The sequence below is a fragment of the Streptomyces sp. NPDC058751 genome, assembly GCF_042746485.1.
Classification (GTDB): Bacteria; Actinomycetota; Actinomycetes; order Streptomycetales; family Streptomycetaceae; genus Streptomyces.
Window position 1 is genome coordinate 1 of sequence record NZ_JBHYPZ010000066.1, and the last position, 44,007, is coordinate 44,007.

Annotated in this window: 33 protein-coding genes and 1 pseudogene; 12 read left to right on the forward strand and 22 right to left on the reverse strand. The window is 72.0% G+C overall.

Annotated elements, in window-relative coordinates:
- Positions 1–131: 131 nt before the first annotated feature.
- Both ACFW6B_RS38480 and ACFW6B_RS38485 read right to left on the reverse strand, forming a co-directional pair.
- Complete coding sequence (locus ACFW6B_RS38480) at positions 132–1,505, reverse strand: hypothetical protein (protein ID WP_386604049.1); 1,374 nt, start codon at positions 1,503–1,505, stop codon at positions 132–134.
- 249 nt (positions 1,506–1,754) lie between these two features.
- Entirely contained in the window at positions 1,755–2,549 is a 795-nt protein-coding gene (locus ACFW6B_RS38485) for a class II aldolase/adducin family protein (RefSeq protein ID WP_386604052.1), read from the reverse strand.
- Positions 2,550–2,705: 156 nt separating this feature from the next.
- Here ACFW6B_RS38485 and ACFW6B_RS38490 point away from each other — a divergent pair, with 156 nt between their 5' ends.
- Positions 2,706–3,176: a pyridoxamine 5'-phosphate oxidase family protein gene (locus ACFW6B_RS38490; protein ID WP_386604054.1), complete on the forward strand. Its 471-nt coding sequence runs from the start codon at positions 2,706–2,708 to the stop codon at positions 3,174–3,176.
- Positions 3,177–3,207: 31 nt separating this feature from the next.
- Here the strand turns inward: ACFW6B_RS38490 and guaA are convergent, their stop codons facing one another.
- Positions 3,208–4,788: a glutamine-hydrolyzing GMP synthase gene (guaA, locus tag ACFW6B_RS38495; protein WP_386604056.1), complete on the reverse strand. Its 1,581-nt coding sequence runs from the start codon at positions 4,786–4,788 to the stop codon at positions 3,208–3,210.
- A 499-nt stretch (positions 4,789–5,287) separates the two neighbouring features.
- On the opposite strand from guaA, the gene ACFW6B_RS38500 reads away from it, so the two are divergent.
- Entirely contained in the window at positions 5,288–5,572 is a 285-nt protein-coding gene (locus tag ACFW6B_RS38500; protein WP_386604057.1) for a chorismate mutase, read from the forward strand.
- Between the two features lie 520 nt (positions 5,573–6,092).
- On the opposite strand, the gene ACFW6B_RS38505 is transcribed toward ACFW6B_RS38500, so the two are convergent.
- On the reverse strand, positions 6,093–7,292 hold the full coding sequence (locus ACFW6B_RS38505) for a hypothetical protein (RefSeq protein WP_386604058.1): 1,200 nt from the start codon (positions 7,290–7,292) through the stop codon (positions 6,093–6,095).
- A gap of 215 nt (positions 7,293–7,507) precedes the next feature.
- Between ACFW6B_RS38505 and ACFW6B_RS38510 the strand changes: the two genes are divergently transcribed.
- Positions 7,508–8,500 carry an LAETG motif-containing sortase-dependent surface protein gene (locus ACFW6B_RS38510; protein ID WP_386604060.1) on the forward strand — a complete coding sequence of 331 codons (993 nt, stop codon included), beginning with the start codon at positions 7,508–7,510 and terminating at the stop codon, positions 8,498–8,500.
- A gap of 119 nt (positions 8,501–8,619) precedes the next feature.
- On the opposite strand, the gene ACFW6B_RS38515 is transcribed toward ACFW6B_RS38510, so the two are convergent.
- From ACFW6B_RS38515 to ACFW6B_RS38550, 8 genes are all read right to left on the reverse strand, one after another.
- A complete protein-coding gene (locus ACFW6B_RS38515) occupies positions 8,620–10,425 on the reverse strand; it encodes a GMC family oxidoreductase N-terminal domain-containing protein (RefSeq protein ID WP_386604062.1) in 1,806 nt (601 codons plus the stop codon).
- A gap of 58 nt (positions 10,426–10,483) precedes the next feature.
- Positions 10,484–12,226, reverse strand: a complete 1,743-nt coding sequence (locus ACFW6B_RS38520; protein WP_386604064.1) for a succinic semialdehyde dehydrogenase — start codon at positions 12,224–12,226, stop codon at positions 10,484–10,486.
- Positions 12,227–12,382: 156 nt separating this feature from the next.
- On the reverse strand, positions 12,383–14,092 hold the full coding sequence (locus tag ACFW6B_RS38525; RefSeq protein ID WP_386604066.1) for a serine/threonine-protein kinase: 1,710 nt from the start codon (positions 14,090–14,092) through the stop codon (positions 12,383–12,385).
- Positions 14,093–14,243: 151 nt separating this feature from the next.
- Positions 14,244–15,881: a protein kinase gene (locus tag ACFW6B_RS38530; protein WP_386604068.1), complete on the reverse strand. Its 1,638-nt coding sequence runs from the start codon at positions 15,879–15,881 to the stop codon at positions 14,244–14,246.
- Between the two features lie 153 nt (positions 15,882–16,034).
- The gene (locus ACFW6B_RS38535; RefSeq protein WP_386604112.1) at positions 16,035–17,606 is read right to left on the reverse strand and encodes a serine/threonine-protein kinase; all 1,572 of its coding nucleotides are present in this window, start codon (positions 17,604–17,606) and stop codon (positions 16,035–16,037) included.
- Between the two features lie 247 nt (positions 17,607–17,853).
- Positions 17,854–20,844, reverse strand: coding sequence for a protein kinase (locus tag ACFW6B_RS38540; protein ID WP_386604071.1), 2,991 nt, complete (start codon positions 20,842–20,844; stop codon positions 17,854–17,856).
- Between the two features lie 167 nt (positions 20,845–21,011).
- The gene (locus ACFW6B_RS38545) at positions 21,012–23,093 is read right to left on the reverse strand and encodes a serine/threonine-protein kinase (protein WP_386604073.1); all 2,082 of its coding nucleotides are present in this window, start codon (positions 23,091–23,093) and stop codon (positions 21,012–21,014) included.
- A gap of 560 nt (positions 23,094–23,653) precedes the next feature.
- A complete protein-coding gene (locus tag ACFW6B_RS38550; RefSeq protein ID WP_386604075.1) occupies positions 23,654–25,360 on the reverse strand; it encodes a glycerol-3-phosphate dehydrogenase/oxidase in 1,707 nt (568 codons plus the stop codon).
- Between the two features lie 269 nt (positions 25,361–25,629).
- On the opposite strand from ACFW6B_RS38550, the gene ACFW6B_RS38555 reads away from it, so the two are divergent.
- Positions 25,630–26,838: a nucleotide sugar dehydrogenase gene (locus tag ACFW6B_RS38555; protein WP_386604077.1), complete on the forward strand. Its 1,209-nt coding sequence runs from the start codon at positions 25,630–25,632 to the stop codon at positions 26,836–26,838.
- 118 nt (positions 26,839–26,956) lie between these two features.
- Here ACFW6B_RS38555 and ACFW6B_RS38560 read toward each other — a convergent pair whose 3' ends face one another.
- The 4 genes from ACFW6B_RS38560 to ACFW6B_RS38575 form a co-directional block, all read right to left on the reverse strand.
- Entirely contained in the window at positions 26,957–28,081 is a 1,125-nt protein-coding gene (locus ACFW6B_RS38560; protein ID WP_386604079.1) for a GuaB3 family IMP dehydrogenase-related protein, read from the reverse strand.
- 104 nt (positions 28,082–28,185) lie between these two features.
- Positions 28,186–29,691 (reverse strand): IMP dehydrogenase, encoded by a 1,506-nt coding sequence (gene guaB / locus ACFW6B_RS38565; RefSeq protein ID WP_386604081.1) that lies wholly within the window; start codon positions 29,689–29,691, stop codon positions 28,186–28,188.
- 423 nt (positions 29,692–30,114) lie between these two features.
- Positions 30,115–30,690 (reverse strand): sigma-70 family RNA polymerase sigma factor, encoded by a 576-nt coding sequence (locus tag ACFW6B_RS38570; protein ID WP_386604083.1) that lies wholly within the window; start codon positions 30,688–30,690, stop codon positions 30,115–30,117.
- Positions 30,691–30,958: 268 nt separating this feature from the next.
- Positions 30,959–31,570 (reverse strand): response regulator transcription factor, encoded by a 612-nt coding sequence (locus tag ACFW6B_RS38575; RefSeq protein WP_003948568.1) that lies wholly within the window; start codon positions 31,568–31,570, stop codon positions 30,959–30,961.
- A gap of 389 nt (positions 31,571–31,959) precedes the next feature.
- Here ACFW6B_RS38575 and ACFW6B_RS38580 point away from each other — a divergent pair, with 389 nt between their 5' ends.
- Positions 31,960–32,289, forward strand: a complete 330-nt coding sequence (locus tag ACFW6B_RS38580) for a WhiB family transcriptional regulator (protein ID WP_386604085.1) — start codon at positions 31,960–31,962, stop codon at positions 32,287–32,289.
- A 247-nt stretch (positions 32,290–32,536) separates the two neighbouring features.
- On the opposite strand, the gene ACFW6B_RS38585 is transcribed toward ACFW6B_RS38580, so the two are convergent.
- Positions 32,537–33,433 (reverse strand): LysR family transcriptional regulator, encoded by an 897-nt coding sequence (locus ACFW6B_RS38585; RefSeq protein ID WP_386604088.1) that lies wholly within the window; start codon positions 33,431–33,433, stop codon positions 32,537–32,539.
- Positions 33,434–33,512: 79 nt separating this feature from the next.
- Here ACFW6B_RS38585 and ACFW6B_RS38590 point away from each other — a divergent pair, with 79 nt between their 5' ends.
- From ACFW6B_RS38590 to ACFW6B_RS38600, 3 genes are all read left to right on the forward strand, one after another.
- Positions 33,513–34,181, forward strand: coding sequence for an MOSC domain-containing protein (locus ACFW6B_RS38590; protein WP_386604090.1), 669 nt, complete (start codon positions 33,513–33,515; stop codon positions 34,179–34,181).
- A 105-nt stretch (positions 34,182–34,286) separates the two neighbouring features.
- Complete coding sequence (locus ACFW6B_RS38595; protein WP_386604092.1) at positions 34,287–35,060, forward strand: SDR family NAD(P)-dependent oxidoreductase; 774 nt, start codon at positions 34,287–34,289, stop codon at positions 35,058–35,060.
- A gap of 168 nt (positions 35,061–35,228) precedes the next feature.
- Positions 35,229–35,936, forward strand: coding sequence for an ester cyclase (locus ACFW6B_RS38600; protein ID WP_386604094.1), 708 nt, complete (start codon positions 35,229–35,231; stop codon positions 35,934–35,936).
- Between the two features lie 340 nt (positions 35,937–36,276).
- Here the strand turns inward: ACFW6B_RS38600 and ACFW6B_RS38605 are convergent, their stop codons facing one another.
- From ACFW6B_RS38605 to ACFW6B_RS38625, 5 genes are all read right to left on the reverse strand, one after another.
- Complete coding sequence (locus ACFW6B_RS38605) at positions 36,277–36,534, reverse strand: Txe/YoeB family addiction module toxin (protein ID WP_386604097.1); 258 nt, start codon at positions 36,532–36,534, stop codon at positions 36,277–36,279.
- Positions 36,531–36,809: a type II toxin-antitoxin system Phd/YefM family antitoxin gene (locus ACFW6B_RS38610; protein WP_386604099.1), complete on the reverse strand. Its 279-nt coding sequence runs from the start codon at positions 36,807–36,809 to the stop codon at positions 36,531–36,533. The genes ACFW6B_RS38605 and ACFW6B_RS38610 overlap by 4 nt, the downstream gene beginning before the upstream one ends.
- Before the next feature lie 203 nt (positions 36,810–37,012).
- Positions 37,013–38,638, reverse strand: coding sequence for a chaperonin GroEL (gene groL, locus ACFW6B_RS38615; protein WP_386604101.1), 1,626 nt, complete (start codon positions 38,636–38,638; stop codon positions 37,013–37,015).
- Positions 38,639–38,790: 152 nt separating this feature from the next.
- The gene (gene groES, locus ACFW6B_RS38620; RefSeq protein ID WP_037626893.1) at positions 38,791–39,099 is read right to left on the reverse strand and encodes a co-chaperone GroES; all 309 of its coding nucleotides are present in this window, start codon (positions 39,097–39,099) and stop codon (positions 38,791–38,793) included.
- Between the two features lie 248 nt (positions 39,100–39,347).
- Positions 39,348–40,100: a polysaccharide deacetylase family protein gene (locus ACFW6B_RS38625; protein WP_386604104.1), complete on the reverse strand. Its 753-nt coding sequence runs from the start codon at positions 40,098–40,100 to the stop codon at positions 39,348–39,350.
- Positions 40,101–40,376: 276 nt separating this feature from the next.
- Here ACFW6B_RS38625 and ACFW6B_RS38630 point away from each other — a divergent pair, with 276 nt between their 5' ends.
- From ACFW6B_RS38630 to ACFW6B_RS38645, 4 genes and pseudogenes are all read left to right on the forward strand, one after another.
- Positions 40,377–41,570: a methyltransferase domain-containing protein gene (locus ACFW6B_RS38630; protein WP_386604106.1), complete on the forward strand. Its 1,194-nt coding sequence runs from the start codon at positions 40,377–40,379 to the stop codon at positions 41,568–41,570.
- A gap of 200 nt (positions 41,571–41,770) precedes the next feature.
- On the forward strand, positions 41,771–43,504 hold the full coding sequence (gene ctaD / locus ACFW6B_RS38635; protein WP_386604108.1) for a cytochrome c oxidase subunit I: 1,734 nt from the start codon (positions 41,771–41,773) through the stop codon (positions 43,502–43,504).
- A 10-nt stretch (positions 43,505–43,514) separates the two neighbouring features.
- Positions 43,515–43,865, forward strand: a complete 351-nt coding sequence (locus ACFW6B_RS38640) for a hypothetical protein (protein ID WP_386604110.1) — start codon at positions 43,515–43,517, stop codon at positions 43,863–43,865.
- A gap of 5 nt (positions 43,866–43,870) precedes the next feature.
- Positions 43,871–44,007: pseudogene (locus ACFW6B_RS38645) on the forward strand (SAM-dependent methyltransferase); the annotation flags it as partial.

Below are 44,007 nucleotides of genomic sequence, written 5' to 3' on the forward strand. Positions count from 1 at the left end.
CCGGTACATCACATGCCCGTCGCCACCGACGGTCACCTCTCCGTCCAACGGCGACGGGCGGATGTACCGGCACGGCCCCGACCCACCCACCGGACCGGCACCGCACCCGCGAACGCCGGAGGCGAGCGGTTTCAGTCCGTCACCTCGATCTCGTACCGGTTCGTCTCGACCCCCGCCGCAGTCACCACCTGCACCTCCACCCGCCCCGGCTCCACATCCACCGGCACGGGCACCGTCAGCACCGCGTCCGTGGGATTGCTGAACCCCCCGGACACCGGCACCAGCGGCACATGCACGTGCACCGCCCCTATGCGCACGACCATCCGCGACAGCCGGTCCGCGCTCTGCGCCCCGGGCGGCACGAACCCGGCGCCCCGGATCTCGATGTCGTCCCCGGTGCGGATCGGCGCGTCCAGATCGCCCGCCTCACGGGACCGGACGACGGAGAGGATCACCGGCCGCCCTCCCTCGGCGTACTTCCCGGCGAGATACGTCGCGGCCGACACCAGCACCAGCAGGGCCAGCCCCCACGGAAGATCGGGCAACTGCGACGGCCGCCGGGCCAGCCGCACCACCGCGAAGACGAGAGCGACCCCGCTGATCACCACGTACTGGATGTCGGCGAAGGCACCCCGCCCGGAGTCGTCGGTCAGCAGGTCCGCGGCCCGCGGCCGGCCTGCGCGGACCTTCTGCAGCCGCTGCCCCAGCACCCGCAGCCCGACCACCCGCCGCACCAGCACCGCGACCCCGCAGACCACGGCGACGACGGTCACCACACCGGCGGCCCGGGCGAGCTCGAACCCGGCGACGAGTTCGTCCCGGCGGCCGGGCGCGGAGGCCACCGCGAGCTGCCCCACCAGCACGAGCGCCGCGTACACCACGAGCAGCACCCAGCCGGCGGCCACCGCGCGGGAGGTGGAGAGCCGGTTGTCCTCACCGATGACCGGCGCGAGGGCCCCGCCCCGCGCCCGGTGCAGCCAGGCCGCGCCGGTCAGGAGTCCGGACAGCAGGACCGCGGCGAGCAGCCCCGCCGTCCGCGCCGCCGTCCAGCCGGCCCCGATCGCGGTGAGCGCCTGCACGAGCAGGAGGACGACGACGGAGGCCCAGACGGTGTAGGCGGTGTACCGCCACAGCCGGCCCAGCCATGCCTCGCCCTCCAGTCGGCCGCGTTCGGCGACGAGGTCCGCGGACTGGGTGAGTTCGTCGGACACCCACTGCCGGGACGCGGAGGCGGAGTGCGCGACGCCGGCGGGCAGTCCCTGCCCGGAGGCCAGCGCGTCGCGCTTGGCGAGGAACGCGGCGACGGCCCGCCGGTGCCCCGCACGCGCCCCGTGCGGACAGTCCCCGCACGTGCAGCTGCCCTCGTGCCCGCCCGGCCCCCCGCCCGGCTCACCGGCCGGTCCGCCGCCCGGCCCGCCACCGGTGACACCGCTCCGCCCGGTGCCCGACCCGGACCCCGGTCCGGCACCGTGCCCCGCACCGTGTCTCGCCTCTTGCACCGCCACGCCCACTGCCGCCTTCCCGCGCCGGAGATAACTCCGTAAAGCCGTTGATGTCATGAATATCCGGCTGCCGCGCCCCCACCCGACAACTCTCCTGTGATGACAGCGAATTGTGCCGTACGCAGCACGGCCCGCATGCGCCAGGTCGACTCCGTACGAGTGAAGTGGGCAACCTTGTGTTGACCCGGCCGCATCCCTGCGGCACGGCCGGGACCGACAGGCCCGACCGAGCGGGTACGGGACCGACAGGCCCTAGCCGAGCAGGTCCTGTTCGGAGCGGCTGATGTCCTGCCACAGCGGCTGGTAGTTGATCCACGCCACCAGGTCGCCGCCTAGCTGCTCGCGGGTGGCGACCGCCTGCTTGTGGTCGATGAGGACGGGCCGGCCCGCGGCCCGGGCGGTGAGCTGGACCTGACTCGACCGTTCCATGGACAGGAACCACCAGGCCGCCGCGTCCACCGAGGCGCCGACGGTCAGCAGCCCGTGGTTGCGCAGCACCAGCGCCTTGCGGCTGCCCAGCGCGGACGCGATCCTGCGCCCCTCCTCGGCGTCGACGGCGACCCCGGTGTAGGCGTCGTAAAGCGCGTGGTCCTCATAGAACGCGCAGCTCTCCTGGGTGATCGGGTCGAGCAGGTCGCCGAGGGCGGCGAGGGCGCGGCCGTGCACGGAGTGGCAGTGGGCGACGGCGACGACGTCGGGGCGGGCCGCGTGGACCTGGGAGTGCACGGTGAACGCGGCCTGGTTCACGTGGTAGCGGCCCTCGATCACCTGACCGTCCTGGTTGGCCATGACCAGGTCGCTCACGGTGACGTGCTTGAAGGGCATGCCGAACGGATTGACCCAGAAGCAGTCGCTGTACTCCGGGTCGCGTGCCGTGATGTGTCCGGAGACGCCGTCCTCGAAGCCGAGCCGTCCGAACAGCCGCAGCGCGCCGGCCAGCCGCTCCTTGCGGTGCCGCCGTTCGTCGTCCGGCGATTCGTGCATCGGCGGCATGGCGAAGCGGAGCTGGTCGGTGGGGCGGGGCAGCGGCGGAGTGGGCCCGTGCATATGTCCTCCAGCACTGGCGTGTTCGGTACGAGCGGAAGTTACCCGGGGTCAGCGCAGGAGAACAGGGGTGTTCCGGGAGAGAAAAAACCAGAACGGACGAGGGACACGAACAAAACCCGACAGGAGATGTCGGATATACGCGCCAGACTCGGGGCCATGAACTGGGCAGCCCTCTCCACCGCCGAACCGGCCCTCGCCGGCACCGTCGAACAGCGCTTCGGCGCCTTCACCCACCACGTCCTCGCGACCCTCCGCAAGGACGGCTCGCCCCGCACCTCCGGCATCGAGGTGCGCTTCCTGGACGGCGAGCTGTGGCTCGGCATGATGCCGGACTCCCTCAAGGCGCTCGACCTGCGCCGCGACCCGCGCTTCGCGCTCCAGGCGAACCCGGGCGCCGGTACGGACATGGGCGGCGGCGACGTACGGATCAGCGGGCGGGCCGTCGAGGTGGGCGACGGCGTCCCCGCCAAGGCCGCGTACGTGAAAGAGGTGGAACCGCCGGAGCCGTTCCACCTCTTCCGCACCGAGCTGACGGAGGTCACACGGACCTATGTCGAGGACGAGACGTATCTCGTCGTCCAGGTCTGGAAGCCCGGCGCGCCGGTGCGCACGCTCAAGCGGACCTGAGGCGGGAGCACCGCTCCCGCCTTCGGGAGGACTACTCCCACTCGATGGTGCCCGGGGGCTTGCTCGTCACGTCGAGCACGACGCGGTTGACGTCGGCGACCTCGTTCGTGATGCGGGTCGAGATCTTGGCGAGGACCTCGTAGGGCAGCCGCGACCAGTCGGCCGTCATGGCGTCCTCGCTGGACACCGGACGGAGCACGATCGGGTGGCCGTAGGTCCGGCCGTCGCCCTGGACGCCCACGCTGCGCACGTCGGCGAGCAGGACGACCGGGCACTGCCAGATCTCACGGTCGAGACCGGCGGAGGTCAGCTCCTCGCGGGCGATCGCGTCGGCCTGGCGGAGCAGGTCGAGACGCTCCTTGGTCACCTCGCCGACGATGCGGATGCCGAGGCCGGGGCCGGGGAACGGCTGGCGCTGGACGATCTCCTCCGGCAGGCCGAGCTCCTGGCCGACCATCCGGACCTCGTCCTTGAACAGCTTGCGCAGCGGTTCGACGAGCTGGAACTCCAGGTCCTCGGGGAGGCCGCCCACGTTGTGGTGGGACTTGATGTTCGCGGTGCCGGTGCCGCCGCCGGACTCGACCACGTCCGGGTAGAGCGTGCCCTGCACCAGGAACGCGACGTCCTCGCCCTCGGCGGCCTCGGCAATGATCTCCGCCTGGGCCTGCTCGAAGACGCGGATGAACTCGCGCCCGATGATCTTCCGCTTCTCCTCGGGGTCCGAGACGCCCTTGAGCGCGGTGAGGAAGCGCTCCTCCGCGTCCACGACCTTCAGCTGCACGCCGGTCGCGGCGACGAAGTCCTTCTCGACCTGCTCGGTCTCGCCCTGGCGCATCAGGCCGTGGTCGACGTACACACAGGTCAGCTGGGAGCCGATGGCCTTCTGCACGAGGGCCGCGGCGACCGCCGAGTCCACTCCGCCGGACAGACCGCAGATCGCGCGCTTGGTGCCGACCTGCTCGCGGATCAGGGCGACCTGCTCGTCGATGACGTTGCCGGTGGTCCAGGACGGGGTGAGACCCGCGCCGCGGTACAGGAAGTGCTCCAGGACCTGCTGGCCGTGCGTGGAGTGCATGACCTCGGGGTGGTACTGGACGCCGTAGAGCTTCTTCTCGTCGTTCTCGAAGGCGGCGACCGGGACGACGTCCGTGGAGGCCGTGACGGTGAAGCCCTCGGGGGCGGCGGAGCAGGCGTCGCCGTGCGACATCCACACGGGCTGCTCGTCCGGGGTGCCCTCGAACAGGGTCGAGCCGGACTTCGAGACGTGCAGCGGGGTGCGGCCGTACTCGCGGGCGCCGGTGTTGTCGACCGTGCCGCCGAGGGTCGTGGCCATCAGCTGGAAGCCGTAGCACATGCCGAAGACGGGGACGCCCGCCTCGAAGATCTCGCGGTCCAGGCGCGGGGCGCCCTCCGCGTACACCGACGAGGGACCGCCGGAGAGGATGATCGCGGCCGGGTTCTTGGCGAGCATCTCCTCGACCGGCATGGTGCTCGGCACGATCTCGCTGTAGACCCGGGCCTCACGGACGCGACGGGCGATGAGCTGGGCGTACTGCGCACCGAAGTCGACGACCAGGACGGTGTCGGTGGCGGCGGGGGACGCTTCTGGCACGGTCTGCCTTCCGGCGGTGAGCAAAAGGGTGTGTAGGGCCGATTCTACCGGGGGCCGCGACGGGCCCGGCGCCCACGGGGTTACGGGGGCCGCGACGGACCCGGCACCCGCCGACTCGCGGAGGCCGCGACGGGCCGACACCCACCGGATCGCGGAGGTCACGACAGGCCGCACCCACCAGGTCGCGGAAGCCACGACAGGCCGCACCCACCCGGATCGCGGAGGTCACGGCGAGCCCCGCACCCACCAGGTCGCGGCCCCGGGTCTCACCATCCGAACCGCTTTGGCCGGTGGCGCCGCGGGCGGGCATACTGCCCTCATGCTCTCGCCCACGACCTTCCTGTTTACCTATGGCAACCGGCCCACCGGCTGCCATGGTCGTGCTGCTTGAGCAACTGACAAGCGACTTCCCAGGCGCCCCGGGCCGACAAGGCCCGGGGCGTCTGCCGTTTCCGGGCTCCGTCGCCCCGGGGCACCCCTTCAGCAGAGGAGCCCCACCATGGCCGACGTTCTCGACAAGACCGGCGCCCGCACCGACGAGGCCGCTGGTGTGATCACCGGTGCCCGTGAGCGCATCGACGCCCTGGACGACCGGATCATCGGTCTCGTGCAGGAACGGATGGCCGTCTCGGCCGTGATCCAGGAGGCCCGGATCACGTCCGGCGGCCGCCGGGTGAACCTCTCCCGCGAGATGGAGGTCCTCGGCCACTACCGGGACGCGCTCGGCAAGCCGGGCACCTCGCTGGCCATGATCCTGCTCGAACTGTGCCGCGGCCGTGTCTGAGACCCGCACCCGGCGTACACACGTACGCATGGCCTCTCACCCGTACGGCGCGTATCCGGGGCGGCGTGGACATCGTTTCTTCTGATGTCCGTGTCAGCCAGGGGCGGGCCCGAAAGAACCACGCGTGGCTTCACTGGAGCGATGAGACGTACGGATCGTGCCGTGTGTCGTGGGACCTCGCTCCAGGTCGTGTGACCGGACGGCAGGGGACAGCAGCCCGGTCGCTCAAGAGAACGGCCGGCCCCGGGGACGCCCGGGGCCGTCCGACGGAACCAAGTCCAGGCCGTCGTCGCGTGCGCGCCCCCGTGGGCCGCGGCGCGGACCGGCGGCCGCTCCCGCCGACCAGCGGCGCATCCCCCGACGCCGCTTCGAGGCACCGGTGCCGCCCTGACGCCGGTGCTGCCGGAAGGGCCCCGCGGACACGCGTCCCGCGGGGCCCTTCGCCGTGCCCGGAACGCGGAACTCCGGGCACGGACGTGGACACCCACCCAGCCGTCCGCGGGGCCTCGTCCGTGGGACGTCAGCTGCGGGACAGCGTCCTGCAGTCGGCCGTACGGGAGTTCCCGAGGTCACGGCTGCGGTCGTACGGGTCGACGGTCGGCCCGGTCGGTGTCGCGCCGGCGGACGCGACCGAGTCGAACCGCGGGTGCAGGAAGCCGTCGTAGACGTCGCAGGCGGAGTTGCCGATGCTCACCTCGTGCCGGTCGACCGTCAGCCTGCCCGGAGTGACCCGGTACTTCTCCGGGTCCAGGAACGCGAGGTCGAGGACGCGGCGCACGACGGTGCGGGTCACGTCGTCCGCGTTCCCGTCGGCGGGGGACACGGGGTAGACGAAGGTGTAGTCGGCGTGGATGGCGACGGACCCGTCCTTGCCCTCCTCGAACGTGGTCCGGCCGCGCACCTTGACCACCTTCCCGACCAGGCGCACCTCGCGGGGGTCGAAGCGGCTGAACATGGTCAGCGGATCGTTCTCCCTGTCCGGTGCGCTCAGCATGCGGTCGACGTCGGCGGTCATCCGGGGCTGCTGGGGGTCGAGGACGGCGATGGCCGCCGCAGGGCGCCCGCCGCGCAGGGTCCCCGGGTCGAGGTTGGCCTCGACGAGCAGGTTCCTGGTCTGCCGCAGCGCGGTGGCCACCTGCTCCTTCGTGAGGGAGCCGACCGCGGTGGCCTTCGGGACGGCGACGGCGTCGGCGCCGTCGGCCCAGCGCTCGGCGGGCGATCCGGCGAACGGCCTTTCCCTGGTGGGCTCCTGGGAGGCCTGGGCGGAGGGCGGCGCGGTCGGGGCCGCGGTCTCGGCGGGCAGCTCCGGACCGGCCGACGCCGACGTGCCCGAGGCGCCGAAGAGGTCACCGGGCAGGAGGGACGGCTTCATCGCGACGACGGCCACGGCGACGGCGAGCGGGATCCCGAGGAGCGCCCACAGTCTGCGGCGCCTGGTGGCGCGCTCCTCCGCCTCCCACCGGGCGGGAGACGTCCGCCAGCCGTCGGGCCGCGCGGCCTGGCGCGGCTGCTTGCGGAAGCCGCGGCGGGCCGCGTTCGCGGCCTCCCGCTCGTCCTGGAGGCGCAGACGTTCCGTCACCATGCGCGCCCGGGCGGACGGTTCCTTGGGTGCCGAGGTGCGGATGTCCCGCTCGCTGTCGTGCGCGAAGCGTTCCCACACGTCGTCAGGAATCGCCGACTCCCCGGATTCCTCAGGCTGTTGATCAGACACGAGACACATTTCTAGGCGTCTCGAACGGACGTACGCAAGCCGCGCATCGATGTGACCCAGCACACATAAGAATTGTGTGAGGGGTGGGACAACCATTCCCCCACCTCGCCGGTCTCACCTGCAGAACCAACGGTCACATACGCCGCGCACACGGCGCGGCGGCCACCCGACAAACTCCATAACCGCGCCGCGAGTTCACGGCGCACTGGATCACCGAGGTCTTCATGAAGCTTCGCCGTGCCATGGCCACTGCGGCCGCGACGGCTGTCATAGCACCGCTCGCGCTGCTGTCGGTCGCTCCGGCCGCGTTCGCGGAAGAAAGCCCGTCCCCGAGTGCGAGCGTGTCCGAGTCCGCGACCGAGTCGGCTCCGGCTCCGAGCGCCTCCGTCACCGAGTCCGCTCCGGCCCCGAGCACCTCCGCGACCGAGTCTGCGCCCGCTCCGAGCACCTCCGCGACCGAGTCCGCTCCGGCCCCGAGCACCTCCGCCACCGAGTCCGCTCCGGCCCCGAGCACCTCCGCCACCGAGTCGGAGTCCCCCGAGCCCGAGCCCTCCGACTGCTCGGACTCGAAGGTCCAGGTCTCCATCAACGGCCTGCCCGGCAAGATCGCGGCGGGCAGCGGATGGCACAAGTTCTCCCTGGACGTCCTGAACAACTCGGACTCCACCCTGACCGACCTCGGCTTCTTCGCGGGCGCGTCCCCCGACGCGAACGGCGAGGACATGTTCAAGACCAAGCAGGTCCAGCTCCAGGCGTACAACCCGGACGCCAAGGTCTGGGAGGACGTCGAGGAGGACGGGAAGGCGGTCGGCTTCGTCGGCTACACCGACGAGCTCAAGCCCGACTACGAGGTCGACATCCCGCTCCGCATCAACGTGAAGTCCAGCGCCCCGGTCGGCGCCGGCTTCTCCCTCGGCGCCAGCATCTACGGCGACGCGGACGCGGAGTGCGTGGGCTACGGCGAGGTCGCCTACAAGTTCCAGATCGTCAAGGCCGGCACGGACACCGGCGGCACCAAGCCGCAGGGCGGCGGCAAGGTCCCGGTCTCGGACAAGCCCGCCGACAAGAGCAACACGCCGCAGGTCGACGGCAGCCTCGCCGAGACGGGCTCCAGCTCCGCCCTGCCGATGATCGGCCTCGCCGGCGGTATCGCCGTCGTCGCCGGCGCCGGTGCCCTGGTCGTCGTCCGTCGCCGCAAGGCCGGCTCGAACGCGTAACACCCGAGCACCGCACGACTGACGCGACCGTCAGTCCCGTACGAAGAGAAGGACCTGCGCTCGGAGGGGGGCGCAGGTCCTTCTTTTCGCTGTACGGGGCTTCGGCGGACGGGCCTCCGCTACTTCTTCGGCGGCATCGCCGGCATGCCGAGGAACGGCAGCCTCAGCGCGCCGAAGGCGTCCGCGGGAACGGCGGGACGGTGCGGCTCCACCGCCTTGAGGCGCTCGTACGAGGCTCCCGGCGCCGGACGCGGATCGGCCTCGCCCTTGTTGGGCCAGAACGACATGGCCCGCTCGGCCTGCGCGGTGATGGTGAGCGACGGGTTCACGCCGAGGTTGGCGGAGACGGCGGCACCGTCGACGACGGAGATGCCCGGGTGGCCGTAGAGCCGGTGGTAGGGATCGATGACGCCCTCCTCCGCGTCGGCGCCGATCGGGCAGCCGCCGAGGAAGTGCGCGGTGAGCGGGGTGCCCATCAGCTCGCCGACGTTGCTGCCCGGGAAGCCGTTGATCTCCTCGGCGAGCGCGGAAGCGGCCCTCGAAGCGGCCTCGATCTGCTTGGGGTTGGGCGCACCGTGTCCCTGACGCGCCGTCAACAGTCCCTTGCCCGCGCCCTTCGGCTTGAGGTAGGTCGTCAGGGAGTTGTCGAGGGACTGCATCACCAGCCCGATGATGGTGCGCTCGGACCAGCGGCGGTTGGAGAGCGACCGGAGCATGAGCAGCGGGTGCCGGGCCGCGTTGACGACCCATCCGGCCACCCTGGACGAGCCCTCGGCGTAGGGGACCTGGAGGATGGACATGCCGCCCATCGCGTTGGAGCCCTTGCCGTAGCGGACGGGTTCGATGTGGGTGTCCCCGTCCGGGTGGACGGAGGAGGTGATGGCCACGCCCCGGGTGAAGTCGGCCTTCGTGCCGTGCGCCTTGCGGTAGCGGCGGTCGTCGGTCTGCGCGCCCACCAGCGCCTCGGAGTTGGTGCGGGTCAGCTCGCCGAGCCTGTCCGACAGGTACGGGAGCTGGCGGCCGGCCTTCATGCGGTGCAGCAGCGTCTGGGTGCCGTAGGTGCCGGCCGCGAGGACGACCCGGTGCGCCGTGAACGTCCGCCCCCGCCCCTTGCGCCGGTCGTCCGTGGGAAGGGTCTGGACGGCGTAGCCGCCGCGCGAGTCCTCGGTGACGGACACGACGGTCGTCATGGGATGGACGGCGGCGCCCGCCTTCTCGGCGAGGTGGAGGTAGTTCTCGTTGAGGGTGTTCTTGGCGCCGTGGCGGCAGCCGGTCATGCACTCGCCGCACTCGGTGCAGGCCCTGCGCGCGGGCCCCGCGCCGCCGAAGTACGGGTCGGCGACCTCCTCACCGGGCTTCGCCCCGGACGAGCCGTCCGCGTCCCGTCCGTCGCCGAAGAAGACGCCGACCGGCGCCATGTGGAAGGTGTCGCCGACCCCCATCCGCTCCGCGGCGGCCTTGAGGTGCACGTCCGAGGGGGTCATGGTGGGGTTGAGCCGCACGCCCAGCATGCGCTCGGCCTGGTCGTAGTACGGCTTCAGCTCCTCCTCCCAGTCGGTGATGTCCTTCCACTGCGGGTCCTCGAAGAACGGCTTCGGCGGTACGTAGAGGGTGTTGGCGTAGTTGAGCGAACCGCCGCCCACGCCCGCGCCGGCGAGCACCATCACGTTGCCCAGCAGATGGATGCGCTGGATGCCGTACATGCCGAGCCGCGGGGCCCAGAGGTAGTTCCTGATGTCCCAGGAGTTCTTGGGGAGCGTGTCGCGGGTGAAGCGCCGGCCGGCTTCGAGGACGCCCACGCGGTACCCCTTCTCCGTCAGCCGCAGTGCGGTGACGGAGCCTCCGAAGCCCGAACCCACGACGACGACGTCGTAGTCGTACGTCTCCTCGTCCGGCTGTTCCTGGACAGAGCTCTCCTGTGACACGTGCCGCTCTCCTCGTCGAGACCGTCGAGAACCGTTGAGAACTGATGGGAACCGCGGGCTACCGCAGCCGGAGCGCCTTCATGACCCTCAGGCTCCGGTTCATGAACGCCGCGTACTTCTCGTCGTCCATGCCGAGGGACGGCGCCATCGGCAGCAGCCTCTGGTGGGCGACGGTCTGTGCCTCGGTGTACTTGAGGATGCCCTCGGAGCCGTGCCGGCGGCCGAGACCGGAGTCCTTCATACCGCCCATGGGCGACTGGACGCTGCCGTACGCGGGCGCGTACCCCTCGTTGACGTTCACCGTGCCGGTGCGCAGCCGGGCCGCGAGCGCGCGGCCGCGCCGCCCGTCCTTCGTCCAGACGGAGGAATTGAGACCGTACGCGGTGGAGTTGGCGCGCTCGACGACCTCGTCCTCGGTCGCGAAGCGGTAGACGGAGACGACGGGCCCGAACGTCTCCTCGGCGCAGACGGCCATCGGGGCCTCCACCCCGTCGAGGATGGTGGGCTCGTAGAAGTACGGGCCCACGTCGGGGCGGGCGACACCGCCGGCCACGACCCTGGCCCCCTTGGCGACGGCTTCCTCGACGTGCCGCGTCACGGTCTCCAGCTGGCGTTCACCGACCAGCGAGCCCATGTCCGCCCCGTAGGAGAGGGACGTGCCGAGCCGCATGGCCCTGGTCCGGGCGGCGAACCGCTCCACGAACGCGTCGGCCACGGACTCGTGGACGTACAACCGCTCTATGGATATGCAGAGCTGGCCGGCGGAGGAGAAGCAGGCGCGGACGGCGCCGGCGGCGGCCTTGTCGAGGTCGGCGTCCTCCAGGACCACCATGGCGTTCTTGCCGCCGAGTTCGAGGGAGACGCCGACGAGACGGGCGGCCGCGCCCTGGGCGACCTCGCGGCCGGTCCGGGTCGAGCCCGTGAAGGAGACGTAGTCGGCGTGCCGGACGACCTCGGGTCCGACGACCGGTCCGTCGCCGATGACGACCTGGAAGACCTCGGCGGGCAGTCCGGCCTCGACGAGCAGGTCACGCGCCCACAGGGCGGTGAGGCAGGTCTCGGTGTCGGGCTTCATGACGACCGCGTTGCCCGCGACGAAGGCCGGCAGCGCGTCGCCGACCGACAGCTCCAGCGGGTAGTTCCAGGGCGCGATCTGCCCGACGACACCGCGCGGGTGACGCAGCTCGGTGACCTTGGTGAGGGTCGGCATCGCGCCCGCGTGGCGCTTGGGGCGCAGGTAGGAGGGCGCCTTGAGTCCGTAGTGGCGCGCGGCGACCAGGACGGCCTGGACCTCTTCGTGGGCGTGCAGCCGGGCCTTGCCGGTCTCCAGCTGGATGAGGTCCAGGACCTCGGCCTGCCGGGCGAGCACCAGGTCGTGGAAGCGGAGCAGGACGGCCGCGCGGCGGCGTACCGGAGTGGCCGCCCAGGCGCCCTGGGCGGCGCGGGCCCGCTCGAAGGCCTTCTCGACGTCCGCGGGGGTGGACTCGGGCACGTCGGCGAGCTTCTCGCCGGTGAACGGCGTGTGGTTGGCGGTCCGCCCGGACCCGGTCACCCCCTTGGCGAGCTGGGCGACGAGCTCGGGGGTGACCACGTCGGCGGCGGTGCGGGCACCCGCCGGGGCGGGGGCGAGGGGGTTGGTGCCGAGCACGGCCGGTACGGCGGTCGTCGCCGTGTCCGCGGCGCCGTCGGTCGCCGGGTCCACGGCGGTCGCGGTGGCGCCGTCGGTCGCCGTGCCGGTACCGGCCGTCTCATCGGCGCGGGTGCTTTCCGTGGCCTGCTCCGCGGCCTGCGAGTCCGTCATGAGCCGCAGAGTATGCCCAAGCGCCCCCTTTGGGTACCCGTCGGTAATGGCCTTTCACGGAGTGCTCACACACCGCCAGTGATCACTGGCAGCAAATGCGCTGATCAGGGCGTTGTCGGTCCAGCGATCACCCGACGATCACTCGTGGACCGGTTCTCACGGTTTGTCGACGTCCAGGTTCGCGATGGCCGCGTCGGCGACCTCGCGCCCCCGTTCGGTGAAGTCGCCGGCGCCCGGGTAGCTGATCGTGAGCTTGTACATGTCTCCGGCCTTCGACTTGTAGTAGAAGAGCCTCAGCTCGCGGGGGCGGGGGTTCTGGCTGTCGCTGGTCCGGTAGACCACCGTGTTCTCGGCGGACTCCCTGCCCCGGTACGTCGTCCTGGAGTCCGGCTTCGTCCGCGGCCCCGCCGGCATGCCCAGGTCGTAGTCGCCGCTCGCCTTGAACGTGCCGTCGTCCGCGTACATCTCGGCCCTCGCCGAGTCCTTGATCGCCTTGCCGGTGTCCTCGGACTTCCGGGCGAGGCGCAGCCCGATCCAAATGCTCCCGCTCCAGTCGGTGTACGTGACCCAGTGCCCCTTGTCCGACGCCCGGTCCGGCGTCGCCCGCTGGTAGTCCGCGGGCACCGCCAGCGTCGCGGCGACGTCGGCCACGTGCCGCTCCTTCCAGCCCTCCGGCAGCGGGCCGGCGAACGGGTCCGCGATCACCAGGTACGCCGTCACCGCGGCCGCCGTGACCACCGCGGCGGCCGCCGCCGCGAGAACGGCCAGGGCCCTGCGGCCGATGTGGATCCCCCCGCCGGGCTCCGGGGCGCCGCCGGGACCCGTGACGCCCCCGGCCCTCACGACCCGCGTCGGCGCGGGGTCGGGCGGCCGTACGGCCTCCTCCAGGAGGCGCCGGACCTCGGCCGCCGCGGGGCGGTGGGACGGCTCCTTGGCGAGCAGGCCGTTGATCGCCTCCGTGAGCGGGGCACCCGCCGAGGCGGGCGCGGCCGGCGTCGAGTTGAGGACCGACTGGAGCGTGGCGGGCGTGTTGCTGCGCCGGAACGGCGAGACGCCCTCGGTGGCGGCGTAGAGGACCACGCCGAGCGACCAGAGGTCGGAGGCGGGACCCGGGCGCACTCCCAGCACCCGCTCCGGGGCGACGTACTCGGGAGAGCCGACGAAGCCGCCGGTGTCCGTCAGGCTCGTCTCGCCCTCGATCCTGGCGATGCCGAAGTCGGTGAGCACGACGCGGCCGTGCGGGCCGAGGAGCACGTTGTCGGGCTTGACGTCCCGGTGCAGGACGCCCGCCGCGTGCGCCGCCTCCAGGGCGCCGAGGACCTCCAGGCCGATGCGCGCGGCCTCGCGGGCGCCGAGGGTGCCCTCCTTGAGGGCGTCGCCGAGGGAGCGGCCCCGCACCAGCTCCATGACGATCCAGGGCCGTCCGTCCACGACCGCGACGTCGTGGACGTTCACCACGGCGGGATGGTCGAGCCGTGCCGCCGCGCGCGCCTCGCGCCGCATCCGCTCGTACGCGTTGGCCCGTTCGCGCTCGGGAAGGCTCTCGGGGACGCGCGGTTCCTTGACGGCCACCTCGCGGTCCACGGTCTCGTCCATGGCCCGCCACACCGTGCCCATGCCGCCGTGTCCCAGCCTGGCGAGCAGGCGGTAGCGCCCGGCGACGAGCCGGCCCGCCCCCGGTTCGCCCGGGAGTCCCGGCGCGGGAGCGCCGGACCGGTCCGGGACGGTTCCGCCGGGCGTGGCATAGGGGTTGCCCGGGTGCGGAACGGCGGCCGGCCGTCCCTCCCGTGCCACGGGTCTCGGTGGTTGCAGCATGAAACTCGTCGTCTCCTCGCCCCCGCGAGGGACTCCCCCGTCGTCGCTCATGCGTCCCTGTGTATCGCGGGGACGCCGCGTCATCCAGTCCCCGTGGCCACCGGTCACAGACCCGTGACGAGGGCATCCGTTATCTCCCGTTTACGGCTCTCCCCGTCGCGGGATCCCTCCGGCGCGGTTCGCCCGTCACGGGACCCCTCCGTCACCGGACCGCGAACGTGTCCACCGCCACGTCGAAGTACTCCTTCGCCTCCGTCACCCGGCCCACCGGCGCGGAGACCCAGACGTCGTACATCCGGCCGTCCTCCTCCCAGCACAGGTCGTAGGTGTGCCGTGGGCCCTCCGCCGTGCTGAAGCCGTTCCAGGTGAACTCCCAGAGGGCGGCGGGGTGTCCGTCGCGCACGGTCCGGGAGACCCTGCCGTCGCGGTAGCCGGGGTTGTTGGAGGGCCCGTCGGCGGCCGCCCGGCGCATCACTCCCAGCGGACCGCCCGTCTCGGGGGCGGTGACCTTGATGCCGATGCGGAAGGTGTCCCCCGGCGACATGTAGAAGGTGCGCTTGCCCTGCGGATCGCGGGTGAAGCCGTCGGGCACGGCGAGCGAGAAGCCGCCCTCGTCCGAGGCGATGCGGTAACCCGAGGGCGCGGTACGGGCGGTGGCGGGCGGCGTCCGGTGGCTGGTCACCGTGACGGTGGGACCGGCGGCCGTGACCGGGGCCGACGGTGTGCCGGACGCCGAGGACGCGCCGGAGGAGGTACCGGGGGTGCGGGGCGTGCTCGACGGGACCGGTCTGCCGTCCCCGCCGCCCACCAGCAGCGCGGCCGCCGACACCCCCGCGCCGGCCATCGCGGCGACCAGCGCGGCCACGACGAGGAGGCTGCGCGTGGACTGCCGGGGCGGCGCGTCGGACACGGTGGCGGCCGACGACGGCTCGGGCGCGGGTCTGCGCAGGGACACGTGGGGCACGTCCCGCCGGGTCGGCGTGTACGGGACCAGCAGCCGCGGCGTACGGCCGGTGTCCCGGAAGGAGCGCAGCATCCGCTCCGCCTCCGCCGCGTCGAGCCGCCGCTCCGGATCGCGTTCCAGCAGCCCCCGTACGACGGGCAGCAGGGGCGCGGCCTGGGCCGGCGGGCGGATCTCGTCGACGACGACCGCGTGCAGGATGCCGCCGAGCGAGTCGCGCCGGAAGGGCGACGTCCCGCTCAGCACCGCGCACAGGAGCGCGCCGAGCGACCACAGGTCGGACTCGGGGCCGCTCCGCGCCCCGGCCATCCGTTCGGGCGCGGTGTACTCGGGCGAGCCGACGAACGCGCCGGTCTCGGTGAGCGTCGTCGCGCCCGCGACCTGGGCGATCCCGAAGTCGGTGAGGACGACGCGGTCGGTGCCCTCCTCGACGAGGACGTTGGCGGGCTTGAGGTCGCGGTGCAGGACGCCCGCCTCGTGCGCGCGGCGCAGCGCCCCGAGCAGGTCGATGCCGATGCGCGCGGCCTCGCGGGCGTCGACCGGCCCGCGCGCGGAGATCCGTTCGGCGAGCGAGCCGCCGGCGATCAGCTCCATGACGATGTACGGGCGTTCGTCGTCCTCGACGACGTCGTGGACGACGATGATGTGCGGGTGGTGGAGCTGGGCAACGGCCCGTGCCTCGCGCAGGGTGCGGTCGCGCTGGAGCCGGTACTCCTCGGCCGAGAGCGAGTCGTCGAGGACCAGTTCCTTCACGGCGACCTGACGGCCGAGCAGCTGGTCGGTGGCACGCCAGACCACCCCCATGCCGCCCCGGCCGATTCTCTCCTCCAGCCGGTAACGGCCCGCGATCACACGGACGTTCTCCCCCTCGGTCCCCATGGCTCTCATCATGCCCCACCGGACGGACGTCCTCCGTGGCGCCGACCGGCCAAGTAGGCCGCCGCCCGTGGGCGGGGCCCGGCCTCTCCCCCGGCACCCGCTCCGGGGAGAAGAGCGACCCCAGTGCCGGTGGAACCTTCCGTTCCGCTCGGGTCAGCCCTCCTGGAAGCTCCGCAGGATCCAGTCGAACTGCTTCCTGGTGGTGGTCCAGTCGTCGGCCGGCGAGGACGCGTAGACGGCGTACTCGGTGTTGTCACCGCCCATGTACCCGACGTCGATCGCGCGGTAGGGGCCGGCGAAGAAGTGCGGCCCGTCCTTGGCCCTCGCGTTCCAGGCGTACTCCCAGTGGGCACCCGGCTGGTCGCGGAAGAGCTGCTCCTTGAGGCTCAGCCGCTCGTAGTCCAGCAGCCGCCGCGAGATCCGCCCGTCCAGGTCGTCCATGTGCTCGTACGAGGTGCGGAAGTCCGGCGCGGTGTCGACGGCGATCCGCACGAGGTGCTTGCCCTTGTCGGGTGTGAAGTCGACCTGCCGGAGACCGTCCTGGTCGATGGAGACGGACCGCTTCCACCCCTTGGGCAGGGAGACGCTGAAGCCCACCGGGTCGTCGTGCCGCTTCCAGCCGTCGGGAACCGCCCCCTGACCGCCCTTGCCGCTCGGCTCGGGGTCGGCGCTCCGGGTCGAGGACCCGGAGGCGGAGTCGCCGGGACCGCCGGGGCCGCCCGTGCCGAAGTGCTGGAGCGCGATCGCGACGCCCCCGCCGACGACCGCCGCGAGGGCGACGACCACGGCGAACGTGCGCAGGCGGTGCCGCTTCGACGGCGCGGGCGCGGGTCCGATCGTCACCGGCTGGTACGGCGTGGCGGAGGCCGTCTGCGCGCGGGTGCCGGTCCCCGCCTCCGGGGTGGCGTACCCCGCCGGTCCCGCCTGCCCCGTCGGCCTCGTCGGCACGTACGACTGCGCCTCGCCCGACAGCCGCCCCTCCGCCGCCTCGGCGAGCATCCGCTCGGCCTGCTCGGCGCTGGGCCGCTCACCCGGGTCCTTGCGCAGCAGCGCGGCGAGGACGGGGCCCAGCACGCCCGCGTTGACCGGTTCGGCGGGTTCCTCCTCGACGACGGCCTGCATGGTGCCCAGCGGCGAGGTGCGGCGGAACGGCGACCTGCCCTCCACCGCCGTGTACAGCGTGGCCCCGAGGGCCCAGAGGTCGGCGGCCGGACCGGGGTCGTGGCCGCGCACCCGCTCGGGCGCGAGGTAGTCGACGGAACCGACGATCTCGCCGGTGCGCGTGATCGTCGTGTCGCCCTCGACCTGGGCGATCCCGAAGTCGGTGAGCAGGACACGGCGGTCGGTCGACAGCAGGACGTTGCCCGGCTTCACGTCCCGGTGCAGCACACCGGCGGCGTGCGCGGCGCACAGCGCGCGCAGCACCCACAGTCCGATCCGCGCGGCCTCCGCCGGTTCGATCCTCCCCCGCTCCTTGACCTCGTCGGCCAGCGAGTTGCCCTCCACCAGCTCCATGACGATCCACGGCCGGTTGTCGTGTTCCAGCACGTCGTGGATGGTGACGACGGCCGAGTGGTTGATCCGGGCCGCCGCCCGTGCCTCGGCGTGGGTGCGGGCGAGCAGCCGGGCGAGGTCGCTCTCGGCGACGTACAGCGCGGCGGTCAGCTCCTTGACGGCGACGGCGCGGTGCAGCACCTCGTCACGGGCTCGCCAAACCCGGCCCATGCCACCGCTGCCGAGGGATTCGACAAGCCGGTAGCGGCCCGCGAGGAGCAGGCCCTGCGTCTGATTCACGTTTCCCCGCAATGGTCTTGACAGGGCCAGACTAAAGAGCGGTGCCCGACCAGGGAACAAGTGGGGTCGTACGGAGACCTCACTGTGACGGTTGTCCCTTCCCGGTAAGGGAGGGAACCGTTCGGGGTTCGACCGTCCTCATCTGCCCGAACACGCCGTGTGACGCGCGGAAGGGGCCTCAGCGTCCGACCCGGTACGTCGACGAGGCCTGTTCGTAGAGCCGCGACACCTCGTCGCGCTCGGCGTCCGGGCCGCGCACCTGCACCACGTGGTAGTGCCCGGAGACGAGGACGGCGAGGTTGCGGACGTAGAGCGAACGCCCCGCGGAGTCCTGCCAGGTGAACTGCCCCTCGGCCATGGCCTTTCCGCCCACGTCGATCCGCCGCATCCCGCTGGAGGTCGCCCAGGTGGAGTCCCTGAAGGGCTGCAACTCCTTCTCGCTCTCGCGCTGGTAGGTCATCGGGTCGCTGCCGTACGTGGCCGTGCCGTCCCGCCCGGGCACGACGATGAGCTCGAAGTCCCCCCGGGAGTAGACGACCTGGCCGCGTCCGTTCTTCGGCGAACGGGTCCAGCCGTTCGCCACGGCGACCTGGAACCCCTCGGGGTCCTTGCGGAGGGTGAATCCATCGGCGACGCCGGTATCGGGGGTCGTGTGCGAGGAGGCGGAACTCGACTTCCCCGAGGGGCTGTCGCCGGGGTCGGGCGAGGTCGGGTCGGAGTCCGGCGCGGTGCTCGTCGCCGGGCCGCCGCCGGGCCGGGTGGCGGGGTCCGCCTGGCCGGCGGTGCCGGTCCGCGCGTCGTCGGTGCCCCCCGGGTCCGCCTTGGGCATGAAGACGACGGCGTACGTGACCGCCGCGGCCAGCAGGAGCAGGATCAGCAGGAGCAGGTTGCGGCCCAGCTTGCGGGGGGCCGCCGGGTTCTCCCGCCTGGCCCGCTTGTGGCGGGCGTGCGGGCTGGTGGCGGGCAGCCCGGCGCGGCGCCTGCGGACGAGCTCGCCCCTGCGCCGCACGATCGGCAGCCGGCTCGGGTCGACGGGCGGCACGGGCACGACGTGGGTCCCGGCCTCCGGTTCCGGCGCGGACCGCACCAACGACCGCAGCCAGCCGCGCAGTTCCTCGAAGTCGAGCCGCTCGGTGGGGTCCTGGCGCAGCAGCGACTCGACGACGGGCCGCAGCGGGCCGCACTCCTCGGCGAAGGCGGGCGGTTCCGCGCACACCAGCTGGACCAGCTCGGCGGTGTTCTCCTCCGGGTACGGGGCGTGTCCCTGCACGGCGCGGAAGAGCAGCGCGCCGAGCGCCCACAGGTCGGTCGCCGGTCCGATGGGGGCCGCCAACTGCCAGTTCTCGTGCACCGGTCCGGCCTGCTCCGGCGCCCAGCGTTCGGTGACCGGCCCGACCACGGCCATCCGCGCCTGCCGGGCCCGCTCGGCCGCGAGCGCGGTGGCCGGTCCCCGGCGCGGCGGCGCCCCGGCGACCGGACCGCCCCAGCCGCCGCCGGGGCGGCCGGAGTCGTGCGGGGCGAGGCCCTGCGGGGCACCGGGCGCCCTGGTGTGGTCGGGGGGCGGGAGGAGACCGGGCGTGCGCGCGTGCCCGGGGTCGCTGAATCCGCCGGGGGGTACGGGCACTTGGGTTCCGCCGGGGGGTACCGGCGCCCGGGTGCCGCCGGGCGTCTGGAACCCGCCGGGGAGACGACCCTCGTCCGGGGTCCGCCCGCCGTCGGGGGACCGCCCGGGAGCCGGGACACCGGGACGGCCGTCGCGTCCCGCGCCGTGAGGGGCCTGTCCGGGAACGAACGCGGAACGGCCGTACGCCGTGTCGCCCGCCGCCGGTACGCCGCCGCCCGGGGCCGAGGGGAGTGTGGGGTGTGTCCGGCCGCCGTCCCCGCCGGGCCGTGGCTGCGCTCCGTACCTGCTGGTGCCGCCGACTCCGTACGGGTCGGCTATCTGCCCCGGGGGCGCGCTGCGCTGCTGCTCCTGGCCGGGCGGCTGGGACTGGGGGTGGGCCTGGGGGTGGGCCTGGGTCTGCGGGTCGGCTCCGTACCGGCCGTCCTGGCCGGTCCGCTCACCGGGGGCGGGGGGCCTGGACGCCGGGAGGGCGAGCGGGTCACCACGGCGCTCCCCCTGGACGCGGGCGGCGGCACGTGCTCCGGCGCGGTACGCGGCGATGGCCCCGGCGCGCGCGGCGCGGATGTCGTCCCCGGCGTCCTCGCCCTGCCCGGCCGTCTCCGGTCCGCCGTGCGGCCCGGCCGTTCCCGTCGGCCGGCCCGGACCGGCCGGACCGCCGGCTTCGAGGGCACGCGGTCCCCGGCCCGCCGCGGGCGCCCCGGGCACCGGTGCCCCGGGAACCGGTGTTCCCTGCTCGGCCCGGGCCTCGATCGCCGCACGCCGGGCCGCTTCGGCGTCGGCGCCGCTCGTGGCCGCCACGGCGACACCGCGCGCGGCGCCGCCGGGTCCGCCACCGCCGGGGCCCCGCCCGCCGGCCGCCCGGGGAGCGCCCGTTCCGGCCCGGCCGGCGTCGCCGGGCTGCCCGGCCCGGGGGCCGGGTCCGTGACCCTCCGGCGCGGGCACCGGGTCGTACCCGCACAGCGCCTCTTCGGCGGCCCCGGCCGCCAGCCCGGTGAGCAGGACGCGGCCGTCGTCGCAGACGAGCACCGTGCGCACGGTGATGTTCCGGTGGACCCAGCCGTGCGCGTGCAGGACCCGCAGGGCGGTCAGGACGTCTGCCGCGACCTCGGCCGCCCGGTAGGGGCTGAGCGGTTTCTCGGCGAGCAGCGCGGCGAGCGGCCGCGCGGACACCAGCTCGCTGACGATCCACAGCGAACCGCCCTCGGCGAACACGTCGAAGACCTGGTCGAGCCGGGGGTGGTCGGGAATCCGGGCGGCCGCCTGCGCCGCGTCGATCGCGCGCAGCACCGCCGGTTCGACGGTCCGGCGGGTGGTGCGGGCCGACGCCCGCCGCACCCCGCCGTCCCGGGCCACGAACCCGTCGGGCAGCCCGTCCGCGTCGAGCACCTCGGCCTCGACGACCTCGGGCAACGGCACCTGGCGCACCAGGACTTCCTGCCCGCTGTAGGTGTCGAAGGCCCGGCTCTCGGCGAGTTCGTACTCGTCGGACGGCGGCAGGGGCAGGCGGTAGCGGTCGGCGAGCACCCGTCCCGCGTAGTCGTCCACGATGCTCCCCCAGCCGACCGGTTGGTCAATTCCGTTCGCCGTGCGTTCCGTTGTGGCTTCGTTCGGTCCGCAACCACTCACGATACGTGCCCGAGGCAACCCGCAGAGCGGGGATGCGAGATCTCGGGCATCGTTCGTCGCGGAACGTCACTTCGGCGAGCGGTACGTCACGACTTCGGCTGGAACGTCTTCGCAAGCGTCGCCCACGTGCTCTTGCGCAGCGCGCTGTTCCACGCGGAGTCCTTGGCCGTGTACATCAGCGCGTAGCCCTGATGGTCGTTCACCACGAAGCCCCGGTCGATCGAGTGGAACTTGGTGCCGCCGTCCACGTAGGTGAACTCCCAGTCGGCCGTGTTCCAGCCGCGGTAGCTCACGCTCTCGATGCGGATCTTCTTGTACTGGGAGCGCGTCATGTAGCGCTCCTGGTTGTTCCAGTCCGCGACCGGGTCGTCCTTGGGCGTGGACGTCCAGCCGATGAGGAGCTTCTGTCCGCCGGGACCGGTGAACCGGGCTCCCGCGGCGTCCTGGGACTCGTACTCCCATCCCTTCGGCAGCCCGATCGTGAAGCCCTGGCCGCCCTTGTACGTCGTCACGGCGGAGGAACCCGAGCCCGACTCCTTGCCGTCGCCGCCCGAACCGTCCGACGAGCTCGCGCCCGTGTCCGTGTCCGAGGAGGTGCCGTCGCCGTCCGAGCCGGAGTCGGATCCCGACTTGTCGCCGCCGTCGGTGTGCGCGGCGTCGTCGTCGCCCTTGTCGCCGCTCTCGCCGCCGCCTCCGCCGTTCCCGCCGGCTGCGGGCGCTCCGCTGGAGGTGGTCGCCTTGACGCGGTTGTCGTCGCCCTTGGCGTCGCTGTCGTCCCCGCCGCCGAACACGACGGCGAGAACGGTGCCGATCACGGCCAGCGCCACGACGACCGCGACGATCACCAGTGTCCGCAGCGGAACGACATCCGTCAGCGAGGCCTTCGGCGCCGGGCGGGCCGGGCGCTCGGGGGCCACCGGCCACCCGGACCCCGAGCCGCCGCGCGTACCGCCCGCGGCTCCGGCGCCCGCCGCCGCACCGGAGTTCACCGGCTTGGTGCCGGAACCGTTCGTCCGTCCCGGCGTGGACGGGCTCGCCGCGGCGGTGGACGCCGACGCGCCACCGGCCGGGCCCGCGTCGGCACCGGCCCCCGGGCCCGTCCCGGTTCCCTCCGCCCGGTCGGAGTCCGGACCGCCGGCCGTCTTGGCGCGGGCCGTCGCCGCCGAGGTGGCCGCCGCGGTGGCGGCACCGGCCGCGGTCGCGGCCTTGCGCACCGAACGCAGGGCCCCGCGCAGCCGCGCCGGCTCCTCCGGCAGCGGCGGCATGGCCACGACCTTGGTCGCGTCCGGCGGCTCCGGCACGTCCTGCTCGGGGTCGGGCGCGCTCAGCACCTCGTTGAGCATGGCCCGTGCGCCCGCGTCGTCGAGCCGCTGCTCGGGGTCCTTGACGAGCAGGCCGTAGATCACCTTCTCCAGCGGGCCCGCGTTCTTGGGCTGTTCGACCGGCTCGGTCATCACCGCGGTGAGCGTCGCGATGGCGGAGCCCTTGTCGTACGGCGGAACGCCTTCGACCGACGCGTACAGCAGACCGCCCAGCGACCACAGGTCGGCGGCGGGTCCGGGCTTGTGGCCGCGCGCCCGCTCCGGCGAGATGTAGGAGGGCGCGCCGACGAGCATGCCGGTCGAGGTGATGGACGGGTCGCCCTCCACCTGGGCGATGCCGAAGTCGGTGAGCACGACCCGGCCGTCATGGTCGATCAGCACGTTCGACGGCTTCACGTCGCGGTGCAGGATGCCCTCACGGTGCGCCGCCTGCAGCACGTCGAGGATGGCGAGCCCGACTTCGGCGGCGCGCCTCGGCGTGAGCAGTCCGTCCTCGCGGATGACCTCGGCGAGGGACTTGCCCTCGATGCGCTCCATCACGATCCACGGCCGGTTGTCCTCGTCGACCACGTCGAAGACCGTCACCGCGCCGTTGTTGCGGATCCGCGCGATGGCCTTGGCCTCCCGCAGCGTGCGCGTGATCAGCCGGCGCTTCTCCTCCTCGTCGATGGCCGACGGGAACCGGAGTTCCTTCACGGCGACCGTACGGCCGAGCGTCTCGTCCTCGGCGCGCCACACGGTGCCCATGCCGCCGCGGCCGAGAACGTCCCCCAGCCGGTACCGCCCGGCGAGGAGACGTTCGCTCTTGTCCTGACGGGATGCTCCCGCCCGCTCCGCCTCCGACATGCGTCCCCTCATGCAACCCGCCCTGACAGAGCCTCCATTGTCCCTCACCCGACAAGTGCCCAGTGCCCTGGGGGCCCCTGGAACCGCAACAGCTCAGCCAGTGAGACGTCCGGGCGCCGCCGCCGGCCCGTCCGCGGCGGCGCCCCGCACCCGCCGACCGCCCAGCAACCGCAGGGCCTCGGGCCCGCCGCGCCCGTTTCCGGGACCGGACTCCGCGAGGGTCCGGGGCACAGCGGCGTGCCTCATGACGGGCCGCGACGAGGAAGGAGCCCCCGACGCCACCGCCCCGGACACCTCGGACACTTCTGGCCATACCCGTGCCCCTGGCGCTGCTCGTGACGGTTCCGCCCGACCCGCCGGAGCCGGCGCCGGCCCCGCTCTCGGCCGGCGCGGCGGGTGAGCCGGTGAGCACGCCGGCCGGCCCGAACCGCTTCCACGCGGCCCTGCTCGCCGCCGAGTCCTGTCCCCGAACCCCGCAGAACGGCCGGGGTCCGGTCGAAGGTCCCGGCTCAGCAAGCCCGTTCGAGTGATACGTGACGGACCCGGGCGGCGCGGGACGGTCAGAACTGCACGATCTCCGGCGCCCCGAGCCGGGCCGCGTCCGCCGTCAGGTCGTCCGGCTGGCGCTGGGACTCCCGCTCGGCCTCGACCCGCTTCTCGTAGTGCTCCACCTCGCGCTCGATCTGGTCCTTGTCCCAGCCGAGGACCGGTGCCACCAGCTCGGCGGCCTCACGGGCGCTGAGGGTGCCCCGGTCGAAGGTCTCGATGGAGATGCGGGTGCGCCGGGTCAGGACGTCGTCCAGGTGGCGGGCGCCCTCGTGCGAGGCGGCGTAGACGATCTCGGCACGGAGGTAGTCCTCGGCGGCGGGCATGGGCGCTCCGAGCGAGGGGTCCGCGGCGATGAGGGCGAGGAGTTCCTCGGCGAGCGCCCCGTACCGGTTCAACAGGTGCTCCACGCGCGCCACATGGATGCCGGTGCGCGCGGCTATCCGCGCCCGCGCGTTCCACAGCGCCCGGTAGCCCTCGGCGCCGAGCAGCGGGATGTCCTCGGTGACGCATTCGGCGACGCGCTGGTCGAGACCGTGCACCGCCGCGTCCACCGCGTCCTCGGCCATCACCCGGTAGGTCGTGTACTTGCCGCCGGCCACGACCACGAGTCCGGGCACCGGGTGGGCCACGGTGTGCTCGCGCGACAGTTTGCTGGTGGCGTCCGACTCCCCGGCCAGCAGCGGCCGGAGCCCCGCGTACACCCCCTCGACGTCGTCGCGGGTGAGCGGCACGGAGAGCACCGAGTTCACGTGCTCCAGCAGGTAGTCGATGTCCGCGCTGGACGCGGCCGGGTGGGCCTTGTCCAGGTCCCAGTCGGTGTCCGTGGTGCCGATGATCCAGTGGCGGCCCCACGGGATCACGAACAGCACGGACTTCTCGGTGCGCAGGATCAGACCGGTCGAGGAGTGGATGCGGTCCTTGGGCACGACCAGGTGGATGCCCTTGGAGGCGCGGACGTGGAACTGGCCCCGCTCCCCGACCATCGCCTGGGTGTCGTCGGTCCACACGCCCGTGGCGTTGACGATCTGCCGGGCCCGCACCTCGTACTCGCCGCCACCCTCGACGTCGCGCACCCTGGCCCCGACCACCCGCTCGCCCTCGCGGAGGAACCCGGTGACCCGAGCGCGGTTGGCGACCTTCGCCCCGTACGAAGCCGCCGTGCGCACCAGGGTCGCCACATAGCGGGCGTCGTCCATCTGGGCGTCGTAGTACTGCAGGGCGCCGATCAGCGCGTCCTTCTTCAAGGCCGGTGCCACGCGCAGGGCCTGGCGGCGGCTCAGATGGCGGTGGGAGGGCAGGCCCCGGCCGTGACCGCGGGCCATCGACATGGCGTCGTACAACGCGACGCCGGAGCCCGCGTACAGCCGCTCCCAGCCCTTGCGCTGCAGGGGATAGAGGAACGGGACGGGCTTGACCAGGTGCGGCGCGAGCCGTTCGAGGAGCAGGCCGCGCTCCTTCAGCGCCTCGCGGACGAGCGCGAAGTCCAGCATCTCCAGATACCGCAGGCCGCCGTGGATCAGTTTGCTGGATCTGCTCGACGTGCCCGACGCCCAGTCACGCGCCTCGACCAGTCCGGTGGACAGACCGCGTGTCGCGGCGTCCAGCGCGGTGCCCGCGCCGACCACGCCCGCGCCCACGACCAGCACGTCCAGCTCGCCCTCGGTCATGCCCGCCAGTGACTCGGCACGCTCCGCCGGCCCCAGTGTCGCTGTCCTCACCGCTGCCTCCCGCTGTAGGTCGCGCTGACCACACCCGTCCGGCGACGCCGGCTCCCGTCCCCTCTGCCCAAGTCTGACCGTCCCTCCCCTCATCGGCCACCGTCCGTCCTCGGCCTGTGGACAACTCCGGGCGACGCGCAGGGAATCTTGATCGATCAATCCCGCAAATCGGTCATATTTACTCCTAGTCTGACATTGCTCTCGCCCATCCTGTCCACAGGGCTTGCGCACCTGTCCCGCATCGGTTACTGGGAAGGACGGCCCACTCCATGCCCGCAGACCTCGCCGTCATCGGACTCGGTCACCTCGGCCTGCCCCTGGCCCAGGCCGCCGTCGCCGCCGGCATCTCCACCCTCGGCTACAGAACCGGACCCGAGGGCGGCTCCCTCACCCCCGCCGAACTGCGCCGGATGCTCTCGGGCGGCTTCCGTCCGGCCACGAACCCGGCCGAGCTGGGCCGCGTCCGCACCGCCGTCATCTGCGCCCCGACCCCGCCCGGCGCGGACGGCGCCCTGGACCTCGGCCAGGTGGAGTCGGCGGCCCGCACCCTGGCCGCACGGCTGCGCCCGCACACCACGGTCATCCTGGAATCGCCCGTGCACCCCGGCACCACCGAGGCGTTCCTGCGCCCCCTGCTCGAGACCGGCTCCGGGCTGCGCGCGGGACGCGACTTCCACCTCGCCTACTCGCCCAGCCGCATCGACCCCGGCAACCGCGACTTCACCCCCGCCGGGACACCGAAGGTCATCGGCGGCCTCACCCCCGCGTGCACCGAGTCGGCCGCCGCCTTCTACGGACGGCTCACCGACAAGGTCGTCCGCGCGCGCGGTCCCCGCGAGGCGGAGACCGTGCAGGTCCTGGAGACCAACTTCCGGCACGTCAACATCGCGCTCGTCAACGAGATGGCCGTGCTCTGCCACGACCTGGGCGTCGACCTGTGGGACGTCATCCGCTGCGCGGAGACCAAGCCGTTCGGGTTCCAGGCGTTCCGGCCCGGCCCGGGGGTCGGCGGCCACGGGCTCGCCCAGGACCTCGGCGGCCCCTCCGGACGCCCGCTGCGGATGGTCGAACTGGCCCGGCAGGTCAACGACCACATGCCCCGGTACGTCATCCAGCGCGCCGCCGCCCTGCTCAACGAGCACGGGAAGTCCGCCCGGGCCGCGCGCGTGCTCCTCCTCGGCGTCACCTACAAGGCCGACACCGCCGACCAACAGGGCGCCCCCGCCCACGAGATCGCCGTACGGCTCATGGAGCTCGGCGCCTCCGTCAGCTACCACGACCCGTACGTACCGGCCTGGAGCGTGCTCGGGCGGCCCGTACCGCGCGCGGACTCCCTCTACGAGGCCGCGGCCGACGCCGACCTGACGATCCTGCTCCAGCAGCACCGCACGTACGACCTGCAGGGGCTGTCCGTGAAGGCCCAGCTCCTGCTGGACACCAGGGGAGCGACCCCGACGGGGGCGGCGCACCGGCTCTGAACCGGGGGACACCCCGCCCGGCGAACGGCCGGCGGGACCCGGACGCGCGGGAAGGGCCGCACCGAGTCGGTGCGGCCCTTCCCGCGTACGGCGTGAGCGCCGGTGGAACGGCGTGCGGCTACCGCTTGTGCTGCGAGTCCGCCACCGTCACCTCGACGCGCTGGAACTCCTTGAGCTCGCTGTAGCCGGTGGTCGCCATCGCGCGGCGCAGGGCGCCGAAGATGTTCATCGAGCCGTCCGGGATGTGCGACGGGCCGGTGAGGATCTCCTCGATGGTGCCGACGGTGCCGAGGTCGACCTTCTTGCCGCGCGGCAGCTCCTCGTTCACCGCCTCCATGCCCCAGTGGTGGCCGCGGCCCGGCGCGTCGGTGGCGCGCGCGAGCGGGGAGCCCATCATCACCGAGTCGGCGCCGCAGGCGATGGCCTTGGGGAGGTCGCCGGACCAGCCCACACCGCCATCGGCGATGACGTGCACGTACCGGCCGCCGGACTCGTCCATGTAGTCGCGGCGGGCCGCGGCGACGTCCGCGACGGCGGTGGCCATCGGGACCTGGATGCCCAGCACGTTGCGCGTGGTGTGCGCGGCGCCGCCGCCGAAACCGACCAGGACGCCGGCCGCGCCGGTGCGCATCAGGTGCAGCGCCGCGGTGTACGTGGCGCAGCCGCCGACGATCACCGGGACGTCGAGCTCGTAGATGAACTGCTTCAGGTTCAGCGGCTCGGCGGCACCGGAGACGTGCTCGGCGGAGACCGTCGTACCGCGGATGACGAAGATGTCCACGCCCGCGTCGACGACGGCCTTGGAGAACTGCGCCGTGCGCTGCGGGGAGAGGGCGGCGGCGGTGACGACCCCGGCGTCGCGCACCTCCTTGATGCGCTGCCCGATCAGCTCCTCCTTGATGGGAGCGGCGTAGATCTCCTGGAGGCGGCGGGTCGCGCTCTCCGAGTCCAGCCCGGCGATCTCGTCGAGCAACGGCTGCGGGTCGTCGTACCGCGTCCAGAGGCCTTCCAGGTTCAGGACGCCCAGGCCGCCCAGCTCGCCGATGCGGATCGCGGTGGCCGGGGAGACGACCGAGTCCATGGGGGCGGCCAGGAAGGGCAGCTCGAAGCGGTAGGCGTCGATCTGCCAGGCGATCGAGACCTCCTTCGGGTCCCGCGTACGACGGCTCGGGACGACGGCGATGTCGTCGAAGGCGTACGCCCGGCGGCCGCGCTTGCCGCGCCCGATCTCGATCTCAGTCACGTTGTGGCCTTTCCCTGATGCGTTTCAGCGTCTTCCAGTATCGCCGACACGCACGACGAGGGCGGCCCCGGAAACCCCGGGGCCGCCCTGTGCGAAGCCGCTGACTACTTGTTCCGGCTGTAGTTCGGCGCCTCGACCGTCATCTGGATGTCGTGCGGGTGCGACTCCTTCAGGCCCGCCGACGTGATCCGCACGAAGCGGCCCTTCGTCTCCATCTCCTCGATGGTGGCGGCGCCGACGTAGCCCATGGTCTGGCGCAGACCGCCGACGAGCTGGTGCAGGACGTTGGCGAGCGGACCACGGTAGGGCACCTGGCCCTCGATGCCCTCGGGCACGAGCTTGTCGTCGGAGGCGACCTCGGCCTGGAAGTAGCGGTCCTTCGAGTACGACCGGCCCTGGCCGCGGGACTGCATGGCGCCCAGCGAGCCCATGCCGCGGTACGACTTGAACTGCTTGCCGTTGATGAACAGCAGCTCGCCCGGGGACTCCTCGCAGCCCGCGAGGAGGCTGCCCAGCATCACCGTGTCGGCGCCGGCGGCCAGTGCCTTGCCGATGTCGCCGGAGTACTGGAGGCCGCCGTCGCCGATCAGCGGGACCCCGGCCGGACGGGCCGCGAGGGACGCCTCGTAGATCGCGGTGACCTGCGGGACGCCGATGCCGGCCACCACGCGCGTGGTGCAGATCGAACCGGGGCCGATGCCCACCTTGATGCCGTCCACACCGGCGTCGATGAGGGCCTGCGCGCCGTCGCGGGTGGCGACGTTGCCGCCGATCACGTCGACGGACACGCTCGACTTGATCTTCGCCATCCAGCTGAGGGCGTTGCTGTTGTGGCCGTGCGAGGTGTCGACGACCAGGAAGTCCACGCCGGCCGCGGCCAGGGCCTGGGCGCGCTCCAGCGCCTCCGGGCTGGCGCCGACGGCGGCACCGACGATCAGCCGGCCCTCGGAGTCCTTGGCGGCGTTCGGGTACTGCTCGGCCTTGACGAAGTCCTTGACCGTGATCAGGCCCTTGAGCACACCGGCGTCGTCGACCAGCGGAAGCTTCTCGATCTTGTGCTTGCGCAGCAGCTCCATCGCCTCGACACCGGAGGTGCCGACCTTGCCGGTGACCAGCGGCATCGGCGTCATGACCTCACGGACCTGACGGGTGCGGTCGCTCTCGAAGGCCATGTCGCGGTTGGTCACGATGCCGAGCAGCTTGCCCGCCGGGTCGGTGACCGGGACACCGCTGATGCGGAACTTGGCGCACAGGGCGTCCGCGTCGGCGAGCGTCGCCTCCGGGTGCACCGTGATCGGGTCGGTGACCATGCCGGACTCGGACCGCTTGACCAGGTCGACCTGGTTGACCTGGTCCTCGATGGACAGGTTGCGGTGCAGCACGCCGACGCCGCCCAGGCGGGCCATCGCGATCGCCATGCGGGACTCGGTCACCTTGTCCATCGCCGCGGACAGCAGCGGGATGTTGACCCGGACGTTGCGGGAGATCCGGGACGAGGTGTCGACCGCGTTGGGGAGCACCTCGGAGGCTCCCGGCAGCAGCAGCACGTCGTCGTAGGTCAGCCCCAGGGTCGCGAATTTGGCGGGCACTCCGTCGACGTTGGCAGTCATGACACCTTCCCCAAATGGCCTTGATCGGTGCGGATGTCCATGCTAACGGGAAGCATGGCTCTCTCATTCCACGGTTGAGGGTGGGCTTCGGCTTCGTATGTTCGTACGGGATGACGGTCTCTCCCGTTCAGACCCGTGCCCGGCGAAGGGCTCCGGAGTCCGTTCGGGCCGCCCGGCCAGGGGCGGGCAGCCCTCGGACCCGCCCGCCGCCCCGTCCGTCGGGGACGGCACGGCGCCGCCCGGGTGGCCGGATCCACGCCATCGGGTCCGTCACCTTTTGCCTGCAATTTGCGGAGAAGGAGGGCCCTGGACCAGGGGACCGCCCTCCGGCCCCGTGACCGGCATCACCGGAAAGAGTCACGCCGATCGGCTCGACGGGAGCCGGCCGGCCCGGCCGCGTCACCACGGCCGGATCCGGATGTCCTACTGCTCCGCCAGTGCCCGCAGCCGGCTCAGCGCGCGGTGCTGGGCGACCCGGACTGCGCCCGGGGACATGCCCAGCATCTGACCCGTCTCCTCCGCCGTGAGACCCACCGCGATCCGCAGGAGGAGCAGCTCACGCTGGTTCTCGGGGAGGTTGGCCAGGAGTTTCTTGGCCCACTCGGCGTCGCTGCTGAGCAGCGCGCGCTCCTCGGGACCGAGGGAGTCGTCGGGCCGCTCCGGCATCTCGTCGGACGGGACGGCCGTGGACCCCGGGTGGCGCATCGCGGCGCGCTGGAGGTCGGCGACCTTGTGCGCGGCGATCGCGAAGACGAACGCCTCGAAGGGACGCCCGGTGTCCTTGTAGCGCGGCAGCGCGAGGAGCACGGCGACGCAGACCTCCTGCGCCAGGTCCTCCACGAAGTGCCGCGCGTCCCCCGGGAGCCGGGAGAGGCGGGCGCGGCAGTAACGCAGCGCGAGCGGGTGTACGTGGACGAGCAGGTCGTGCGTGGCCTGTTCGTCACCGTCGACCGCGCGAAGGACGAGCGCACCGATCCCCGTCGTCTCGTCTTCACGCATCGGTCCATGGTGCCTCGGCGTCGTCCTGTCCGTGGCACCGCGTCCATAGTTGTGCACCGAAGCGTTATGAGCAGGTGCGCCGGAACTCATCTCCTGCGCCCTCCCCTTCCGCTCGACCGACTTGTCCCCAAGGAACTCCACACCTCAAGGATGCGGCATCCGCCGGGAAACGGAGCCCGGGCGCCGAGGAGGCCGCCCCGGGGGGCCCGGCCCCGCCCGCCGTCCGGCGGGCGGGGGCCACCGATGTCACACCCGCGAGGCCGGTCACCTAACGGACCAGACCCCACCGGAATCCGAGCGCGACCGCGTGCGCCCGGTCCGAGGCGCCGAGCTTCTTGAAGAGCCGCCGGGCGTGCGTCTTGACCGTGTCCTCGGAGAGGAACAGCTCACGGCCGATCTCGGCGTTCGAGCGTCCGTGGCTCATTCCCTCGAGCACCTGGATCTCACGCGCGGTGAGCGTGGGCGCGGCGCCCATCTCCGCCGAACGCAGTCTGCGGGGCGCGAGCCGCCAGGTCGGGTCGGCGAGCGCCTGGGTCACGGTGGCGCGCAGTTCCGCCCGCGAGGCGTCCTTGTGCAGATAGCCGCGGGCACCGGCGGCGACGGCGAGCGCCACACCGTCCAGGTCCTCGGCGACGGTGAGCATGATGATGCGCGCACCGGGGTCGGCGGACAGCAGCCGCCTGACCGTCTCCACGCCGCCCAGTCCGGGCATACGTACGTCCATCAGAATCAGATCCGAACGGTCGGCCCCCCAGCGGCGGAGGACTTCCTCGCCGTTGGCCGCCGTCGTCACGCGCTCGACACCGGGCACGGTCGCGACCGCGCGGCGGAGCGCCTCTCGGGCAAGCGGGGAGTCGTCGCAGACGAGGACGGATGTCATGACCGTCCTCCGCAGCTGATGCACGTCACCTTGAGCCTCCAGGCTGTTACGAATTGTCACCTTTGCGGTCGACACTCGCAGACGGACACGACCGCCTACCCGAGCGCTTGTTCCTTCAACCGCCTCAGCCATCTCAACGATGGTCACTCGAAAGAGTTACGGGGCGGCCCGCCGTCATCGGCACTGTACGTGAGGGCACGGACACGGTGCAGACATGCGCGCCGACCCTCGACGTTTCATTACAACCCGTGCCCCATTTAGCCTGTTTTCTTCCCTTTTGCTGGTGTCTGAGACTAGATTCGCAACGAGTCATATTTTCATCTCCTTAGATCGTAGATGTACGGTCGGTGGGCACAGAGCATCCCAGAACGGCAACAAGGGGACACGCAATGGCAGATTTCTCCCGCCTTCCCGGTCCGAACGCGGACCTCTGGGACTGGCAGCTCCTCGCGGCCTGCCGAGGGGTCGACAGCTCGCTCTTCTTCCACCCGGAAGGCGAGCGTGGTGCGGCACGGAGCGCTCGTGAGAACTCGGCCAAAGAGGTCTGCATGAGATGCCCGGTACGCGCGGAGTGCGCGGCACACGCACTCGCGGTGCGCGAACCGTACGGCGTGTGGGGCGGACTGACCGAGGACGAGCGCGAAGAGCTCATGGGACGGGCACGCAACCGACTGGTCTCGGCGGCGACCACGGGAAACGCTTCCGCTTCGAACAACTGAAGGAACGTTTCTGCCCTGAAGGTGCGTACGGGTTCGGTACGTACAGGTAGGTGCGCACGGCCTGGAGGTGCGTACGGGAAGCATGCACAGAGGAAGCACGTACAGATGCGCACGAAACAGATGTGCGCGAAGCCTGACGCGCACGAAGCGGATGCGCACGAAACAGACGCGCGCGAAACAGACGCGTACGAAGCGCGGAAAGCACTGAGCCCGGCGGAGACCGCCCGGCTCCTCCACGGGTGAAGCCCTAGCGGGCCGCCGCCCGTGCCAGCCGGTCCAGCGTCGCGGCCACCGCCGGCACCTCGGCGAGGTCCGGGAGGGTGAGGGCGACGATCTCACGGCGCACCGCGGGCTCCACCGTCACGGTCCGAGCCCCCTTCGGCCGTACGGACTCGATCGCGAGTTCCGGCAGGACGGCCACACCGAGTCCCGCGCCCACGAGCCCGACCACCGCCGGATAGTCGTCGGTGGCGAAGTCGATGCGGGGCTCGAAACCGGCATCGCGGCACACCTCGACGAGCTGGCCACGACAGCGCGGGCAGCCCGCGATCCACGACTCACCGGCGAACTCGCCGATCGCCACGGACTCCGCGCGCGCGAGCGGGTGCCGCTCGGGCACCAGGCCGACGAGCCTGTCCATCAGCAGGGGGCGTACGACGAGGTCGTCCCACTCCTCCGCGCCCGGGGCGCTCTCGTAGCGGAAGGCCAGGGCTATGTCGCAGTCGCCGGCCCGCAGCTTCTCGACGGACTCGGGCGGTTCGGCCTCCTCCAGGGAGACCCGCGTGCCGGGGTGGGCGGCGCGCAGTGCGGCGAGGGCCGTGGGAACGAGGGTGGAACTGCCGCTGGGGAAGGAGACCAGACGGACGCGGCCCGCGCGCAGACCGGCGATCGCGGCGACCTCCTCCTCCGCGGCCGTGAGGCCGGCGAGGATGCTCGCCGCGTGCTTGACCAGGGCCTCGCCCGCCTGGGTGAGCCGCATCTCGCGTCCCGTCCTGACGAGCAGCGGGGTGCCCACGGACGATTCCAGCGCCTTCATCTGCTGGCTGACGGCGGGCTGGGTGCAGCCCAGTTCGCGGCCCGCCGCCGAGAAGGAACCGGTGGTGGCGACGGCGCGCAGGACGCGGAGATGACGAGCCTCGATCACCCTTCGAGCATAAGCGCGTCTTGGATGCTGTGCCGAATATCGTATCGACGCTTTGGCATGGATCGCCTAGCTTGACCGCATGAAGCTTCTGTCGCTGAACGTCGGCCGGGCCCGGGCCGTCGCGTACACGGACCAGCCCGAGGGCCTGACCGGCATCGACAAGCACCCGGTCGACGGACCGGTGCGCGTGACGGCGCCGGGGCCCAAGGGGACCGGCGGGAGCGGGCTGGCCGGGGACACCGTGTGCGACCTGCGGCACCACGGCGGTGACGACCAGGCGGTGTACGCGGTGGCGCGCGAGGACCTCGACGACTGGGAGCGCGAGCTCGGCCGGACGCTGCCGAACGGCGTGTTCGGCGAGAACCTCACGACGCTGGGGGTCGACGTGTCCGGCGCGCTGATCGGCGAACGCTGGCGGGTGGGTTCCGGCGTCGTCCTGGAGGTCACCTGCGGGCGCATCCCGTGCCGCACCTTCCAGGAGCACCTCGGCGAGAAGGGCTGGGTCCGGCGGTTCACGCACCGGGGTGCGCCGGGGGCGTACCTGCGGGTGATCGAGCCCGGCGAGATCAGCCCCGGGGACCCGGTCGAGATCGTGCACCGGCCCGGCCACGACGTCACCGTCGCCCTCCAGTTCCGCGCCTCGACGGTCGAACGGAAGCTGCTGCCGAGGCTGTTGGCGGCGGGCGACGCACTGCACCCGGAGGCGCTGGCGTCGGCGCGCGAGTACGTGGCGAAGTACGGCGGATAGGCGCGGCCCGGCACCGGCCCCGGGGTGCGGAGGACGTACGGAACGCGGGCGGGAGGTCTGCGGCACCGAGGGGCGGGAGACCCTGCCGGTCACTACCCTTGCGCCATGACAACGGCTCTGATTACGGGATCGACCGCGGGGATCGGTGCCGCCTTCGCGCGGCGGCTCGCGGCGGACGGGCACAACCTCGTGCTGGTGGCGCGGGACACGCAGCGGCTGCGGGAGCAGGCGACCGAGCTGCACGACCTGCACGGCATCGAGGCGGAGGTGCTCACCGCGGACCTGGCGACGGACGAGGGCATCGAGGAGGTCGCCGTCCGCCTGTCCGACCGCAAGAACCCGGTCGACCTGCTGGTCAACAACGCCGGCTTCGGCAACAAGGGCCGCTATCTGGACGTGTCGATGGCGGACGAGCTGAGGATGCTCAAGGTGCACTGCGAGGCGGTGCTCCGGCTGACGTCGGCGGCGGCCGAGGCGATGCGGGAGCGCGGCCGGGGCGGCGTCGTCAACGTGGCCTCGGTGGCCGCGTTCGTGCCGCGGGGCACGTACGGGGCGTCGAAGGCATGGGTCGTGCAGTTCACGCAGGGCGCGGCGAAGGACCTCGCGGGCAGCGGGGTGCGGCTGATGGCGCTGGCTCCCGGCTTCGTGCGCACCGAGTTCCACGAGCGGGCGGGGATGGGCACGGACAACATCCCGAACTGGATGTGGCTGGACGCCGACAAGCTGGTCGCGGCGGCGCTCGCCGACCTGGCGCGCGGGAAGACCCTGTCCGTCCCCGACCCCCGTTACAAGGCGCTGATGGGCGTGGTGAAGGTGACGCCGCGGGCGATGCTGGGCGGGATCTCGTCGAGGACCGGCCGGAAGTACGGACCCCAGTGAGGTATGCGCTTCGGTGAGCCCCCGCTGATGTGCGGTTCCCGGCAAGGGGATCGGGCGGGGCGCGCGGTCGCGGGCGGTCGCCCGCGATGATCGTGCGGTGGGTGGTGCCGCCCCTCCGGTGGGAGGATTGAGGGTGGATCAACCGGACCAGGGGCCGGAGGCGGCGCCATGACATTCATGCAGTTGATTGACTGTAGAACCAGTCGGTTCGACGAGTTGAACCGGCTGATGGACACGTGGGTCGAGAAGACCAAGGGGAAACGGACCGCGACGCACAGCGTCATCGGCAAGGACCGCTCCGACGCGAGTCACTTCGTGGAGATCGTGGAGTTCCCGTCGTACGAGGACGCGATGCGGAACTCGAAGCTCGCGGAGACCGACGAGATCTTCCAGGAGATGGTGGCGCTCTGCGACGGCATGCCGACGTTCACGGACCTCGACGTGGTGCGCGACGAGCAGCTCTACGCGGCGAACATCCGCAGGTTCTTCGAGATGCTGGGAGCCCCCGGGGAGCTGCCGCCGCTCGACGGGCTCATGGCGGAGAGCTACCACGACCACGATCCCGCCAACGAGCAGGACACCATCGGGCTCGACGCCATACGGCGTGAGATGGAGATGTGGCGCGGCGGCTTCGACTTCACGTTCACCATCGAGGACCAGATCGCCGAGGGCGACCGCGTCTGCACGCGGTGGACCTGGGGCGGCACGCACACGGGCGACTTCATGGGGATCCCGGCGTCCGGGAAGCAGGTCTCCATGACCGGCTCGACCATCTTCCGGTGCAACGAGGACGGAAAGATCGTCGAAGGCTGGTGGGAGTACGACAGGCTGGGCCTGATGGCGGGGATCGGCGCGCTGGACGCGATGGAGGACTGATCTCGGGGCGGTCGACGACCGACCGCCCCTCCCCCAACGTCGGCCGCGCGAGGCCATCCGCACGAACGCGGCCCACTGATTCGAGCGGGCTGACCTTCTTCGGCTGCGCGTACAGGGCGCTCACGTCGTGCGCTTCCACGTAAGCCGTCCCGAGCTGATCCTTTGAGTGCATCGGCTCGGGTTCCGGGATGTGCCGCCCTGCTCCACCGCCGCGATCTGCGCCTCGCCGTACCCGACCCGCTCCCCCGACTGCACCCGTGTGGGCCCCGCCGGCTCCCGCGGCCCGCCGTTCGGCGGCGGAACGGCACCGCACGGGCCCGTTTCGGCGCGCGGCGGCCCCTCAGTAGTGGTACCGGGCCTTGATGATCACGATTTCCTTCTCGGTGGCCCGGTAGACCAGCCGGTGCTCGTCGTCGATCCGGCGCGACCAGTACCCCGACAGGTCGCCCTTCAGCGGCTCGGGCTTGCCGATCCCCGTGAAGGGGTCGCGCTGGATCTCCCCGATCAGGCGGACCAGCTTGCCGAACAGCTTCTTGTCGGCGGACTGCCAGTAGAGGAGGTCCTCCCAGCCGGTGGGACGGAACCGTACGTCCCTCACTCCCCGTCCTCCGCCATGGCCGTCAGTTCGTCCATGGACCTGGTGACCAACGGCGTTTCGGCGGCCTTGTCCTCGGCGACGGCCGCCATGAGGCGGGCGGCGTTGGCAGGGCTGCGGAGCAGGTAGACGGTCTCCTGCCAGGAGCGGAAGTCATCGGCCGACATCAGTATGGCGTCGCCGCCCTTGGAGGTGATCTCGACCGGCTCGTGATCGTCGTTGACCTGCTGGATGAGCGGGAACAGCCTGGCTCGGGCCTCGCTGGCGGTGATGGCCACGGTCTCGTCCTCCCAGGAAGTGGTACGACCTCACGGTACCACTCGACTGGTACAAGAATCTGGTACCAGTCCGAAGAACGCTCGTGTCCGGCCAGGACGCCGGACAGCACTTCGCCCCGCCGTGGGAACGGCGGGGCGAAGCTACGCGGGCCGGTTCGGTGCCGAGTCCCCGTGCGGGGACCCGGCACCGGATCCGGTGTGCGTCAGTGGGAGTGCCCGTGGCCGCCGTGACCGGCGTCGGCCTCTTCCTCTTCCTTCTTCTCGACGACCAGGGTCTCGGTCGTGAGGAGCAGGGAGGCGATGGAGGCGGCGTTCTCCAGGGCGGAGCGGGTGACCTTGACCGGGTCGATGACGCCGGCCTTGACCAGGTCGCCGTACTCGCCGGTGGCGGCGTTGAAGCCCTGGCCCTTGTCGAGGTCGGCGACCTTGGAGGTGATGACGTAGCCCTCCAGGCCGGCGTTCTCGGCGATCCAGCGCAGCGGCTCGACGGCGGCGCGGCGGACGACCGCGACACCCGTGGCCTCGTCGCCGGTCTTGTCGAGGTTGCCCTCGAGGACCTTGACGGCGTGGACGAGCGCGGAGCCACCACCGGAGACGATGCCCTCCTCGACCGCGGCGCGGGTCGCGGAGATGGCGTCCTCCAGACGGTGCTTCTTCTCCTTCAGCTCCACCTCGGTGGCGGCGCCGACCTTGATCACGCACACGCCGCCGGCCAGCTTCGCGAGGCGCTCCTGGAGCTTCTCGCGGTCCCAGTCGGAGTCCGTGTTCTCGATCTCGGCCTTGATCTGGTTGACGCGGCCGACGACCTCGTCCGGGCTGCCGGCACCGTCGACGATGGTGGTGTCGTCCTTGGTGACGGTCACGCGGCGGGCGCTGCCGAGCACGTCCAGGCCGACCTGGTCGAGCTTGAGGCCGACCTCCTCGGCGATGACCTGACCACCGGTGAGGGTGGCGATGTCGCCGAGCATGGCCTTGCGGCGGTCACCGAAGCCGGGGGCCTTCACGGCGACGGCGTTGAACGTGCCGCGGATCTTGTTGACGACCAGGGTCGACAGGGCCTCGCCCTCGACGTCCTCGGCGATGATCAGCAGCGGCTTGGAGGCGTTCGACTGGATGACCTTCTCCAGCAGCGGCAGCAGGTCCTGGATGGAGCTGATCTTGCCCTGGTGGATGAGGATGTACGGGTCGTCGAGGACGGCCTCCATACGCTCCTGGTCGGACACCATGTACGGGGACAGGTAGCCCTTGTCGAAGGCCATGCCCTCGGTGAAGTCGAGCTCCAGGCCGAAGGTGTTGGACTCCTCGACGGTGATGACACCGTCCTTGCCGACCTTGTCCATCGCCTCGGCGATGAGCTCGCCGACCTGGCTGTCCTGCGCGGAGAGCGCGGCGACGGCGGCGATGTCGGACTTGTCGTCGATCGGGCGCGCGGTGGCGAGGAGCTCGTCGGAGACCGCCTTGACGGCCGCGTCGATGCCCTTCTTCAGCAGCGCCGGGGAGGCACCCGCGGCGACGTTGCGCAGGCCCTCGCGCACGAGCGCCTGGGCGAGCACGGTGGCGGTGGTCGTACCGTCACCCGCGATGTCGTTGGTCTTGGTCGCCACCTCCTTCACGAGCTGCGCGCCGAGGTTCTCGAACGGGTCCTCGACCTCGACCTCACGGGCGATGGTCACACCGTCGTTGGTGATGGTGGGGGCGCCGAACTTCTTGTCGATGACGACGTTGCGGCCCTTGGGGCCGATCGTCACCTTCACCGTGTCGGCAAGCTTGTTGACGCCGCGCTCAAGGGCGCGACGGGCGTCCTCGTCGAACTTCAGGATCTTCGCCATGGAAGCGGTTCAGCCCTCTCGGAAAATGTGGAGAAACGAACCGCGCCCCCGGCTCCCGGCTGGAATGATCGCGGGTGCCAGGGGCGTGGTTCACTGCAATGCTCGGTGCGGGGTCGTCCGGGGGAAGGCCCCGAACTCCCTTACCGGGTGAATTACTTCTCGATGATCGCGAGCACGTCGCGAGCCGAGAGGACGAGGTACTCCTCGCCGTTGTACTTCACCTCGGTGCCGCCGTACTTGCTGTAGAGAACGATGTCGCCGACGGCGACGTCGAGCTCGACACGCTTGCCGTCCTCGATGCGGCCCGGGCCCACGGCCAGGACGACGCCCTCCTGGGGCTTCTCCTTCGCCGTGTCGGGAATGACCAGGCCGGAGGCCGTGGTCTGCTCGGCGTCGAGCGGCTGGACCACGATGCGGTCCTCGAGCGGCTTGATGGCAACCTTGGAGCTGGCGGTCGTCACGATCCGACCTCCCCCTTCGGAGATCTCACGGGGTTAACTGTCTGAGGTGGCGACCAGGTCGATCCGTCGTCGCGGGTGCCGGACCTGCCCGTCGCTGTTGGCACTCTCCAGGGGGGAGTGCCAGACCTGAGACTATGACTGCGATTAGCACTCGGTCAAGCGGAGTGCCAAAGGCGTCGTCGTGGCGTGGGCCGGAAGATGCCCGACCTGCACCGAATGGCCCCTTCCCGGCCCCCCTGCGGGACCCCCTAGAGGTAGTCCTCCAGCCGTGCCGGGGTGAAGCCCTCGCGCTGGATCCGGCGCAGGAGACGGAGCGTGGCGCCCGTGGGGTCGGGCCCGGCGGGACCGGAGAGGATGTCGCCGGGCCGCAGCGGGTGCGCGTCTGCCGTCCTGCCGAGGACGACCGCGGCGACCCCGCAGTCGGCGGCGGCGCGCAGGGTGGTGCCGTCGTAGCGGCCGTACGGGGGCCGCAGCAGCCGGGGCCGGAGGCCGAAGCGCCGCGCGAGCTTGTCCTGTTGTCCGCAGATCTCGGCGCGCTGGCCGGCGTAGGGCAGACCGCGCAGGGCGGTGTGGTCGAGGGTGTGGTTCTGGATGCTCGCGCCGACCGCGCGCAGCCGGGCGAGCCGCCCGTACCCGGGTCCGGCGACCCGGTCCGTGAGGAACATGCTGACGGGCAGGCGCAGTTCACGGACCATGTCGGTGAACCGCGGGTCGCGTTCGGCCCCGTCGTCGTACGTCAGGAAGACCACCTTGTCGGGGGTGCGCACCCGGTCGACGACGGGCGGCAGGCCCGTGTCCGCGGTGCGCGCGGTGGCGCGGGCGGGCACGTCCGGCGCCGGGGCGAGCGGGGTGGCCAGGCCCCAGCGGCGGTACGCCGACTCGGTCGGGCGGACGCGCTGGGCCGCCTTCTTGCCCAGCCGCTCGATGGGGTCGACGGACTGCGCGCAGCCGCTGAGCAGCACCGCCACGAGCAGCCCGGCGGCCGGCACCCGCACCCTCACGGGTGGTCCTCCGGGCACGCGACCGCGTACCCCTCGGCCGCGACCGTCCCCGGGAAGCGGCGGACCGTGCCGGACATGGCGCCCCTCCCCCGCCCGCGGCCCCGGAAGTTGGCGGGCACGCCGACTCCCCGGCGCGCGACAGCACCCTTCACACCGGTTTTGTCATTTTGTCGTACGGGTCGCATGGAGCCGGATCCTCCCAGCTCACCGCCCTCGCGAGGGGCCCGACACCGCCGCCGGAAGCGCACCGTCCACCGACTGGCCCACAATGGCCGGGTGAACGACGTCTCCTTCGCCCCCCTCCTCACCGCCGAGGGCCGCGCCCTGCTCGACGAGGTCCGCGCCACCGAACCGGCACAGGAACTGGCCGTCGCCACCCGGCTGCGTCGCGAGCACCCCGCCGAGCTGGTCTCGGCGGCCCTCGGCCAGGCACGGCTGCGGCAGCGGGCGGTGGCGAAGTTCGGGGCCGAGGACGCCGGACGGATGTTCTTCACCCCCAACGGGGTCGAGCAGTCCACCCGTACGAGCGTGGCCGTGCACCGCGCCGAGCGGCTGCGCGCGCTGGGGGTCCGCTCCGTCGCCGACCTGTGCTGCGGCATCGGCGGCGACGCCATCGCGCTGGCCCGCGCCGGGATCCGCGTGCTGGCCGTCGACCGCGACCCGCTGACGGCCGCCGCCGCCCGCGCCAACGCCGACGCGCTGGGCCTCGCGGACCTGATCGAGGTGCGCGAGAGCGACGTCACCGAGGTGGACACCACGTCGTACGACGCCGTCTTCGTGGACCCGGCGCGGCGCGGCGGCCGGGGCCGGATCTTCGACCCGGAGGCGTACTCGCCGCCACTGTCCTGGGCGGTCGGCACCGCCCTCACGGCCCGGATCGCCGCGCTGAAGATCGCCCCCGGGATCCCGCACGAGGCGGTGCCCGCCGAGGCGGAGGCCGAGTGGATCTCGGACGGCGGGGACGTGAAGGAGGCGGTGCTCTGGTTCGGCACCGAACCCGGCCTGGTGCGCGCCACCCTGCTGCCGGGCCCGCGCGAGCTGCGCGGCCGCGGGCTGCCCGACCCGCGGGTCAGGGCGGTCGGCCGCTACCTGTACGAGCCGGACGGCGCCGTCATCCGCGCGCACCTGGTCGCCGAGGTGGCCGAGGAGCTGGACGGCGGGCTGGTCGACGAGACGATCGCCTACGTCACCGCGGACGAGCTGCGCCCCACCCCGTACGCCGCCGCGTACGAGATCACCGACCGGCTCCCCTTCAACGTGAAGAAGTTGAAGGCCCTGCTCCGGGAGCGGGAGGTCGGGGTCCTGACCGTGAAGAAGCGCGGGTCGGCCGTCGAGCCGGAGGAGCTGCGCCGCAAGGTCAAGCCGCAGGGCCCGCACTCCGCGACGGTGTTCCTGACCCGGGTGGCGGGCGCCCCGACCATGCTCGTCGGGGCACCGGCACGGCCGGCCACCGCCGACGGCGAGCGCTGAACGGGGCGGGGTCCGGCCCGGTCGCGGGCCGCGCCGCCACGTCGGCGCGCATGCCCGACATTGGGCCAAAAAGCCGTACAGCGGTATGAATACTGCTGGAAGCGGGCGAGCCTGGTGGATATCGGCCCAGGTTTCCGTAGCGTCGCGTCGGGCCTTGAGCAGGCCGATCCGGACCGGCAAAACTCGGAGACGAACAAACAGTGGGCATCCCCAACGGATCTCGGGCCGCCGTCACGGCAGCCGACGAGTCGTACGAGAACGAGCTGCCGGTACGCCGCAAGCAGCCCGGCAGCGTCGTGATCAAGTGGCTCACCACCACCGACCACAAGACGATCGGCACGCTCTATCTGGTGACGTCGTTCGCGTTCTTCGTGGTCGGCGGCATCATGGCGCTGCTCATGCGCGCCGAGCTGGCCCGCCCGGGCCTGCAGATCCTGTCGAACGAGCAGTTCAACCAGGCGTTCACGATGCACGGCCTGGTCATGCTGCTGATGTTCGCGACACCCCTGTTCGCCGGTTTCACGAACTGGATCATGCCGCTGCAGATCGGCGCGCCCGACGTGGCCTTCCCGCGGCTGAACATGTTCGCCTACTGGCTGTACCTCTTCGGCTCGTTGATCGCGGCGGCCAGCTTCCTCACCCCGCAGGGCGCCCCCGACTTCGGCTGGTTCATGTACGTGCCCCTGTCGGACGCGATCCACTCGCCGGGCATCGGCGCCGACATGGGCATCATGGGCCTGGCCTTCTCCGGCTTCGGCACGATCCTCGGCGCGGTCAACTTCATCACCACGATCATCTGCATGCGCGCTCCCGGCATGACGATGTTCCGGATGCCGATCTTCACCTGGAACGTGCTGCTGACGGCCGTGCTGGTCCTGTTCGTCTTCCCGGTCCTCGCGGCCGCGCTGTTCGCCCTGGAGGCGGACCGTAAGTTCGGGGCGCAGATCTTCAACCCGGCCAACGGCGGTGCCCTGCTGTGGCAGCACCTCTTCTGGTTCTTCGGCCATCCGGAGGTGTACATCATCGCGCTGCCGTTCTTCGGCATCGTCTCCGAGATCATCCCGGTCTTCTCGCGCAAGCCGATGTTCGGCTACATGGGCCTGATCGGCGCGACGATCGCGATCGCGGGTCTGTCCGTGACGGTGTGGGCGCACCACATGTACGTCACCGGCGGCGTTCTGCTCCCGTTCTTCTCCTTCATGACGTTCCTCATCGCGGTCCCGACCGGCGTGAAGTTCTTCAACTGGATCGGGACGATGTGGAAGGGCTCGCTGTCCTTCGAGACCCCGATGCTCTGGGTGGTCGGCTTCCTGATCACCTTCCTCTTCGGTGGTCTGACCGGCGTGATCCTGGCCTCGCCGCCGATGGACTTCCACGTCTCGGACTCGTACTTCGTGGTGGCGCACTTCCACTACGTGGTCTTCGGCACGGTCGTCTTCGCGATGTTCGCCGGCTTCCACTTCTGGTGGCCGAAGTTCACCGGCAAGATGCTCGACGAGCGCCTCGGCAAGGTCACCTTCTGGACGCTGTTCGTGGGCTTCCACGGCACGTTCCTGGTGCAGCACTGGCTGGGCGTCGAGGGCATGCCGCGCCGGTACGCGGACTACCTCGCGAGCGACGGCTTCACCACGCTGAACACGATCTCGACGATCTCCGCGTTCCTGCTCGGCCTGTCGATCCTGCCGTTCATCTACAACGTGTGGAAGACGGCCAAGTACGGCAAGAACGTCGGGGTCGACGACCCGTGGGGATACGGCCGTTCGCTGGAGTGGGCGACCTCCTGCCCGCCGCCGCGGCACAACTTCCTCACCCTGCCGAAGATCCGCAGCGAATCCCCGGCCTTCGACCTGCACCGTCCGGAGATCGCCATGCTCGAACCCTCGGAACCCGGCCCGGAGGGGCGGTCCCGCCGGCCCTCCGGGCCACAGGGCTGAGGGGCCTGCCGTGAGTGCCGAGAAGCCGCCGGACGGCGGTTCGGTCCGTGACGGCATCGCCAGGATGGAGGGCTACCTGCTGTGGCAGGGGGAGGTCGAGCGGGCCCGCGCGGAGGCCGAGTCCTTCGCCGATCAGCTCGACTGGCTGACGACCGCCCAGCGGGAAGAGGTGGTCGACCTCTTCGCCCGCCGCCAGCTCGACCTCTCCCGGACGGCGATCACCCGCACGGCCCGACGCGCACTGCAGCTCCGCCAGGAGTACCAGCACCGCTACGACCACCTCAGACTCCGGACCTTCGCCGGCGCCCTGGCCCTGGGAACGGCCGTCGCCCTCGTCGGCCACCTGCCGCGGATGCGCTGAGACGGCGGGTGTTCTTCACCCCCAACGGGGTCGAGCAGTCCACCCGCACGAGCGTGGCCGTGCACCGCGCCGAGCGGCTGCGCGCGCTGGGGGTCCGCTCCGTCGCCGACCTGTGCTGCGGCATCGGCGGCGACGCCATCGC

What these genes read in the sequence shown, in the direction of transcription:
- ACFW6B_RS38600 (WP_386604094.1), top strand. Translation starts at nt 35,229, where the DNA reads ATGACATTCATGCAGTTGATTGACTGTAGAACCAGTCGGTTCGACGAG.
- guaB (WP_386604081.1), bottom strand. Translation starts at nt 29,691, where the DNA reads ATGACTGCCAACGTCGACGGAGTGCCCGCCAAATTCGCGACCCTGGGG.
- ACFW6B_RS38570 (WP_386604083.1), bottom strand. Translation starts at nt 30,690, where the DNA reads ATGCGTGAAGACGAGACGACGGGGATCGGTGCGCTCGTCCTTCGCGCG.
- ACFW6B_RS38520 (WP_386604064.1), bottom strand. Translation starts at nt 12,226, where the DNA reads ATGACGGACTCGCAGGCCGCGGAGCAGGCCACGGAAAGCACCCGCGCC.
- groL (WP_386604101.1), bottom strand. Translation starts at nt 38,638, where the DNA reads ATGGCGAAGATCCTGAAGTTCGACGAGGACGCCCGTCGCGCCCTTGAG.
- ACFW6B_RS38490 (WP_386604054.1), top strand. Translation starts at nt 2,706, where the DNA reads ATGAACTGGGCAGCCCTCTCCACCGCCGAACCGGCCCTCGCCGGCACC.
- ACFW6B_RS38555 (WP_386604077.1), top strand. Translation starts at nt 25,630, where the DNA reads ATGCCCGCAGACCTCGCCGTCATCGGACTCGGTCACCTCGGCCTGCCC.
- ACFW6B_RS38545 (WP_386604073.1), bottom strand. Translation starts at nt 23,093, where the DNA reads ATGTCGGAGGCGGAGCGGGCGGGAGCATCCCGTCAGGACAAGAGCGAA.
- ACFW6B_RS38525 (WP_386604066.1), bottom strand. Translation starts at nt 14,092, where the DNA reads ATGAGCGACGACGGGGGAGTCCCTCGCGGGGGCGAGGAGACGACGAGT.
- ACFW6B_RS38535 (WP_386604112.1), bottom strand. Translation starts at nt 17,606, where the DNA reads ATGGGCCGGGTTTGGCGAGCCCGTGACGAGGTGCTGCACCGCGCCGTC.
- ACFW6B_RS38590 (WP_386604090.1), top strand. Translation starts at nt 33,513, where the DNA reads ATGAAGCTTCTGTCGCTGAACGTCGGCCGGGCCCGGGCCGTCGCGTAC.
- ACFW6B_RS38505 (WP_386604058.1), bottom strand. Translation starts at nt 7,292, where the DNA reads ATGTGTCTCGTGTCTGATCAACAGCCTGAGGAATCCGGGGAGTCGGCG.
- ACFW6B_RS38530 (WP_386604068.1), bottom strand. Translation starts at nt 15,881, where the DNA reads ATGGGGACCGAGGGGGAGAACGTCCGTGTGATCGCGGGCCGTTACCGG.
- ACFW6B_RS38580 (WP_386604085.1), top strand. Translation starts at nt 31,960, where the DNA reads ATGGCAGATTTCTCCCGCCTTCCCGGTCCGAACGCGGACCTCTGGGAC.
- ACFW6B_RS38575 (WP_003948568.1), bottom strand. Translation starts at nt 31,570, where the DNA reads ATGACATCCGTCCTCGTCTGCGACGACTCCCCGCTTGCCCGAGAGGCG.
- ACFW6B_RS38595 (WP_386604092.1), top strand. Translation starts at nt 34,287, where the DNA reads ATGACAACGGCTCTGATTACGGGATCGACCGCGGGGATCGGTGCCGCC.
- ACFW6B_RS38485 (WP_386604052.1), bottom strand. Translation starts at nt 2,549, where the DNA reads ATGCACGGGCCCACTCCGCCGCTGCCCCGCCCCACCGACCAGCTCCGC.
- ACFW6B_RS38500 (WP_386604057.1), top strand. Translation starts at nt 5,288, where the DNA reads ATGGCCGACGTTCTCGACAAGACCGGCGCCCGCACCGACGAGGCCGCT.
- ACFW6B_RS38510 (WP_386604060.1), top strand. Translation starts at nt 7,508, where the DNA reads ATGAAGCTTCGCCGTGCCATGGCCACTGCGGCCGCGACGGCTGTCATA.